We start from the raw sequence: 57,671 nt of genomic DNA on the forward strand, positions 1-57,671 counted from the left end.
AAGCTGTTTTAATTGAACCTGATCGCACCCAAGCGAAATTTCTCATGGACAATTTAGAACTTTTAAGAGTTAGCAAACAACGTGTGCAACTCAAAAACATGACGGCACAACAAGCCATTCCTAACTTGAAAGACCAATTTGATCTGATTTTCTTAGATCCCCCTTATAGTCTTGATTTATGGCAGGAACTTGCTGAATTGGTCGATCCGTGCATTGCAGACAATGGTTTAATTTATATCGAAGCTGATCGTGATCTTGCTCAGTTAAAACTCCCGAGCAGTTGGCAGCAAATTAAACAAACCAAAGCTGGAACGGTGCGTGCAGGCTTATATAAAAAGGCTTAATGCAAATGCAGACAATAAGAAAGGACGCCAACGCGTCCTTTTTTATTGCTTGAAAATCATTAAACCTGTGGTCGAAGTGGACGTTGGCTGTTAAATCCACCCGTGTTTTTAGCTTTATCTACGGGCGTTACTTTAGGACGTTGTTGCTGCGGTTTTTGCTGCTGAGGTTTACTTGTATTAGGTTTAGCCGAAGTCTGAGGCTTTGAGCTTGGACGCTGCACATTTGACGGATGCTGAGATGAAGAATTGTGTACATTCGGTTTATGCGCATTTGGTTTATATATATTGTCTGGACGGTTATTCGAATTCGGTCGTGGTGAGTTTGGTCGATGTTGCGGGCTATTCACTCGACCATATGAGCGGTCATAACGCTGACTTGAGTCATAGCGCTGTCCGTATGAACCACCATATTGACCTGAATAACCATATTGATTTGCATAGCCATATTGATTCGAATGGTATCGGCCATCATCAAATGGCGCCACGACACACCCTGTAAATGTAATTGCAACCACAGATAGCAAAGCAACTTGTTTAAGCATGTGTAGCACTCCTCTTTGATGAAGAGCATTTTCACTTATCGAAATGAATTTAATTGGAAGTCTGTGTACATCTGCTGTATTTAAATATTCATGTTCTATTCATGATCTGATGTCCAATTTTGCTACATTTACTCAGTCAGCCACATTTATATAGAAAAATTCACTACAATAGCGCCACGTATTTCAAAGCTGTAATTTAATGACTTGGCTGATTTTTATTCTTGGTGCCATCTTTGCGGGATTCGTACAAGGATTAACAGGGTTTGCATTCGCCCTTATCGCAATGTCATTTTGGGTTTGGATACTCCCCCCGCAAATAGCTGCACCGTTAGTGGTCTGCGCTTCAATTTATAGCCACTTCATTTCATTATCATCAGAACGTAAAAGCATTCCGATCAATAAAAAAATCATTTATCCCTATTTAATTGCAGGAATTTTAGGTGTACCACTCGGTACCTATTTATTAGACAGCATTAATCCAGATACATTTAAATTGGTTTTGGGCGCTTTTTTAATGTTTTGGTGCCCAATTTTATTTTTTAATCCTAAATTTTCATTCATCCATAAATCAGGGAAATGGGCGGATTCTAGTATTGGATATATTGCTGGGATCTTGGGTGGTCTCGGTGGCTTTTGTGGCGCATTACCCTCTGCATGGCTCATGCTAAAAAATACACCCAAAGCAGAACAACGCTATATTTTGCGACATTTCAATTTAGCCATTCAGCTCGTCACACTCATTAGCTATCTGCTACAAGGGATCATCCATCGTGAACATCTGCCCTATTTAGCCGTGCTTTTGGTGATTATGGCTTTTCCAGTGATTTTTGGTGCCAAACTTTTTTATCGCATTTCAGAACGCCAATTTAAACATATTGTATTAGGTCTTCTATTCTCTTCAGGCTGCTTCTTGGTGACGATGAGTATCTTAACCTGATGACTCCAAACCTAAAGATATTTGTCCAAATTGTTCTAACAAAAAGCCTTTTCAGTTAGACATTCACATCTTGTAACAATGACACAGTTCACATTTAAATAAAAATTAGCCAAATAGTAAAAAAGTGATTAATTTTTTTGTCGAAAATTAATAGAATATTGCACCTCATAATTTTGCTTAAAATAAAACCATGAAAAAGTTCATCCTGCTTGCAGGTGTGACTCTGCTTAGCGGCTGTATGTTTGGCACGTCCAGCGAAATTAAAAAAGCTGAAAAACTACTCTCCCATTTTCAATGCAATAATATTGAAAGTTCACATATGACTCATAGCTCGATTACAACTTTCCATGAAGAAAAACTAGCATCAAGCAAACAAAAAGTCGTGTCTTATATCGATAGCTATAAGCAAGGCGAAAAGTTATTTCGTATCCCGCTCATCGATGTGGTTGACCAGCAATACATTATTTATAAGGCGGCATGTCAAAATCTGGGCGGTATCCATCCCGATTTTCATGATTAAATTCAATATAAAAGTCTAAACAAAATCATCTAAACGTAAAAAGGACAGCCGATGCTGACCTTTTTTATTGGATGGTTAGATTAGTAATAGCGTGTATCGACACTGAATTTTTCAGGAAATTTGGCATGAATTTGCGCGTAAAAATCCATGATTTCAGCCATATCTTTTTCATAATCGCCTGTAGGATAAACAATTTTACCCACACCCGTTTTTTTCTGCGCATAGTCCATATAGGCTAAAGCAATCGGCACACCTGCTTGCATGGCAACATGATAAAAACCGGTTTTCCACTTCTCTTGTTTGGCGCGTGTCCCTTCAGGCGTTACCAACATGACTAATTTCGGATGATGCTTAAATAAGTCAGCCATGAGCTCAACCATACTTTGACGCGCTTCACCATCTTGTTTTGGACGACGATTAATACCAATTCCGCCCATAGCACGTACAAAAGGCCCAAACGGGAATTTCATATAACTGTCTTTAATCGTGATACGAACATTTACCCCTAAAGCTTTCAGGGCAAGGCGTGCATAAAGTGCATCCCAATTACTGGTATGTGGCGCTGCAATCATGACACATTGGTCAATATTTAAATCCCAATGGTTATCAATTTGCCACCCCATTAAGTTCAGACTTTTTTCCGCTGTTTTTTCAAACACAATTTGCACCGACAGTTTTTTCTATGCCGCAGAGTTTAACAACGCAAAATAATTATAAAAGCCTATATTGTTCAGTTATTCACCAATTAATATATAAATGTCCTTTAGCGTTCATTTTTAGGTAAGTCACCAATATTTCACTATTTACGAATATTTAAAAATCAAATGTCTGTTTTGATGTATTAACCAAACACACAATTGTTAACAAGAATAGGCTATTTTTCTTGAGCAAGAAAAGCCACGCTTAGCATTATATTGGGTACGTACGGTGTATAAATCTCATGAAAAAACTAATCCTCGCTCTCTGTATGGTCAGTGCAACCTTAACGGCATGTTCAAAAACCAGCAATGAATCTGAAACTGCGACACCACCAGATAATAATGTCATTGCCAATACAGACGCAGCCTCAGAAAGTCCGATTGCCACAGGTGATAACACCGAAAATGCACTTGATTGGGCAGGTGAGTATAAAGGGATTCTACCTTGCCATGATTGCAAAGGGATTGAAACTGAACTTGAACTCAAACTTGATAAGAGCTATGAACTCAGCCAAGAGTTTTTAGGTAAACCTGCGAACACTGAAAATAAAGTGAAAGGCAGTTTTAAGTTCTTGCCAGATCAACCTGGAATGATTCAACTTGATGCCGAGGGCGACAATCGAATTTACTTTGTAGGTGAAAACTTTATTGAGCTTCGTGGTGATAAAGGTGAAAAACTAGAAATGCCTGAAGTAAATCTTAAACTCACCAAAAAGCTTGATTAGTGTTTTATTTTAACTAGGATTGTTATAAAAAAATCCCCGCAAGTAGCGGGGATTTTTTAGATCGGATGATCAGTATGAATTACATCATACCGCCCATGCCACCCATACCGCCCATATCAGGCATAGCAGGTTTGTCTTCTGGGATTTCAGTAATCATACATTCAGTTGTAAGCATTAAGCCCGCAACAGATGCAGCATGCTCAAGCGCAGAACGTGTTACTTTAGCTGGGTCAAGAATACCCATTTCTAACATATCGCCATACTCTGAAGTCGCAGCGTTATAACCGAAGTTACCTTCACCGTTTTTCACAGCATTGATTACAACTGATGGCTCATCACCAGAGTTTGCAACGATTTGACGAAGCGGTGCTTCAATTGCACGACGTAAAATGTTGATACCAACATTTTGGTCATCGTTAGCACCAGACACACCTTCAAGTGCTTTTGCAGCACGTACAAGTGCAACACCACCACCTGCTACAACACCTTCTTCAACTGCAGCACGAGTTGCATGAAGTGCATCGTCAACGCGATCTTTCTTCTCTTTCATTTCAACTTCAGTTGCAGCGCCGATTTTGATTACAGCAACACCGCCTGCCAATTTAGCAACGCGTTCTTGAAGTTTTTCTTTGTCGTATTCTGAAGTTGATTCTTCAATTTGAGCACGAATTTGAGTTACACGTTCAGCAATTTGCTCTGCAACACCTGCACCATCAACAATTACTGTATTTTCTTTAGAAACAGTAACTTTATGCGCTGTGCCTAAGTGCTCAAGTGTAGTTTGGTCTAAAGACATACCAACCTCTTCAGAAACTACAGTCGCGCCAGTTAAAATCGCGATGTCTTGAAGCATCGCTTTACGACGATCACCAAAACCAGGTGCTTTAACAGCACAAACTTTGATAATGCCACGCATGTTGTTTACAACAAGAGTTGCAAGTGCTTCACCTTCAACATCTTCAGCAATGATAAGAAGCGGTTTACCTGTTTTAGCAACAGCTTCAAGTACAGCAATTAATTCGCGGATGTTGCTGATTTTTTTATCAACAAGAAGAATGTATGGGTTTTCAAGTTCAGCTGTTAGTGTATCTTGCTTGTTTGCAAAGTACGGGCTGATGTAACCACGGTCAAACTGCATACCCTCTACAACATCTAGAGAATCTTCAAAGCCTGAACCCTCTTCAACTGTAATTACCCCCTCTTTACCAACTTTTTCCATTGCTTGAGCAATAAGTTTACCAACAGTAGTGTCAGAGTTCGCAGAAATAGAACCAACTTGTTCAATCGCTTTAGAGTCAGATGCAGGTTTTGCAGTCGCTTTAATTTCAGCAACTACAGCTTTAACCGCGATATCGATACCGCGTTTAAGATCCATTGGGTTCATACCCGCAGTTACTGATTTAATCCCTTCATTAAGGATTGCTTGTGCAAGAACAGTTGCAGTTGTTGTACCGTCACCCGCGATGTCGTTGGTTTTTGAAGACACTTCACGAACTAGCTGAGCGCCCATGTTTTCAAACTTGTCTTTTAACGTGATTTCTTTAGCAACAGAAACACCATCTTTAGTGATGTGCGGTGCACCGAAAGAACGATCGATGACAACGTTACGGCCTTTAGGACCTAAAGTCACTTTTACAGCATCTGCAAGTACATTTACACCCGCGATCATTTTTGAACGCGCTGAATCACCAAACTTTACGTCTTTAGCTGACATGTCTAACTCCGAATCTTTTTAAAATTTTTAACAATTTATGATGAATAAAAGGGTCTAAATGCGTGTACGAAACTTAAGCTTCAAGTACCGCTAAGATGTCAGACTCTTTCATAATAAGAAGCTCTTCGCCTGCTACTTTTACTTTTGTACCGGCATAAGTGCCAAACAATACGTTGTCACCAACTTTAACGTCTAATGCACGTACGCCATTGTCAGTTACTTTGCCATTACCTACAGCGATTACTTCGCCTTGAGCAGGTTGTTCAGCTGCTGAAGTACTTAAAATAAGACCACCAGCAGTTTTAGTTTCCTTTTCAACACGGCGAATCACAACGTTGTCATGCAAAGGACGAATATTGCTCATAGTTAACTCCAGACTAAGTCTATTTACTAGATAAAAGACGATGACATTTTGATTTCCATAAGCCATCGACAAAAAATAATTTAGATGACACTTTTGTGGGGATGGAAAAAAACCCTTCAAGGGCAAAATTTAATTTTTTTCATTTTTTTGTATTTTTTTTCTTCAAAATTTAAATTTAAAGGATTAAAGCTCATCCAAAATATGAGTACTAAGATTTTCTTCGAATATTTTTAACTTTGAATGATAAAAATAATGCTGCACATTCATCTGCTCATCAATGACATTAAAACTGTTGGCAAGGTTATCGTGTAGGCGATATGACGTTGCAGTTCCAGCATGAATATCCCAAACTGGATGCGCAGCACCTAAAGCATAAATCTGATTGAGGTCATAGCTGGCTGGAACATGTAAATGTCCATGCAATAAACCATTTAAACCGTGTTGACTCCACTGTTCGAGTGCCAAACGCCCTTGAACAGGACAATCTTTCACACCATGCGGGTCATTCGGCGGCGTATAAAAAGGTTGATGCGCTATGATTAATTTTACTTTATTGGGCGGTGCATGTTTAAGTAAATCATCAACATAATGTATTTGCTCGAGAGACACATGCCCTCGCGTATGGTAACGACGGCGAATACTATTGATCCCAATTAAATAAAAATGCTCGGTTTCCAGTACATTTTCCATGGCACCAAAAAAAAGTTGATAACGTGCAAAAGGGCTAAAAACACGGTTCCATAAATGATATAGCGGAATATCGTGATTCCCTGGTACAACGATATATGGCAACTTTAAGCTTTCTAAAAATTGCTTACATGCATAAAACTGACGATAGCGCGCACGTTGGGTCAAGTCTCCACTGGCAACCACGGCCTCGATACGCTGTTCACGACAAAATTGCTGAATAGCGCGCATACACTCTGGCTTTTCAGTGCCGAAATGCAGATCAGACAGATGCAGTATCATGTGGCACCCGTATCTTTAAGGCTTGTTTTTGCACTCGAATTCTAAGCGGTGGTTTCATTTCTACAATCTCACCATCCACAGCAACGGTCATTTTTTTTCGTTGGGTATGTATTGTGACTTCATCAGCGGCAAAACTATACACATCTGGTGCATTGTCGATATTGCCACGGATCAATTGCCATAAAATTTTAAATAACGTTTTCTTATCACTTTTTGCGACCACCACACCTGCAACTTTACCTGCCTCTGCATCCTTAGCAATTTGCAAGTTTAAATCGGCCAATTGCAATTGATTATTGCCAAAAAAGATCAAGGGCGTTTTGACTGGATAAATATGATGATCCACTTCTATTTCCAATTTCAGCTCTTTACGATCTCGAATCAGCACATCCAAACCTGAGGTATAAGCATGCAATGGGAAACGCCCAAACTTTTGATTATAAAATTCTCTTTTTTGTATAAATAAAGGATACAAGCCCAAACTGGCATTGTTTAAATAGATATGTTCATTGATTTGCGCCACGTGCACCTGTCGATTATTGCCTGTCGCAATCATCTGTGCCGCTTGAATTAAATCGAGAGGAATATTGAGTACCCGCGCCACATAATTAAATGTGCCCAAAGGTAAGACCCCCATAGGAATATCGGTATGCATCAACTGATGAGCAACAGCATTTAAGGTTCCATCACCACCTGCAGCAACCACAACACCCAAATTATCAGGGTCTTTATGGCGTGCAAATACCTTGCTCATTAAAGTATCAAAACTCGCTTCCTGCCCAAGCTCAAATGACTGTATTTCGAAATTATGATCGGATAATATCCGCACAAGTTCCTCGTAGACCTCATCTTTGTTTGCAGCATGAAATCCTGATTTTTTATTATAGATAATAGATAAAGGCTTGGCTTGTTTAATCACTTTTTATACATCTTGGCCGCTTAGGATTGTATTTTGTCGAATTTAACAGCAAATAATAGCGCCTTTATGTAAAAATCGAATTACCACCATTTATTTAATCAATAATAATTCTCAAATATCAATTACATGCAACTTTTTGTTTTTATTAAAAATAACTACATAAAATATTGTCCATCACGTTAATAAATAAAGTGAAAATTCACCACATAATATGTTAAGTTATTGTATTTTATATATATTTAATATAAATAGCATTAACTACCAAAAAAAATCTACCACTTCTTTAGTCTTATTTTTTTTATGATTTTATGCTTTAATACAGCCACTTTTTTTTCATCTTTTATCTGCATGATGTATCCCATGATGCAGATTATACTTTGTACGGTTAGTACATTTTTGAGATAGGCCTCACCATGACCCAAGTGAACGCACCAGAATTCGTTCGTCACCCTAAGCTCATTGCTTGGGTGGAAGAAATTGCCAAATTAACCAAACCAGCAAAAATCGAATGGTGTGACGGTAGCGCAGAAGAATATCAACGTTATATCGACTTGATGATCGCTAACGGCACTATGCAAGAACTTAACCAAGAAAAACATCCTGGTTCTTACCTTGCTAATTCTGATCCTTCTGACGTTGCTCGTGTTGAAGGTCGTACTTACATCTGTTCTGAAAAACAAGAAGATGCAGGCGCAACAAACAACTGGGAAGCTCCAGCTGAAATGCGTGCTCGTCTGAATGGTTTATTTGACGGTTCAATGAAAGGCCGTACTTTATACGTAGTTCCTTTCTCTATGGGTCCTTTAGGTTCTCATATTGCTCACATCGGTATCGAACTTACTGATTCTCCTTACGTTGCTGTAAGCATGTCTAAAATGGCTCGTATGGGTAAAGCTGTTTATGACGTACTTGGTACTGACGGTGACTTCATTCCTTGCGTACACACTGTTGGTGCTCCGCTTGAAGAAGGTCAAAAAGACGTTGCTTGGCCTTGCAACCCTGAAAAATACATCGTTCATTATCCAGAAACTCGTGAAATCTGGTCTTACGGTTCTGGTTACGGCGGTAACGCATTGTTGGGTAAAAAATGCCTAGCTTTACGTATTGCATCTTCTATGGGTCGTCAACAAGGTTGGTTAGCTGAACACATGCTCATCCTTGGCGTGACTAACCCACAAGGCGAAAAACACTACATCGCAGCTGCATTCCCTTCTGCTTGTGGTAAAACAAACTTCGCGATGTTGATTCCACCAGCGGGTTACGAAGGTTGGAAAATTGAAACTGTAGGTGACGATATTGCTTGGATCAAACCAGGTGAAGATGGTCGTTTATATGCAATCAACCCTGAAGCTGGTTTCTTCGGTGTAGCACCTGGTACAAATACCAAGACTAACCCGAACTGTATGGCGACTCTTCATAAAGACGTAATCTATACTAACGTTGCTGTAACTGACGAAGGTGAAGTATGGTGGGAAGGTCTTACTAAAGAAGCGCCTGCTAACTTGACTAACTGGAAAGGTCAACCACACACCGGCGAAGAAAAAGCAGCTCATCCAAATGCTCGTTTCACTGTTTCAGCTGGTCAGTGTCCTTCTATTGATGCTGACTGGGAAAATCCAGCAGGTGTTCCAATTTCTGCGTTCATCTTCGGTGGTCGTCGTGCAGACACAGTGCCTCTAATTTCAGAAGCATTTGACTGGGTTGACGGTGTTTACAAAGCTGCAACTATGGGCTCTGAAACAACTGCTGCTGCTGTTGGTCAACAAGGTATCGTTCGTCGTGACCCATTCGCAATGCTTCCATTTGCGGGTTACAACATGGCTGACTACTTCTCTCACTGGTTAGAACTTGGTGAAGAAGTTGCTGCTAAAGCTAAAGCTGCTGGCAACAAACTTCCTGGTATCTACAACGTGAACTGGTTCCGTCGTGATGCTGAAGGTAACTTTGTATGGCCTGGTTTCGGTCAAAACATGCGTGTTCTTGAGTGGATCATTGACCGTTGTGAAGGTCGTGCAGACGCTGTTGAAACACCTATCGGCCTTGTTCCAACATACGAACAATTGAACTGGACTGGTTCAGACTTCACTAAAGAGCAATTCGAGCTTGTAACTTCTCAAGATAAAGATCAATGGATCAAAGAACTTGAAAGCCACACTGAATTGTTTAACAAACTTGGTGATCGCTTACCAAAAGCACTTAAAGTACGTCAAGACGAACTTTTAGAAGCTGTAAAAAAATCTGCTTAATCGGCCTTTAATTTCCCTCCTTGAAAAGAGGGATTAAGAAAGATTTAAAAGACCGCCTTGCGCGGTCTTTTTTATATCAACTAAGCCACATCTTGAGCTTTTTGCTTTATACGTATTGCCATTAAGTACTCGTCCAAAACATCAACTTCAGATGCACTGAATTGCAAATATAACTTTGTGCGTCTTTGCAAAATATCTTCAGAGCTTCTCGCCCACTCATGCTCAACCAAATAATCTACTTCTTGAGCATACAAGCCATGCCCGAAGTTTTGCCCAAGCTCATCAATCGAAGTTAAATGATTTAGCAATATCCAGACACGTGTCCCATAAGCATGCGCCCAACGACTTGCTAGACTGCTTGAAACACCTTTAACATTTTGTTGGATTTCAACTATCAACTGCTCGATTGATTCTAAATTTTCCGCACCAGGTAATGCTGTATCAGCAGTCCAAGGCTTGGATCGATGATGAAAAACAGTTTTAAGTTGATCTAGCGCCGCTTCTGCGAGTTTTCGATAGGTGGTGAGCTTGCCACCAAAGATTGAAAGTAATGCAGCACCTTCTACATCGGTCAGTGCTAATGTGTAATCTCGCGTGACTGCTGCTGGATTATCTGATTCATCATCACACAGCGGACGCACACCTGAATAAGTTGAAATGATGTCCGTTTGCGTCAATTGAGTTTTAAAGTGATCATTTGACACATCAAGCAAGTAATCGATTTCTTCTTGGCTTATCTTTACTCGATTTGGGTCTGCATGATATTCACGATCTGTCGTGCCGATCAGAGTAAATTGTTCTAAATAAGGGATTGCAAAGACAATGCGATGATCATCATTTTGCATAATAAAAGCTTTATCACCTTCAAAGAGGTTTGCAACGATGATATGGCTACCTTGTATTAAGCGTATACCATAAGGTGACTCTTGCTTTAAACCCTGTTTTATAAAGTCAGCGACCCAAGGACCTGCCGCATTCACCAATACTTTAGCCTGCACATTTTGCAAACCGTTGGCATTTTTTAAACACACTTGCCAAATGCCAGCTTTACTGTATGCATTTAAACATTCTGTTCGAGTCAGAACCTGTGCACCAAATTCGCGTGCTTGTATCGCATTGAGTACAACCAAGCGTGCATCATCCACAGCGCAGTCGGAATATTCAAACCCTCGGGTAAATCTGGGTGCTAAAGGACTAACTTCCACATCAAATTCAATTCCATTGGAGCCTGCAAGCTGTTCTCGCTTACCCAAATAATCATAAAAGAATAATCCAGTACGAATTAGCCAAGCCGGACGTAAATGCGGTTCATGTGGCATGATAAAACGCATCGGTCGAATAATATGGGGGGCTTTTTTAAGCAGAACTTCGCGTTCTGCCAGTGCTTCTCGTACCAAACGAAATTCTTTATGTTCTAAATAGCGAAGACCACCATGAATTAATTTGCTACTCGCAGATGAAGTGTGGCTCGCGAGATCGTCTTTTTCACAGAGTAAAACACTTAAACCACGCCCCGCTGCATCACAAGCAATACCAACACCATTGATTCCACCACCAATGACCACCATGTCATATATTGATTGTTGTTGTGTATTCATCGCTCCCTCCCACTATGTCTTTTTTATTCAACAATGCATCGCTTTCTTTGCTTTATTATTTTTCTCATTGATCATGATTTTTTGATCAAGATACCTATTTTGATCAAGATATCTGTACGCTGAGTTTTTTATATCCTTCAATAAATGAGAAGTTATATTTTAAATGTACGTTTAAACAATTGCTGGCTCAAGCATGAAATCAATCATTTTATATACAAACCCTTATTCAAAGCAAAATTCATGACAAGCCGTTGATTTGTACACTTTTTCAACAAAACCTCTTTTTTAGTTTACATTTCATGCTTTTCGATACGCATAAGATATTTTCACACAATAAAAAAAGATGGATTTTAAAATGACGGAAGAAATTGTTACTCAATCAAATTTAGATACAAAGACCCGAGTAAAATCCATTCTCGGAGGTTCAGCAGGTAATCTTGTTGAATGGTACGATTGGTATGTCTATGCGGCATTCACCCTCTATTTCGCCCATGCTTTTTTCCCTCAGGGCAGCCAGACTGCACAGCTTCTCCAAGCTGCGGCCATCTTTGCAGTCGGTTTCCTCATGCGACCCATTGGTGCATGGATTATGGGGATCTATTCAGACAAAAAAGGTCGAAAGTCAGGTTTAACCCTCTCCGTCACACTCATGTGTATCGGCTCATTGATGATTGCCATTTCTCCAACGCATGACCAAATTGGTATTTTGGCGCCGATTATTCTTGTGGTTGCACGACTAATTCAAGGTTTAAGTGTCGGCGGTGAATATGGTGCCAGTGCTACCTACCTCAGTGAAATGGCTGACCGCGACCGTCGTGGTTTTTTTTCAAGCTTTCAATATGTGACACTGATTGCAGGTCAGTTGACTGCACTGTGCGTACTACTTATTTTGCAATGGTTGCTGACAGAAGAACAATTGCATGATTGGGGCTGGCGTATTCCGTTCTTTATTGGTGCGTGCTTAGCGGTAGTGGTTTTCCGTATTCGACGTGGCCTGCTAGAAACCCAGTCCTTCAAAAATGCACAAGAGCAAAAGGACCAGCCTGAATCAGGCTTATTTTCTCTATTTAAGCATTATCCGAAAGAAGCATTCACGGTGTTATTTTTAACAGCTGGGGGTACATTGGCTTTTTATACCTACACCACCTATTTGCAAAAATATCTGGTCAATACCTCTGGCTTTAGTAAACCTGAGGCCACACAAATCACCACCTTAGCGCTGTTTATTTTTATGTGCTTACAGCCACTTGCAGGCGGTCTATCCGATAAAATTGGTCGTAAGCCTCTAATGATCGCCTTCGGGATCTTAGGGGTGCTGTTCACCTATGTTCTATTTAGTGCCTTAGGACAAACTCAAGATTATTGGACCGCATTTTGGCTCTGTCTCGCAGGTCTAGTGATTGTCACGGGATACACCTCGATCAATGCGGTTGTAAAAGCAGAAATGTTCCCTGCACATATTCGTGCATTGGGTGTTGCGCTGCCTTATGCACTTGCAAATACCATATTTGGTGGTACGGCAGAATTCTTTGCGCTAAGTTTTAAAGAAGCTGGTCACGAGTCATGGTTTTTCATCTATGTAACCATCATGATTTTTATTTCGTTATTGGTCTACGTCTTTATGAAAGATACCAAACACCACTCCAAAATTCAGGAGCATTGATCAGGGTCATTTGAAGATGACTTATCGATCAAACTGATCAAAAACAGCATGTTTTTTTCAATCTAAGCCTCAACTTATGAGGCTTTGTTGTTTTCATTTAGTCGTGAAAAATGTATCTGTTTAAAAAAATCGCATTTTATAGACTAAAGTCGCATGATTTTCTGCGACAACAGGAGTATAAATTAAATAAATATAGTTCCATCTCCCATTTCGACAAAATATATTGATTTAAACTTTTCCCAAAGAGTTTAAATGGATATGTTTTGCATTCATTCCTTGGAGAATGATGTGTCAAACTCATCTGAGCCAGTTGTTCCTGAACAATTGGATAGAAAAACTCGTGTCAAATCTATCCTCGGCGGATCTGCCGGCAACCTCGTTGAATGGTACGACTGGTATGTCTACGCTGCCTTTACCCTTTACTTTGCACCGCAATTTTTCCCTGACGGTGACAATACTGTAAAACTCTTACAAGCAGCTGCAGTCTTTGCACTCGGTTTCTTAATGCGTCCAATCGGCGCATGGGTCATGGGTATTTATGCTGACCGTAAAGGTCGTAAAGCAGGTTTAACGCTGTCTGTATCGTTGATGTGTGTCGGCTCACTGATGATCGCATGTGCACCAACCTACGATTCTGTAGGGATGCTCGCACCCGCTATTCTACTTTTAGCGCGTTTACTCCAAGGCTTAAGTGTCGGCGGTGAATATGGCTCTAGTGCGACCTATTTGACTGAAATGGCAGGTAAAAACCATCGCGGTTTCTTCTCAAGTTTCCAATATGTCACACTGATTTCAGGTCAGCTATTGGCACTTTGCGTTTTAATTATCTTGCAACGCAATTTCTCAGAACAAGCTTTAACTGAATGGGGCTGGCGTGTTCCCTTCTTCATCGGTGCGTTGCTCGCTATTGTGGTGTTCTGGATTCGTCGCGGTTTAGTTGAAACTCAATCCTCTAAAGAAGCTCAAGAACAAGCTAAAAATGGTGGTCCAAAATCAGGTGCTTTAGCGTTATTTACCAAATACCCTAAACAAGCCTTCACTGTGATCATGTTGACTGCCGGTGGTACTTTAGCGTTCAACACTTTTACCACATATTTACAAAAATATTTGGTCAACACGTCTGGCTTTGAAAAAACCACAGCAACTGAAATTACCACTGCTGCAATTTTCATCTTCATGCTTTTACAACCTGCGGTCGGTGCGCTTTCAGATAAGATTGGTCGTAAGCCAATTATGATCGCCTTTGGTGTGCTTGGTGTGCTATTTACCATTCCAATTTTCAATGGTATCGGTTCTACGACTAGCCCAACCACAGCATTTATGCTTTGCATGAGTGGTATGGTGATTGTCACTGGTTATACTGCGATTAATGCTGTAGTGAAAGCAGAGTTGTTCCCTGCACACATCCGTGCCTTAGGTGTTGCATTGCCTTATGCCATTGCAAATACACTCTTTGGTGGTACCGCAGAACTTGTGGCTTTGAGCTTCAAAAATGCAGGCCATGAAAACTACTTCTTCTACTATATTACGTTCATGATTGGTTTATCTTTGATCACGTATGTCTTCATGAAAGATACGAAAAAACATAGCATGATCACTGACGATTAATTCGCTCAGCCCTGCTATTCCACTTAAGCTCATCAAAGCCTATTTTGATGAGCTTTTTTTATATCAATTTCCATCTACTCATCGTTTCGGCTGCATCAAAGATTTAATCAAACTTCTTTGGCTTTCTTTGTTTTCGCCATCGAGTCGACAGACGGACTATGGCATACTGAGCATACAAATAAAGACGGCGAATGAATGATGAAAAATATTTACAAAGTTTTAAGTTTGAGTATTGTTGCAATGTCGATGGCTGCTTGCCAAAGCACTCCACGTGCTTTTAATGGTCAAACGGGCTTTCAAATAGAGTCCAAATCTGCAGATAGCGCAACACTTGCATATACTTTAGCGGGTCGCCAAAACCAACAACTGGATGCCAATAAATTACAACGTGCTTGCCAAAAAGTATTAAATACGCAAAAGACCTATAAATTACAAATCTTAAGCGTGAACGAAATTGCAAATCCTGCTTTGGAAAATACCCAGTACGGCCGTCAAATTGGTAATACACGTGCGAACTTTGGACTGTCAAATACCCCAGACCTACGTAACTCTGAAAACTTAGGCGCGCGTGATGCACTCGATGCTCGCCCTGCCACCTTACGTGTGGTTCGCTATACCTGTTCTTATTCAAATTTGCTGTTCAAAAGATAAAAATAAGACGCTTTAAGCGTCTTATTTTTTATGGGTTCAATATTTATAGGGTTTTATAAAAACTCACATTACGAAACTCAGGTGATTCATCCAAATCAGGCCATGTCGTCGCGCTTCGTTCATCGAGTTTTTCATATTTAGGATGACTAAAGTTTTTCACACGACTATCTGCCACCCACACTTCTGGAGCAAACTTTAAAAACTCATCCAAAAAGAAACGGTTGCATTGGTCATATAGCACATCGGCAGCCAATAAAATATCGACTTGTTCGGCTTTATACAGATCGTCCAAATATTCGAGTTCGACATTATTCAGCTCAGCATTCGCACGGCAGGCATCTAGGCTCACTTGGTCGATGTCACAGCAGATCACGCGTTTCGCCCCTGCCATTTTTGCTGCAATCGCCACCACGCCTGAACCTGCACCAAAGTCCAACACCACTTTATCTTTGACATGATGCGGCTCTGCCAACAACCACTGCGCCATTGCAAGCCCTGAAGCCCAACAAAAGATCCAATACGGCGTATCATTCCATATACGGCGAATGACTTCATCATCCAATTTATCGGTTGGAAATACCGGTGGGATCAACCATAGAGAAATAGGTGTTTCAGGCAACTGTTGAGCATGTAATTCACAATGCGGAATAACTTCATGCAGTGCTTTAAGGAGGTGCTCAGGGGCTTGGGGGAATTGGAAAGTACAGCTCATTGGAATTTTATTTTTCGAATATGCAGAGTTTTAGTGTCATAAAAGCCTAAATTAAGATCGGAAGTTCCCTCTCCTTTTAAAGGAGAGGATTAGGGAGAGGATTATTTATAAAAAAGCACCCTCACCCCAACCCTCTCCCACAGGGAGAGGGAGCAGCATAGAATCAATTTGAGACGATCAGTTCCCTATACTTTTAGGAGATGAGAAGCACTGCTTCGCAAGGGAGAGGTCTAAAGATTAACCCAACGCTTTTTCAGCAGCTTCAACAGTTTGACGAATCAATGTTGTGATTGTCATTGGACCTACGCCACCCGGTACTGGTGTATAAGCAGAAGCAATTTCTTCGATACCCACCAATTGGATATCACCTACACCGCCGCCATCACGTGGATGAAAGCCAGCATCAACAACCACTGCACCTGGTTTGATCCAATCTTTTTGAATCAATTCAGCTTTACCTACCGCACCTACAATAATGTCAGCTTGTTTAACAAAGTCAGCTAAGTTTTGAGTACGTGAGTGGCAAGTGGTCACTGTTGCATTCGCTTCAAGTAGCATCGCAGACATTGGTTTACCCAAAATTGCAGAACGACCCACAACAACCGCGTGTTTCCCTGCGATTTCAATATTGTTTTCTTTTAGAATGGTCATGATACCTGCAGGAGTCGCAGAACCATATGCTGCTTCACCCATTGCCATACGACCAAAACCTAAGCAAGTTACGCCATCTACGTCTTTTTCAAGAGAGATCGCATCGAAACATGCACGCTCATCAATTTGAGCAGGTACTGGGTGTTGTAACAAAATACCGTGAACATCTGGGTTTGCATTTAATTTTTCAATTTCAGCAAGTAATTGTTCAGTTGTGGTTTCTTTAGGAAGCTCAACTTTTAATGAATCCATACCAACACGGCGGCAAGCATTCCCTTTCATACGTACATAAGTTGCAGATGCACCATCGTCACCTACCAAAATAGTCGCAAGAATTGGGGTACGACCAGTTTTCTCTTTTAGCGCTTCTACGCGAGTCAACAAGTCAGCTTCAATTTTCTTCGCCAATGCACGACCATCTAAAACTAATGCCACGGCACTTCTCCAAGTGATGATATGAATCAATTTTGCACATAATACATGATTATTTTAAATTTTTTACCTTGTATGCTGCTTTTATGCTCATACAGATGAATCTGCTATTGTTTTTTTTTCAGAGCTTGCTAATATACGCATCAACAAGACATGGCGGGGTGGCAGAGTGGTCATGCAGCGGACTGCAACTCCGTGTACGCCGGTTCGATTCCGACCTCCGCCTCCAATCTTGTTAAGCCCGAGTGGTGAAATCGGTAGACACAGGGGATTTAAAATCCCCCGCCCACAAAGCGTGCCAGTTCGAGTCTGGCCTCGGGCACCATTCTTCTTCTACTGAAGATGGTGTAATAAAGAACCCAGCGATAAGCTGGTTTTTTTATGCCTAAAATTTAGCAACAGATGTTACGCACGTAAAAGTAATTTCACATTATTTACCGATATTTAAATCTACTCGACAGAGTCTTACATCTAGGGATTGAATAAAGGGATTAGCCTTCGGCTGGAGGTACTTTTGTTTCGGCAAAATGAGAAGCGAAGCTTCGCAAGGAAACCATCTTGCGGTGCAATGCACCTCACCGACAAAACTCGTTCACTAGCGTCTACTTATTCAAAGTATTGCAAAAACATTTTTGATTAAAAACAACCCTGTCTCATACACTTGCGGATGACCTTACCGCGTATCATTCTTTTATTTGAATCAAATTGTGCTTTTGATGTTACTGCGTCAAATCAGATAGGAATACAATAAAAAAGAGGGACATTGCCCTCCTTAATTATTTTAAAACACCCTACAAATACAGCGTGTTTTAAAAAGAAAACTTTAGATCACTTCAACCACAATCTTACCCACATGGTCGCCTGTATCCATGGCTGCATGTGCTTCTTGAATTTGGTCAAACTTAAATGTTTTGTAAATCATTGGCAAGCATTCACCTTTAGACCATAATGGAACAACATTTTCCTGAATGCCTTTAGCAATCTCTGCTTTTTCTGCAGTATTACGCGCACGCATGGTTGAGCCTGTAATGGTCAAACGCTTCATCATGATTTGACCCAACTTCACTTCTTTGGCTTTTGCACCACCTAAGAAGGCGATATAGACCAAACGACCATCACGACGTAATAGATTGAGGTTCTGTGCTAAATACGGTGCACCCACGATATCTAAAATCACATCGACGCCTTGCTCATTGGTCGCTTCATTAATCACTTGCTCAAAGTCTTGAGTTTTATAGTTAATGGCATGCGTGATATCAGAGATCGCTGCCACTTTTTCATCTGAACCTACCGTCGCAAAGGTTTTCATACCTAAAGCATTACACAACATAATCGCTGTAGTACCAATACCGCTAGTACCGCCATGAATAAGTACCGTTTCACCTGCTTTGGCTTTACCCATTTGGAATACATTTGCCCAAACTGTAAAAAACGTTTCAGGAATGGCCGCTGCTTGAGTAAAGCTCACACCTTCAGGAATACTCAAGGTTTGGCTTTCAGGTACAACACAATACTCAGCATAACCGCCACCATTGGTTAGGCCACAGACTTTATCACCCACTTTAAACAAAGTGACATCTGCACCCACAGCAACTACTTCACCCGCCACTTCCAGACCCGGTACTGGTGTTACCCCTTTCGGCATTGGGTACAAGCCTTGGCGCTGTAAAATGTCTGGACGGTTAATACCAAAGGCATGAACCTTTACTAGTACTTCATCAGATTTTGCAGTAGGCACGGCAACGCTTTCATAGGCCAATTTTTCTACGCCGCCCGGTTCAGTAATAATGACCTGTTGCATGCTTTGCTGTGACATTGTTTTTCCTTTTTCAATTATTGACTATTCATCTATCTCTGCACTATTTGAACATAGAAAGCATACAGATTGAATAACAATGGACTTATGTATAATTGGCTGACTATTTAGCAAATTAATAATAGGCAGCACATGGTTCAGGTTGTTGAATATAACGAAGATAACGCCAGCGACTATGAATGGTTCGATGGTTTTGCCGTGATTCGTTTCTATGCAGACTGGTGCGCGCCCTGTGTGCAGAACTTCCCTGTATTTGAGCAGTGCGCAAGTCAAATGTCCGCACAGCATGCACAGCTCAAATTTGGCAAGGTAAATATTGATTCCTCACCGATACTAACCTTGCGCTATAACGTTTATGGACTACCTTCAACCTTAGTATTTTATCGCGGGCAAGTCATTCAACGTATTGCAGGTGTCAAATCACTGACTGAATTAACAGCCATCATTCAAGATGCTATGCAGTCACACTCAATACATGACTAAATAGATGTGCCTTTTATTTGGATGCAGCCTCATTCGGCAGACGGACAAACTTCATTAGCGTATTACGCACCAATGGCAACACGATCAAAATGAGCGGAAAGACCATCATCCACGACATGCTCCATGCGCGCAGCCAAATGCCAAGAAAGCCTTCAACTAAGCCTTTATTCATCAGCATGTTAAAGCAGGAAATTGAACCGCTCATAATGCCGGACAAGATTAAGGGCATCAGCCAAGTCATGTGTTTGGGATGAAATTTTGGGAGTTGATTCATCTGTAAATACCTATTATTCGTCTTGGGCTGCATTCTGGGCTTTTACTGTTTGTTTTAGTGTTTTCATAAACTGGCCGAAATGCGGCATGAAATCTCTAAATAAAGGATGGTCTTTATTTTCCAGCAAAGTTTCACCAAACAGTTTCAGACCCACGGCAAAGGCTTTGGTTTTTTCATCATCTAACAATTGTGCTTTGATCAAATGCTCTAGCACCTTAAACATGTCATCATGGTTGTAAGCATTAAACTGCAAAGCTTCGGTATAGGTCGAAGGATTGCCCTGCGCATCAGCAATGTGTTTGAGCGTGATTTCATATTGATGCTGTTTCATTGTGTCACCTCCATACGGCTGATTTCGACTGCCGCCTGATCGATTTTTTCTGCAATGGCATACACCTGCTCGGGCGTCAGTTCACAGTGCTGAATTTTGATGCGTAGTGATGCTTTTAGGTTTTCCATCGCACGTTTGATATCGACATATTGTTCGTTGTTATGGATTTGCTTGCGGGTATCAAAACGGCACAGAATTTTCTCTACTGTGGCTTTTTCTGCATCTAGATGCGCTAAGCCTGACTGCGTGACGCTGTATTGTTTACGGTCTTCGGCATTTAGTTCTGCGTGTATGTATTGCTGTTCTTCTAAGTAATTCAGCGTTGGGTAAATTGTCCCTGTGCTTGGGCTGTAGCCACCGCCCACGATTGCACCGACATCTTTGATAATATCGTAGCTGAACTTAGGCGCTTGGGAGATGAGATGCAGTACCAATAGTTTCATGTGCCCTGCTTCAAACAGGCGTTTTCGGGTTTTGACTGGACTATCGTTACTATCGAGAAGGTCTGAGTTTGACATCGCAAAGATACACCTTAAGATTATTTAAGATATATCTTAATATATTTTTTAAAATTATCAAATTAATTTTATGTGATAAAAAAGCCACTGCTTAAGTGGCTTAAAATTAAGTTTTGTAAATATCAGCAATATGCCTTTCTAGAAACTTTATTTTTTCTACAGCTTCATTACTTTTAAATGCATATTCATCTGTGATTTGCTCTTGACTCTTAGTAGCTAGAAACAAAATTTTACTCGATAAATCAATCAAGATCTCATATGTTTGATCATAAACATCTGCATTGGCATGCTTCCATCTAGTAATACAACCATACGATAAGCTCGCTAATGGCTCATTAAAACGTAGTTTTTTATTAACAAAAGCAATGATATGCCTCTGTAAGTTTACTCGATTCTGAAATTCATTCATTTACAATCATCCAATAAACGTCTCATCCATTCATCAATTTTGTTAAAACACGAAATTAGTCTACTTGAATCTACTTCATTAGGGAACGTTCCTACTCCTCTTGTAGCAAGCAATCTTGCCAACTCAAGAGCTTTGTAATCTTCAATAGAAATTTGAATTGATTTTTTTCCAAGGTTAAGTGCTGAATTTCGCTGAAAATTTATTTGTCCTTTCGTTAATGAATAACAAGTAGCAAAATTACGAACTGATAAAAAAATAGTTGAGATATCAAAGAGAAATGAATCTCTCGTTATTTCAATATGTTTAACACTATCTAAAAAAATATTATAAAACTTATTTAAATCCTCCAATCCATTTTTATATGGTGAAGGCTCTCCGAGCCTTTTAATTAAATCATCAGCTTTACTAGAAAAAATTAATCTAGATTCTTTATACAAATGCCATGCAAATGGATTACCAATTTCCCAATATTCTTTTAAACGTTTTACTGTGTAGATAGAAAATTTATTTGGATCTAAATTTTCAAGATCTGATTTATTATCTGATATAGCAATTAGATCAATATCAGAATAAAAGTCAATCTCTCCACGGCAAATAGAACCAAATGCGTAAATATACATAAATTTATCTTCTACTTAAGCGCTTAACAAGAATTGATACAAAAAAGGCAAAAAGTACTAGGCGAGTAAACATAATAAAAGTGATAAAACCTTTAGCAAAATGATCTGCAGGCTCAATGTTAAAAAATACAGATAAAGAATTCTTTAATGAAGAATATAGATATTGGATAGAATCTCTCTGCGGCATACCTACATGATACATGTCATAAAGTACTATAATTAAAAGAACTATAATAAATGTTCTTAATAATTTCTCGATTTTCTCGCCATTCCCCCAGATAAAATCCCAAAAAACAAAACAAACTAACTTTAAAAAAGAAATACTTCGCTTTTTCCAACCACCATATTTCTTTTGATAATATTCATCTGGTGAGAATGAGGCATCCCATAAGTATTGTTTTGTTGCATGTAATTCATACAAAATTGCTTTATTTACATTTTCACTTTCACCTAACTGTTGAAAGTTTACTCTTAATGATTTTAGTAGCTTATATCTTAAATTTGATTCAACTGGTAAATTACCAAAAATAAAATCATCATCAATTACAGTTTTTTCAAAAATTGCATATCTAAAATCACATTTAACAAAACTTGTTCCTTGTAAATTACTATTAAAAATTTTTGCACCAAGAAATATACAACTATCAAAAGAACAATTTCTGAGGTACGCATGATCAAGAATACAATAACTAAAATCTACATTAAAAAACTTAGTATGAGGTGAAGCAACTACTCGTAAAAAGTGAGTATTTGAAAAACTAGCATTGTAAATTTCTTTTTCTTTAAAGTATTTATCAGTATGTGATCTTCTTACACTTTCTTGTAAAAAGTTCTGTTCACTTTCATCGCGAACTCTATTCAACTTATCAGAATAAGACTCATCTGTTTTTTTATCTACTTGTTTAACATTATTAGTAGCAGACTTTTCCATATAAATCTCAAACTATCTTCCTAATAAAATTATATATTTAATACAAAAAAAAACCACCTTTAAAGGTGGTTTTTAGAGTGATCAAGTCTTACAGACGAACCAACTCAACAATTTTCTCAGCAACTTCTTCAGCAGTCTCGACTGCATAAGTCACATCAGTGCCTTCAGTCGCATCTGTAATCACAACCACACCAGTTTCACGAACCAGCGCAACTTGCTCTACAGTTAAACCAGCTTTCGCAATTGCAACCACACCTTGCTGAATCAATAAGCTTTCAATCGCTTGCGCATTTTCAAGGGCTTTAGCAGTCACAGTTACAGCAGCAGGTTTTTGACCTAAACGTGCAGCACGCGCTTCAGCAGTAACAGGCTCGTTGTGTGCAGTCCATTCCACTGCAGACTCAACCATACCCGCACCAACAGTCACGTTGCTTAAACGGTCAATAAAGATGAATGAACCTGTGTAACGACTGTCTTGGTAACGGTCAAATACCACTGGCGCATCAAACTCAATCGTTACATCTGCAATCGCATTCAGTTCAAGCTGTTCAACTTCCGTTTTTTCCAATGTGTTTACATTGGTACGGTAGTTGATTTTAGCAACTTTCGCAGGAATAGTTTGTGTACCAAACTTCACGTTATATAGTTTGCCAACCACTAAAGGCGCATCTGTCATCCATACCACAGAGGCACGTGCAGAACGTGAAATGAGTGGCTGTTCGCCCGCTTTTACCAACACGTTACCGCGTGAAATATCAATTTCATCGTTCAGTGTTAAAGTCACCGCTTGACCTGCAACAGCATGGTCTAAGTTACCGTCAAAAGTTACGATTTCTTTAACAGTCGAAGACTTACCAGATGGTAATGCAGTAATGGTATCGCCAACTTTCACTTCACCAAGTGCGATCGTACCGCAGAAACCACGGAAGTCGAGGTTCGGACGGTTGACATACTGAACAGGGAAACGGAATTCGTGCTTGCTTGTATCATGCGAAATTTCAACAGTTTCCAAAGTCTCCATTAAAGTCTGACCTTGGTACCACGGCGTATTTGGTGATTTGTTTACAACGTTATCACCATTCAACGCAGAAATAGGCGTGAAGATAATGTTCGCAGGTTTACGGTCGCCCAATTGGTTTACGAACTCGTTGTACTCTGCTTGAATTTCATTGAAGCGCGCTTCAGAGAATTCAACCAAGTCCATCTTGTTCACTGCAACCACAATATTACGAATACCCAAAAGACTCGCAATAAATGAGTGACGACGAGTTTGCGTTTGAACGCCATAACGCGCATCAATCAAGATGATCGCTAAATCGGCAGTCGACGCACCAGTTGCCATGTTACGTGTGTACTGCTCATGCCCGGGGGTGTCAGCAATAATGAACTTACGTTTTTCAGTAGAGAAATAACGGTAAGCCACGTCAATGGTAATGCCTTGTTCACGCTCTGCTTGTAGACCATCGACAAGTAAAGCCAAGTCAGGCGCATCACCCGTAGTACCGACTTTTTTAGAGTCACGAGTCACAGCTTGTAATTGATCTTCATAAATCAATTTTGAATCGTAAAGCAAACGACCAATTAAAGTCGATTTACCGTCATCTACGTTACCGCAAGTCAGGAAACGTAGAAGGTCTTTATTTTCGTGTTGTTTTAAATACGCCAAGATGTCTTGGCTAATTAAATCTGATTGATGAGACATTGCTCAAAGCTCCACATATTCTTTTGAAATCGGTTTCTGAATCTTTTTAATCCCTCTAAATCTCCCTTTAAGAAAGGGAGACTTTGCTCCGTTCTTTCTCGGGAGCTCCCCCTCTTTAGTAAAGACGGGGAGCAGCACTGCTGCGCAAGGGAGATTATGAGATTCTTAGAAGTAACCTTCCTGCTTTTTCTTTTCCATCGAACCTGCTTCGTCATGGTCGATCATACGACCTTGACGTTCAGATGTGGTGGCTAAAAGCATCTCTTGGATAATTTCCGGTAAAGTTGTTGCAGTTGATTCAACCGCACCTGTAAGTGGGTAACAACCTAAAGTACGGAAACGCACCGATTTCATTTGTGGCACTTCACCTTCGTTTAAACGCATACGCTCATCATCAACCATGATCAGTGTACCGTTACGCTCAACCACTGGACGTTCAGCAGCCAAGTACAAAGGAACCAATTTAATATTTTCGAGGTAGATGTATTGCCAAATATCCAACTCAGTCCAGTTAGACAATGGGAACACACGAATACTTTCACCTTTGTTCACTTTACCGTTGTAAAGATTCCAAAGTTCAGGACGTTGGTTTTTAGGGTCCCAACGGTGTTTGGTATCACGGAATGAGTAAACACGTTCTTTGGCACGAGATTTCTCTTCGTCACGGCGCGCACCACCGAAAGCCGCATCAAACTGATATTTATCAAGCGCTTGTTTTAAGCCTTGAGTTTTCATAATGTCAGTATATTTTGAGCTACCGTAATCGAACGGATTCACGCCTGCGTCTTTACCTTCTTTGTTTTGATGCACGATCAAATCAAAGCCATGCTCTTTTGCCATGTTGTCACGGAAAGTAATCATGTCTTTAAATTTCCAACCCGTGTCTACATGCAGTAGTGGGAATGGAAGTTTGGCAGGATAGAATGCTTTTAAAGCAAGATGCAGCATGACCGCTGAATCTTTACCGATTGAATACAGCATGACTGGGTTTTCGAACTCAGCAGCAACTTCACGGATAATATGAATACTCTCAGCTTCAAGCTGTTTAAGATGAGTAAGTCTTTCCTCATTTAATGACATGGACAACACCAGCTTAGAATATGTGTACTTATTACACTTTTAAAGATATATATACATTATAGTGATTAAGCTTTCATAACGATTGCTTGTTTTGTGATATTGATATTCTTATTCGTCATATACAAATTGTCTGATACTGCTTATCAATTTTAATTAATTTAATACGATAGACTTATCAATTTCATTATTATTCTAGTCCGAGATCCGTAAGTTTACGCAATTTTTTATCAATTAACTAATCGCTAAATCCTCTAAACAATCGGTATTCAAACTCGCTCAAAGTACCTAAAGTAGCTATATCACTCTACAACAGTTATTGATATGCCATATAGTCACTACACGCTTGAAACCTTAAAGTCGCTGATTGAAGCAGCAGGTCTTGCTGGCTATATTTATCAGCATTCTTCACACATGCTTGTGCTCCAAGAAGCCTTAAATGATGACGGCAGCCCGCTGAATAACTTTATCCAACATGAGCTGAGTGCTGACCAAATTGGCCTTCAGTTCGGCCTACGACTTTTGGACAATAAACTCGAATTTTTGATTGGGGTGACTCACAGTAACCAAGATCGCGGCTACGAAATTGGCGCTGGCAATTTAAAGGCCGATCAACGCGCATTTAATCTGCTCTATGCTTTTTATAATTTTCCCAAAGCATTTCACTTAATCCATTTCCCGCTCGCAGCCAATAGCACCCAGTTAGAAGAAGAGATCGAAAAGCAATTGTTTCAACTTGAAAGCATGGGCTTTTTAGACACTGCGATTAAAACCAATCCGATGGGCGAACAAGTGAAGTGGATGAAAACCTTTATTGTTCAAGCGGCTTTAGATATGAAAGTACGCATTCAAACTTCATTGTTATAAAAACGGTTAAAGCCACCTAAAAATAGCTCTTTTGAACACCAGTTCAAATCTCCATATGACATCGAAAGTCACGGTAAAGCTCTCAGCACTGCCGTGACGGTTATAAATTTACATTTCCTAACATTGTTTTCTGTGCCTTTTAACAAGCCATTTTTCTCCGTTAAGCACGACCACTTATATATCTGCAATTAGACTGAAAATTTGATTGATCACAATGACTTAAATCTTAAATGGGTAAAGCAGAAATACTATTAACTTTAGATTTAGATAATCCTGACTTAATTGATCACCTATTTTTAAAGAAAAACTTAGTAATAGCTCACATAAAAGCCGACTTTTTGTTAATCTGATCTGTAATTTTTTTACACAATTTCGACAGATAATGTTATTTTATTTACTGAAAAAAATTCAGCCAGAATTATTTTTTTTTGATTTTTTATAAGCATAAATATAGAGATAAATATAATGTGGGAATTGTTTACTCACCCGTCTAATATCGTGTTTAGCATCAGTCTCTGTTTAATGTTCTTGTTTGGACTTTTTGAGATTGTGTTAACAATTTTAGGGGGTGGTTCTCAAGGCTTCTTAGATCAATTCCTACCTGAGGATGTTGGTCATAATGCAGAGCTAGGTGTAGATGCCGATGCAGGTATCGTGACACGTGTGCTCGATTGGTTGTATTTGGGTCGTATTCCACTGTTTGTATGGCTCATCATTTTCTTATGTGTCTATAGTTTATTGGGCTTTGCTATTCAAGCCATCGTTAACCAAATGACCAGTATGATGTTCAGTGCATGGATTATTGCACCAGCCTGTATTTTTCTGTGCATGCCCTTCGTACGTTTTAGCGCAATGCTCATTGCCCGTATTTTACCCCAAGATGAAACCACTGCCATTTATAGTGATGAATTGATCGGTAGAACGGCCACGATCATTTTGGGTGATGCACGACCCCAGTCTCCTGCTCAAGCCAAAGTCAAAGATCAACACGGATTGACCCATTATATTTTGGTTGAACCTGAACAAGATGAAATTTTCAGCCAAGGTCAATCAGTGGTTTTAACCCAAAAAACAAATGTAGGCTTTCAAGCCACAATGCTCTAAATTTTGAATGAATTGATGCTCGATCAGTTCTTCTAACACCATATAAATACATTTAACGCGTCATTCCTTCTGTAAATCTCGAAGTCATGATGAGTCAACAAAATACTGATTTTTAAACCAAACTTGTTAGCACTTTAGAGGGTTAGCTTGAACTACAACAAAAGAGATAAACGTCCATGTTAGACATTATTCCAAGCGGTATCCTTGTTTCAGTCGGGATAATTTTTGCCGCACTTATTTTTATTGGTTTTATTATTGCTCGACTTTATCGTCGCTCAAGTAAAGAAATTTCATTTGTGCGTACAGGCTTCGGCGGTGAAAAAGTGATTTTAGGTGGCGGTGCTATTGTGCTTCCTGTGCTGCATGAAATTATTCCAGTCAATATGAACACCCTACGTCTTGAAGTACGCCGTGCAGATGACCAAGCGCTGATTACACGTGACCGTATGCGTGTCGACGTGATGGCGGAGTTCTATGTCCGTGTGAAACCAACCGCAGATTCGATTGCTACCGCAGCACAAACGTTAGGTCAAAAGACCATGTCGCCAAATGAGTTAAAGAATTTGGTCGAAGGAAAATTTGTTGACTCATTGCGTGCAGTTGCCGCAGAAATGGCGATGGAAGAGTTGCATGAAAAACGTGTCGACTTCGTACAAAAAGTTCAGCAAGTGGTGTCTGAAGATTTACATAAAAACGGTTTGGAACTTGAAACTGTTTCATTAACTGGCTTAGACCAAACAGGCTTTAAATACTTTAACCCACAAAATGCGTTCGATGCTGAAGGTTTAACTAAACTGACAGAAACCATTGAAGACCGTCGTCGTAAACGTAATGCGATTGAACAAGATGCAGATCTTGCGATTAAGACCAAGAACTTAGAAGCAGAACAAGCACGTCTACAAATTTTGCGTGAAGAAGAATATGCAAAACTGCAACAAGAACGTGAAATTTCAGTTCGTCGTGCAGAACAGCTTGCAGAAATTGCATCACAAGAAGCTTCGAAAAAACGTGAAGCCGAAGAAGCGCGTATTGCTGCTGAACGTGAAGTTGACTTAAAGCGTATTACTGCTGCACGTGACGTTGAAAATCAAAATATTCAAAAGTCACAAATTATTCAGCAAGCCCAAGTGGAACAAAAGAAAACCATTGAGTTGGCTGAGCAAGACCGTGCCATTGCTATTGCAGAAAAATCTCGTGCTGAATCTGAAGCTAAAGCGCATGCCGATCAAGCCCGTGCTCAAGCGGTAAAAGCCGAAGAAGAAGTCATTACCGTTCGTCAAATCCAACAAGCTGAACGTCAAAAAGCTGTTGAATTGGTCTCTGCGAAAGAAAAAGCGGAGAAAGATGCGATTGCCATTACTGTCGCGGCTGAAGCGGGTAAACAAGCAGCCGCAGATGATGCAGAAGCGATTCGTATTGCAGCTGAAGCCGAAGCTGAAAAAGTTCGCTTAAAAGCCAAAGGTGAAGCTGACGCAAAAGTTCTCTTGGCTCAAGCGATGGAAAAACAATACCAAGTTGATGCTGAAGGTACACGTGCAGTGAACGAAGCAAACAACGTATTGTCATCTGAACAGGTTGAAATGCAAATTCGTTTAGCGATGCTGAAATACTTACCAGAAATCATTCGCGAAAGTGTTAAACCAATGGAAAACATTGATGACATTAAGATTTTGCAAGTAAATGGTCTAAATGGTGGTCATGCAGGTTCTTGCCAAGGTGATGCTCACCACGAAGGCAGCGGCAATGTTGCCTTATCAGACCAAGTGGTGAATAGTGCCTTACGCTACCGCAGCCAGGCCCCACTAATTGATAGCTTGATGAGTGAACTTGGTATCCAAGGTGGCGATATTAACGGTTTAACTCAGAGCTTAAACAAAAAAGCTGGTTAATTCGTTTTACACGCTAAAAAAACCGCAGCTTAATCCTGCGGTTTTTTTTATTGAGATCATCGACAAGGAAGACTTACGAGAGCTTAAAAAATTCGTTCAGTACCAAATCATGACTTTAAAATGATGAAATACTGGATCACAACAAAGTGCAAACCAAATCACACTTTTAAGAATAACCCTTCCCCTGCAATCTTGCTACAATCTTCAAATTCATCATATTCTGCTTAGCTGTACTTGCTAAAACGTGCAGCAAAATATGCGATGAAAACATTTACGAATGATAATACGCTCAGTGCAAGTATAAATATGACTTCTTCCTTAAATGCCGTTACTTCCCTACGCCCCTTTAAAAAATTAATAGGTCTAATGACCTGCTTCGGTTTGGTCTTTTCAGGCTGTAGCAGTGCTGAAACGGTACGTATTACCCACCACCCTATACAAGATTTGGTCAAGCAATATGCATCAGCCAATTCTGTACATCAAACCCTGACCAATAATACACAAAAGCCAAGTACTCCTGAACGTATGCGCATTATGCATATCGACTTAGATTATGTATATGATGTCAATCAGGCTCAACAAGAACAAAATATCCGCGCATTGATTGAACGTATCCGTCACATTGAAGCCAATATGATTTTTCTACAGGCTTTTGCAGACCCTGATGCCAATGGTTCGGCTGATGCTGTGTATTTTAAAAATCGCTATATCCCAATGCGCTCAGATTTATTTCAACGTGTTTTGCATGAGATACGACAGCAGACTCAAGTAAAAACCGTATATGCATGGCTGCCTTTAATTGCGTGGGAGTTTCCGAAACAATACCCTCTGCAATATGTAAAAAGCCAAAGTGAAAAAAAAGGTTATATTCGGATATCGCCCTTTGACCCGAGAAACCAACAATACACAGCAGAAATTTTTCTAGACTTTATTCAGCAAAATAAAGTAGATGGCATTCTTTATCATGACGATATCACTCTCAATGATTTTGAGGATAATAGTGCCGCAGCACTTCAGACATACAAAACGTGGGGCTTCGATCGACAATTGATTGGACAGCCAAAGCATGCGCAGCAGCTTGAATTTTCACGCTACAAAACCGCCTATTTAGACCAATTTGCTGAAGGCATCAGTCAGATTTTAAAACAGCAACAACCCGACTTACATTTTGCTCGCAATATGTATGCTGAAGCCGTGCTGAACCCGAACAGTGAAAAATGGTTTAGCCAGTCTAATGCCAGTACATATCAACATTATGATTACAACGCCATCATGGCCATGCCCTATATGGAAAAAGCAGATGACCATCGTCAGTTTTATTTAAACTTGATCGAGCGTGCCAAAAAATATGACCCCAATTTGAACCGTACCATTTTTGAACTCCAAGTGACCGATTGGAATCATCAAAAACCCATTTCCAATCAGGAGCTCACTGACACCATCCGTTTACTAGAACAACATGGTGTGCAACATATTGGGTATTATCCAGATGATTTCGTGCAAAATCATCCAGATGCACAGCAAATAAAAAAGGCATTTGCACCCGCCCTAGCTAAGGACTGATACCAATGCCTACATCATCAGATCTAGGATTCTAGATCTGATGAAGAACGCTGATTAGCTGTTGATTTTATAGTGTTCTAATTGACCTTTATCCGTATAGTGCAAGGTGATATTTTTTGATTCTCGCATCGTGGCTATATCACTGGCTTTTACATGAAAGCTTTTCGCCAAATCTTCATCTTGAGCATTCTCAGGCGCCTTTCGTCGGTCTTCACCGTGAAAACGCAGCCAGTTATAACTTGCCCAAACAAATAGACAGCAAATAAAGATTCCGATTGAGAAAATCAATTTCATGATCGTTAGACTGGTCATCGGTTGGGACTGATCCATAACCTGTGAATACACCACCGTGCCTTCAAACCACCAAAACACAAGTGTTAATAGCGGTAAAAACAACCACATCCAAAGCATCCACCCGACTGCCATCAGACCATAGCCTGCTGACTTGCGTTTGACGTATTCAGGTTTATCAATATATTCAGGTAATTCAAGCAATGATTCATCTTGAATAATTTTAAAATCTGAATTCGCAACTGGCTTCTGATTTTGTAAATTAACTTGGTTCATTGTTTTACTCCCCTCTAAATCCACGGTCTGGACTGACCCAACGCGCACGCTTTTGGGTTTTAAAAATAGTCTTTGGCAAAGCAACGACCGTTGTCAGCATGGCTAAGATCCAGAAAAATAAGGGATACCAAATCACCCAAAAATAATTTCGCAGTAAGCGTTTTTTGTCGTAAGCGCGATCGATCCATAAACTCACGAGGAACTGGAATAAACAGGTCACGCCTAAAATCACTCCATACCATTGAGGTAAAAGTGATTGAATCGCCCACTCACCCGGTAATGAGAAAAATAGACCATAAAAATACAAGACAAAAATACTGAACATGACATATGCCCAGATCACGCTAATGATAGATTCGAATGCAATCGGCCACATCCGACGTAAACGCCATTTAAATATTTTAGGTAAATAGGCAAATAGTACTTCGATGCCGCCTTGAGCCCAACGTAAACGTTGTTTCCAAAGTCCATTAAATGTTTCTGGCATATAGATATAGCAAAGGGCTTGCGGTACATAGTGCAAATCCCAATGATCAAACTGCAAACGCCATGACACGTCAATATCTTCTGTGATCATGTCATCACGCCAATAACCGATGCGGTCTAGTGCCGTTTTTCTGAAACCTGCAATTGCACCTGATACTGTAAAAATACGACCATAGGTTCTTTGAGATCGCTTGATTAAGCCAATAATCGAAGAAAACTCTCCAACCTGAATTTTACCCAAGATGCTTGAACGGTTCACAATACGTGGATTACCGGTTACAGCGCCCACGCGTGGAAAACTGGTCAGATGATGCATCATCCAAAGTGCCGAATGCGGATGCAGCAATGCGTCACCATCTATACAGATCAAGTATTCAAATTGGCTGACCATCGCGCCTGCACGTAATGCATACGCTTTACCCTGATTCTCAGCCAAATGCACCACACGCAATCTCGGATATTCGAGTGCCAATTGGTCTAAAATTTCAGCGGTTCGATCTTTGCTGCCATCATTCACCGCAATCACTTCAAAATTTGGATATTGGCTCTGCATCGCATATCGAATCGTGTCACGTACCTGTGCTTCTTCATTAAAGCAAGGAACAATAATGCTACAACCGTGTACGGTTGGCACGGGAAGTTCAGGTTGTTTCCATTCTCGCTTTAAGTAGAACCACACGCCTCCAGCAATCCAAATCCACGCCATAAACAAGGGGTATAGGAAAGCAAAGGCAAAAAACAGATCGTTAAAACTCAGTTCCCATTCTTGCATTACTGACCTCCTCGTATATACGGATCACGATAAGTCAGTGGACTGCCATTCAAGCTGATGCTTTGATATAGGTGATGTTGAACGCGTTCGCCATCCTGAAGCTGATAATTATTCAGTCCGATTTTTTGAACCGACGCTGCCCGTAAAGCCTGATAGTTTTGCTGATACTGTGTCCAATCTTTCTCGCTCATATTTGGATTGATATCTAAACTGACAATCAAACGTTGCTTTTGCTCTGTATTCAAAGTCTTCAATGCGGACATAAAAGCTTTAAAACTTTGCGGATGCTGACCTGGATTAATACTTAAATACAGAAAGTCCGATGCTGTTAAGGCACGAGTCACTAAAGGTTTTAATCCAGAAAATTGATGTCCAGTTAAATTCACTTTGAGCGCGGTTTGGTTGTCATTACTAATATTGGAATAAAAATGCGCTTGCGCCTTACTACGCTCTTTAATCGCAATAATTTTTTGCACTTGCTCAGTACATGCGATTGACCACTGTGCTGAATGAATAGCGCAGTCCAAGCTGTTACCGGTGTTAATAATTAAACCTTCAAGCGAACTATTGTTTTTCAATAGATCTGCCGTTAGGTCTGTCAAATTAATCCCCTGCTTTAACTCCAAACTGATTGGAAGCTGTGCATACACTCGATTACCAATTCGTGTACGGGCCTGCCATACAGTGCGATTCAGTAAATCTTGTTGCATCGGTAGTTTTGAATTTGGGAAAAATAAGGCATCAATTTTGCCGTCACCATCATGATCAACCGCAGCATTTAAAAGCAATGTATTGGTTTTTAACGCATTGACCTGGTCTAATAATGTCCCCAACTTCTGATCTGATTGCTCAGACGTTGGCGCTTGTAATTCAGCCAAATTAAAATTCAGGAATGTTTTACGCTGTTTATAGGGCGCACGAGCCTCAACAATAAAGTCTTCCATATTTTGGTGGATAAACTCTGGTGTTGGGTTATCCATAATCAAGGCACGCTGATAGGTATGCACTGAATCTGCCTGACTGACCAAATTACCTAAGCTAAAGGACATGGGCAGTCCTGCTTTACGTGCATATCCCTCAATTTCCGGTGTAACTGCACCGTATGGCCAGAAGATTGCCATACTATGAATACCCAGTTGACGATCGAGTTCTTGTTTAGATTTCTTCAAATCTTGCACAATACGCTGCTCAAACTCAGCATCGGTTTCATAACGATTTTGAGCTGGAAAATACTGACGTGTAATCGCAGCAGGTTCCATATTTTTTTGTGGGTTTGCCAAAATACCATGATGCAGATCATCCGAATGCGACACAAATTCGGCATATCCCGACTTTTGCATTTCCCGCATTTGATCCCAATTCATCAAATTACCCACACCATAAGCTTCATAAGCATCTTTGGTATTACCATTAATCCAACTGGTTGGAATAGCAAAAACTGCAGGAAATTGATATTGCTTTAACAATGGAAAAACTTTGCTATAACTACTTAGCGCACCATCATCAAAGGTTAATAACAGTGCCTTTTCAGGTAACTTTTTCTTTTGTAAGCGAGCCTGCATGACATCTTCTAAACGAATGGGTTGCCAACCTTCTCGTTGAATCCACGCAAAATATTGCCCAAGATTTTGCGTACTAATCGCATAGACATCTCGGTCACCACGTTTGGCAACATCATCTCGAACATCATGAAAGGTCAGCGTTACAAATTGGTTATGTGCGGTACTTTCATCAAGTTCAGGCATCGCCAAATTTGCAGTTTTTGGCACATTATTGTCAGCAAAAAGATATGTCGTACTGATGGGCAAAGTCACAGCTAGAACTAAGCTTTGCTTCAACATGCGGTGTATTAATGTATTTTTCATTAGAAGCGCCCCTCAAATCCAACAACTGCATAGCTACGATCTTCATCTTTTCCGTCATACGGATGTGAACCCCAACCTATGCCGTAGTTCAATTTCCACGTGCGTGAGAGCTGCCAATCATGTTGATAATACAAATTATAAATCGGACGACTTGAGTAGCCTTTTTGTCCGAATGTACCGATAGTTGCTGCAAAGTGCTGGTTAAAATGACGTTCATAGTCACGCCATGTCATCCAATCATGTTCCAATGTCACTTCAGCGCTATAGCTATGTTCAGGGTTAAAATAAGGCACATCAACCGGATCATTTTTTCCGTAATAACCACGCAGTGTTGCCGCAGAAATATGATGCGGAGATTGCTGGAATTGTTGTTTAAAATATCCCGATAGTTCTTGGCGTAGATTGCCATCATCAATATCGGTCAATTGATAACTTGCACCTGCTTTGCGTGATTCATTTTGTTGCCAGTTCAATGCAAAACGATAAGCCTGCCCTTCGTGGTCCTGTGCCAAAGATTGCAATGGAATATCCGCTTGGCTATCGTAACCCAGTGCATAGTTCCAATGATCATTCAGCCAATGTGACCAATCTAATTGCACACCAAAACGGTCGCCATCGGTGCTTTGAGAGAATAATGCAGATGCAGCTTTACGATCCGAAGCCCACTCTAAACCCATGCCAATCCGCTGGTCTTTTAATTTGCCAGACTCATACTTCGACCAACGATTGCTATGGTCTGCAAAGAGTCGATAATTATCGTAAAACCATGGGCTATTGATACGCGTCCAGTTTTCCTGTTCACGTGAACCTTTCAGGCGATTTTGTACACGAGGATCATCAGACTCACTTTTTGCAAAGGTACTTTGATGTTGAATTGACGCACGATTCCGATCATCCAATTCTTTTTTACTTTGTTTTACGCCCGTATCATCACCGATATGGCTGACCATATATTGATTGAGTTCACGCCAAGCTTGAATTTGACTCAAGGCTTGGAAATTCTGCATGCGGTTAATTTGCGTTCCCTGTGAAATGGGCTCCAAGCTATTCTGCTGCGCCAAAGTGTGCTGGGATTGCTCTGGTTTTTCACGCCAACGTTGAATTAATGCCAAATTATTTTGATAACCGATATTGCCGGGAGCCTTTGCGGTTAAGTCATTGAAATAACGTTCCGCTTTTTCATGCTCGTTGCGATAAGCATAGTTCAATCCCTTCAAGGCAATAAATTCAGTACGATCATCGTGTGGCGCCTTATCCACCCCTTTCGCATTACTATAAACAAAGGTCGGCAATTGTATGTCCATAGTGTCGATTAACTGATTGGCTTGTTTAAATTTTTCTTGTTCGATCAAGCTATAATACAAACCAGCATAGACGTTATAGTCCGCATAATTTTTTTCAACAAATAAACTCTGATATAAAGGCTCAGCTTTTTCAGGTTGACGTAATTTTAAATAACTGTCTGCCAAAGCATGTCGTACATAAGCAGGCATTTCTTTAGCTGTTTGACCTGTTTTATCTACTTGTGCCAGTGCCTGCTTCGAAGCATTACGTGCATTTAAGGCATAGATATATTCATAGTAAAATTTACGTTTACTGGCTTCATCTGCAGGAAGTGAGTCTTCATAAGCTCTCATTTCAGCCAGAACACGATCTAGTGGTTCAAATGCCGTTGCTCCACGCTTCATATCAAACGCATTTTTTGAAGCTTGAATGCCTTGTTGGATACGCTGTGAGAACTCATTCATCTTGAGCAAATATTGCAACACTGGCTTAGAACTATTGAGTCCATTGGCCTGAATGTAGCTTTGCGCAGTGGCAAAATCGCTATTTTGCAATAGAGCCAATACGAACTGTTCTTGGGTATCTGCATTGGGCTGTTTTTCTAACGCATATTTCGCTGCATTGAGGGATTCAGCAGGCATATCCAATAATCGATAGGCATAGGCCAATTGCGAAAGATAATCTGCACCAAGCGACTGTAAGTTGAGATTTGCCAGTTTTTGTTTTGCTTGATCTTTTTGACCTGATTCTGCAAGCAACACACCCTGCCAAATCAACCACTGTTCCGATTGATCCTGCTGATAAAATTTTTGTGCCCACTGTAAGGCTTGATCATATTGTTTAAGATCGCGTAAAGCTTTGATGACACTGACTTTGCCATAATCTGGAAACGTCGTTGGACTAATCTTCGCCAAGTAGGCCACATCTGTAGAGCTAAAGGTTGCATTTGCATAACGCAGGAGCGTGTAATCTGCAATGAGCTTCTGATTTTCAGGATGTTGCGCTAATAAAACTTGTAATTGGTTAAATCCCTGATCCAATTTACCGACACGGATATCTGCAACACTTTGTTCTCTTTGCTGATCGATATTATCAACTGCAAATACAACCGTAGGAAGGCTCGAAAAAATCGACAAGAAACATAGACGAGATAAATAAGATTTATAAATCATGATTATTCACGTTAGAAGAGTAATTATTCATCAAATTAAATTAATGTGACGTGCTTCACATTATATCATATTTTGACCGATTAAATTTGGTTAATTATTCATACTAAAGTGTTAATAATGAATGAGAATATGCTGAATTTATAAATTTTCTTTACTATTCACCCACTATTATTAAATAAAAATAAAAAAACCCCTTATTTGAGGGGTTTTTATTAACAGAAACTTACCGTACTTAAGCAAGACCTTTTGACTTTAAGACTTCAAACATAGCTGAGCCTAATTCAGCAGGACTACGGGTATAGGCCATACCGGCTTTTTCAAAGGCAGCGAATTTCTCTTCTGCTGTGCCTTTACCACCCGAAATGATTGCGCCTGCATGTCCCATACGTTTACCTTTTGGTGCAGTCACACCCGCGATATAACCGACAACAGGCTTAGTTACATTCGACTGGATATATTCAGCCGCTTCTTCTTCTGCTGTACCACCAATCTCACCAATCATGATGATCGCTTCAGTTTGCGGGTCGTCTTGGAACAGCTTTAAGCAATCAATTTGGTTCATGCCCGGAATTGGATCTCCCCCAATACCGATACACGTCGACTGACCTAGACCCAGCTTCGTGGTTTGCGCTACAGCTTCATAGGTCAAAGTCCCTGAACGCGAGATAATGCCGATTTTACCCGGTTGATGAATATGACCTGGCATAATACCGATCTTACATTCACCCGGAGTAATAATTCCTGGACAGTTCGGACCAATTAGACGTGCATTATTACCATAGGTTTCTAGGTAACGTTTGGCTTTTAGCATATCAAGTGTCGGCACACCTTCCGTAATCACGACGATCAGCTCAACACCTGAATCAATAGATTCAATAATTGAATCTAGGACAAATGGTGCCGGTACATAAATCGAAGTTGCCGTTGCACCCGTTTCACGTACCGCTTCTTTCATGGTATTGAATACGGGTAGATTCAAATGTTGTGTGCCGCCCTTGCCCGGTGTTACACCGCCAACAACTTTAGTGCCATAAGCAATCGATTGTTCTGAATGGAATGTGCCGTTTTTACCGGTAAAACCTTGAACTAAAACTTTTGTGTCTTTATTTACTAATACGCTCATGATCTCTACTCCCTTAGCCTTTTACCGCAGCAACGATTTTTTCTGCAGCATCGGCCAAGCCATTTGCAGAAATCAATTTCAAACCTGATTCATCAAGTAATTTTGCACCCAACTCTGCATTGTTCCCTTCTAAACGAACAACCACAGGTACAGTCACATTTACTTCTTGAACCGCTGCAATAATTGCTTCAGCAATCATGTCACAACGTACAATTCCGCCAAAAATGTTGATTAATACACCTTGTACAGAACTATCGGCCAAAATGATTTTAAAGGCTTCAATTACGCGTTCTTTGGTCGCGCCACCGCCTACATCTAGGAAGTTTGCAGGTTGACCACCATAGAGTTTAATAATGTCCATGGTTGCCATCGCTAGGCCAGCACCATTGACCATACAGCCAATATTGCCTTCTAAGGCAACATAGTTCAGATCAAATTCTGATGCTTTCAGCTCACGCTCATTTTCTTGCGTTTTATCGCGTAGTGCTGCGATTTCTGGTAAGCGATATAAAGCATTTGAGTCGATACCAATTTTTGCATCCACACATAAAATCTCGCCATTTTCACGTACGGATAACGGGTTAATTTCAAATAAAGCAAAATCATTTTCAATAAATGCTTGATAAGCCGCAGACATGATTTTGACAAATTGATTCACTTGACCATCTTTTAGGTTTAAAGCAAACGCCACTTCACGTGCTTGGAATGGTAACAATCCAACTAGAGGATCAACTTCAACTTTAATAATTTTTTCAGGCGTTTCTTCTGCAACTTTCTCAATTTCAACACCGCCTTCAGTCGATGCCATAAAGGTCACACGACGGCTAGAACGGTCAACTACAGCACCTAGGTACAATTCACGCTCTACAGGATAAACATCTTCGGATACCAAAATACCGCTGACGGGTTGACCTAATGCATCTGTTTGATAAGTGACTAAGCGTGAGCCGACCATTTGGTTCACATAATCAGTGGCTTCTTGTGCAGATTTTACGACTTTAACGCCGCCTGCTTTACCACGACCACCTGCATGCACTTGGGCTTTGAGTACCGCAAACTTACCACCCAGTTGCTCAAAAGCTTTGACTGCTTCTTCTGCGGTAGTTACAAATACGCCTTCTTGGACTGGCATACCATATTTTTTTAATAACGCTTTAGCTTGATATTCGTGTAGATTCATTGAACAACCTTTTACTCTTTCTTCGCTTTGTTATGACCCATTAAAGCCCAGACATCCGTCAAAGCAGCTTTAACCTTTTTAAATCTTAAAATATTTCTTATCTTTATTTTTAGATGATTATTCAAATTAAAACAACCATCTGAAACAAAAAAGAGCGGCCTAAGCCGCTCTTTTTACATCTTATTTACGTTTACGCTGAATCGCGTGAATTGCACGTCCATCGACTGCAAGTGCAGCTTCGTGAACGACTTCAGAGAATGTCGGGTGACCGAAAGTCATTAACTGTAGGTCTTCAACACTTGATACGAACTCAAGTGCGATCATACCTTGGTGTACGATATCAGACGCTGCAGGTCCAATCACGTGCATACCGAGTAGACGATCTGTCTTCGCATCAGCAACAAACTTAACAAAGCCTGCGTTTTCACCAGCAGCCATTGCACGACCATTTGCAGCGAAACCAAATTGACCTGTTTTAACTTCGTGGCCTTTTTCTTTCGCTTGCTCTTCTGTTAAACCAACCCACGCCGCTTCTGGGTGTGTGTAAATTACAGAGATGATAGTGTCATAGTTCACTTGAGCTGCATGACCGTGGATACGCTCAACAGCCATTACGCCTTCTTCCATTGCTTTATGTGCAAGCATTGGACCACGTACCAAGTCACCAATTGCGTATACACCTTCAACCGAAGTTGCACACCAATCGTTTACTTCAACTAAACCGCGTTCAGTGAGTTTAATGCCTGAATCTTCAGCCAATAAACCTTCTGCATATGCTTTACGGCCCACACAAACGATCAATTTATCGAAAGTTTGAGTTTTGTCTTCGCCGCCTTGTGTGTACTTAACAGTAACTTCACGGCCATTCACTTCTGTACCAGCAACTTTAGCGCCAACACGGATATCAAGACCTTGTTTAGTCAATACTTTTTGGTAGTCTTTCGCCAAAGCTTTATCAGCCATTGGTAAGAATGCGTCCATTGCTTCAAATACAACAACTTCAGCACCTAGACGACGCCAAACAGAACCAAGCTCTAAACCAATGACACCCGCGCCGATTACGCCAAGACGTTTAGGCACTTCTGGGAACTCAAGCGCACCAGTAGAGTCAACAATAATGTCTTGGTCTACAGGAGCAACAGGAATATTTACCGGCACAGAACCCGATGCAAGGATTACATATTTAGGTTCTAAAATTTGAGTTTCACCTTCGTGAGATACAAACTCAACTTTCTTACCTGCAAGTAATTTACCTGTACCTTTTAACCATTCGATACCATTGCCTTTAAGTAGGCCATCAATACCCATCGTCAATTGGTTAACAATTTTGTCTTTACGATCAAGCAGTTTTGCAAGATCAAATTTCACTTCACCAGTCGTAATACCGTGGTCATCTAAGTGATGAACAGTATCTTCATAGCGGTGAGATGAATCAAGTAATGCTTTAGATGGGATACAACCCACGTTTAAGCAAGTACCACCTAAAGATGGTTTACCTTTATGAATACGTTTTTCAATACAAGCTACTTTAAAGCCTAATTGAGCAGCGCGGATAGCAGCTTCATAACCACCAGGACCGCCACCAATAACAACTAAATCAAATTGAGACATGTGTATCTCCCAAAATGGGCTTAGAGGATCGCTCTAAGCCCATTGCATTATTCTGAAGTATTAAAGATCAAGGATTAGCTTAGCTGGTTCTTCTAACAATTCTTTGATTGTTACAAGGAAGCCTACTGCTTCTTTACCATCGATTAGACGGTGGTCATAAGAAAGCGCTAAGTACATCATTGGCAAGATTTCAACTTGACCATTTACAGCCATAGGACGTTCTTGGATTTTATGCATACCCAAAATCGCAGTTTGTGGCGTATTTAAGATAGGTGTAGAAAGCAAAGAACCGAAAGTACCACCATTAGTAATAGTGAATGTACCGCCAGTCATATCTTCGATACCCAATTTACCATCACGCGCTTTACCAGCGTATGCACGGATACCATTTTCAACTTCAGCATAGTTCATGCGGTCAGTATCACGAAGAACTGGAACTACTAGACCACGGTCGCTTGATACAGCAACACCGATGTCGTAGAAACCGTGGTAAACGATGTCATTGCCATCAATTGAAGCGTTTACAGCTGGGTAGCGTTTAAGTGCTTCAGTTGCCGCTTTAACGAAGAATGACATGAAGCCAAGACGTGCACCATGACGCTTTTCAAAAGCATCTTTGTATTGCGCACGCATTTCCATGATTGGCTTCATGTTTACTTCGTTGAACGTAGTCAACATTGCAGTTTCTTGAGTTGCAGCAAGTAAACGTTCAGCAACACGCTTACGAAGACGAGTCATAGGAACACGTTTTTCGATACGTTCACCAACAGCAACGCTTAATGGCGCAGCAGCAGGAGCAGCTGGTTTAGCTTGATGGTTTGCAACATCTTCTTTAGTGATGCGACCGCCACGGCCAGTGCCAGCAACGTCAGCAGCAGCAATGCCAGACTCAGTCAATGCTTTACGCACTGCAGGAGCTTGATCAGCAACAGGTTGAGCACGTTCAACAACAGGAGCAGCGCCCGCTTGAGTTTGCGCAGCAGCTTGTTCTACTTTCTCTTCTGATTGAACAGCTTGAGTTTGAGCAGCGCCAGAAGCAGCACCTTCTTCAAAAGTCGCAATCACCTCAGCAGAAAGAACTGTATCGCCTTCGTTTTTAACGATTGCAGAAATCGTACCGTCAGCAGGAGCTACAACTTCTAAAACAACTTTATCTGTTTCAATATCACAAATCACTTCGTCACGTGATACTGCTTCACCTGGTTGTTTGTGCCAAGTTGCAACTGTACCGTCAGCAACTGACTCTGGGAATACCGGTGCTTTAATTTCGGTTGCCATTATTAAGAATCTCCTGTTATTCAGCTACGATAGCTAAAGCATCATTTACGAGCTGAGCTTGTTGTTTTGCGTGCAAATATGGTGAACCACAAGCCGGTGCAGCAGAAGCTTCACGACCTGCATAACTAATACGAACTTGTTTGCCCGCTTTCATCACGTCGTCATAAAGACGCGGAGCGATGAATAACCATGCACCTTGGTTCTTCGGTTCTTCTTGAGCCCAAACCAATTCTTTAATGTTTGGATATTGTGCCAGAACTTCAGCAAGACGTGCTTCTGGATACGGATACAATTGTTCAATACGAACGATTGCTGTGTTGTTCAATTCTTTTTCACGACGTTTTTCAAGTAAGTCGTAGTAAACCTTACCACCACAAAGCACTAGACGAGTTACGTCTGACTTGTTGATATTGTCAATTTCATCGATCACAGTTTGGAATGAACCATTTGCAAGTTCTTCTAAAGTAGACGTTGCAAGTTTGTGACGAAGAAGAGACTTCGGTGAAGTCACGATCATTGGTTTACGGATTGGACGAAGTGCTTGACGACGCATCGCATGGTAAATCTGCGCTGGTGTAGTCGGTGTGATCACTTGCATGTTTTCTTCAGCACATAGCTGTAAGAAACGCTCTAAACGAGCTGATGAATGCTCAGGACCTTGACCTTCAAAGCCGTGTGGAAGAAGCATAGTCAGACCGCATACACGTTCCCACTTAGTTTCGCCAGACGCGATGAACTGATCGATTACAACCTGTGCACAGTTTGCGAAGTCACCAAATTGCGCTTCCCAAATGACAAGGCTCTTCGGAAGAGTCGTTGCATAACCATATTCGAATGCAAGAACCGCCATTTCTGACAATAATGAGTCATAAATAGCTGTACGTGGTTGGTTTTCTTTCAAGTTACATAATGGAATGTAAGTTGAACCATCTACTTGGTTATGAAGTTTTGCATGACGGTGTGAGAATGTACCACGACCAACGTCTTCACCTGTTAAACGAACAAGGAAACCTTCATCTAGAAGAGACGCGTAAGCTAATGTTTCAGCAGCACCCCAGTTCAATGGCATTTCACCAGTCTGCATTTTCAGACGGTCATCAATCACTTTAGCAACCTGACGTTGCATCACGAAGCCTTCTGGAAGCTCGCGCATTTTCGCACCAAGCTCTTTTAGACGTTCGATTGGGAAAGTGGTATCCCATTTGTCTGTGTATTCGTGGCCTAGGTAAGGTTTCCAGTCCACAAACATTTTTGTATTTGGCTCAAGTACCAACGCATTTGCAACGTGTTTACCTGCTTCAAGGTCAGAACGATACTGTTCAACCATTGCATCAGCAGAAGCGCGATCAATAACACCTTCTTGTACAAGCTTGTCAGCATAAAGCGTACGTGTAGTCGCTTTTTTATTGATGATTTGATACATCATTGGCTGAGTTGCAGCTGGCTCGTCGGCTTCGTTATGACCACGACGACGGTAGCAGAACATATCGATTACAACGTCTTTACGGAATGTATGACGGAAATCGTGTGCCAATTGAGAAACAAATAATACAGATTCAGGATCATCACCGTTCACATGGAAGATCGGTGCTTGGATCATTTTCGCGATGTCAGTACAGTATTCTGTAGAACGCGCATCACGTGGGTCAGACGTTGTGAAACCAACTTGGTTGTTCACGACGATATGAACTGTACCACCCACGGTATAACCGCGAGTTTGTGACATTTGGAAAGTTTCTTGGTTTACACCTTGACCTGCAAATGCAGCATCACCGTGAACGATGATTGGTAATACATCATCACCACCGATATCTTTACGACGTACTTGACGTGCGCGTACAGAACCTTCAACTACCGGTCCAACGATTTCTAAGTGTGATGGGTTAAACGCTAATGCCAAGTGAACTTCGCCACCCGGAGTCATTACGTTTGAAGAGAAACCTTGGTGGTATTTAACGTCACCAGAGCCTTTTTTATGAAGTGATTTACCTTCGAACTCACCAAATAGATCAGCTGGGTTTTTACCCATGATGTTTACAAGAAGGTTTAAACGGCCACGGTGAGGCATACCGATAACCACTTCTTTACAACCTACTGAACCTGCGCGTTGAATAAGTTCATTCACCATAGGAATGAAAGATTCACCACCTTCAACACCGAAACGTTTCGCACCAACGAATTTGTTACCAAGGTATTTTTCTAGGCCTTCAGCTGCAGTTAGACGTTCAAGGATATGTTTTTTCTGGTCTGCAGTGTAGCCAAATTGACCACGAGTACCTTCAAGGCGTTGTTGAATCCAACGTTTTTCTTTTGTATCAACAATGTGCATGTATTCAACACCAATCGAAGCAGTATAAGTTGCTTCCATTGCTTGAACCATTTCACCAAGTGTTGCTTCAGACTTACCGATTGCAAGGTTACCTGTATTAAATACAGTATCTAAGTCAGACTGAGTTAGACCGTGCGCAGCAAGATCTAGATCAGGCACGATTTCACGTTTTGCAAGACCAAGTGGATCTAATTTTGCGTTTTGATGACCACGGTTACGGTATGCAGCGATCAACTGTAATACACCGATTTGACGGCGTTCATGCTCAGAACTTACTGCACTTTGCACTACTGGCTGAACACGGCTTGAATTACGGCCTAATAATAGGAATTGCTCACGTACATTGCTGTGTGGTTGATCACCTTTCGGGAATTTATCGAAGTATTCACGCCAATCAGCCTCTACTGAGTCTGGAGCCGTTAGATACTGCTCATAAAGTTCTTCAATATACGCTGCACTGTCAGCGCTAAGTTCAGTGTCAAGACGCAGTGCGTCAGCAACTTCTTGCATTTGTGGACCCATTTCCTATTGCAAAACATTTCAGGATGCTTTTTAAGCGAACCCATGATTAGTAATGTCAAATTGGTAATATGACATTAGTCCCCATTAGGCTTAAGCCTTGAGGCGTTATCACTACATTAGGATTACCCAATGTGATTAATGAACAATAACGCCCTCAGCGGCATCATTACTCATTGAGAAATACCCGACATAAATCGGGCAATTTTTGCAAATCGTCTTAGAAAAAATAAATTTTGCGCAATTATCTTTTCTAAAACGACTTTATTAACATTTATATACCTTCTACAGCGCTTAAATTGTAGAAAAAATGTACCTAATTCAAAGTCATTTTTTACATATAGTGATACTCTAAATGCTAACACGTTCGAGCATTTTCAATTGATTTTTTTGACACATACCCCTCATAAATTAGCGAAATACACTGTTTGTATTTTCATCTATGATATGGTGCTACATATAAAATGATCTTTCAATTAAGACAAAAGTCTACGTTCGATTATTACCTCATCTCATATACAAAAACAAAAGAGAGCTGACATTCCTATCCTCTCTCTTTTTACTACGTTACATAATAACATCTTCTAATCCTTTTGACAGACTTGAACGAGCGTTTCATCAATAAATAACCATTTATCTATCACTTTATACTTTTAATTCACTACGTTTCTATGAAATCCATTTATAACAATCTGCAATGACAGCGAATAACTTTCACTATCATCACTTTTATATATGACAAAAAAAAGCGCACCCAATGGTGCGCTTCTTTTTACTGCTAAATCTATTAACCTAGATCTAAAAGCATATTACGGATGTGACCGATTGCTTTAGTTGGGTTAAGACCCTTAGGACATACAGATACACAGTTCATGATACCTTTACAACGGAACAATGAGAATGGGTCGTCAAGACGAGCCAAACGCTCTTGAGTTGCTGTATCACGAGAGTCAATGATGAAGCGATATGCGTTCAACAATGCTGAAGGACCCAAGAACTTGTCTGGGTTCCACCAGAATGATGGACATGAAGTTGAACAACATGCACAAAGAATACATTCGTACAAACCATCTAAATGTTCACGCTCTTCAGGAGACTGCAAACGCTCTTTAGGAGGCGCAGGCTGATTGTTGATTAGGAACGGATGGATTTTATTGTACTGATCGTAGAACTGATTCATATCTACAACCAAATCTTTAATTACTGGAAGACCTGGAAGTGGACGAATTGTGATCACTTCTGGTAAGTCGTTTAGGTTCCAAAGACACGCCAAACCATTTTTACCATTAATGTTTACACCATCAGAACCACAAATACCTTCACGACATGAACGACGGAATGTTAATGATTCGTCTTGAACTTTTAATGCTAGAAGTGCATCAAGCAACATACGATGCTTATCAGTCAACTCTAGTTTAAAAGTTTGCATGTACGGAGCTGCATCCTTATCAGGATCGTAGCGGTAGATATTAAATGTACGAGTACCTCTACTCATCTTACTTCTCCCAATTAGAATGTACGTGGTTTAGGCGGAATAGCATCTACAGATAAAGGCTTGTAACGTACTGGTTTGTACTCAAGACGGTTATCTACAGAGAACCATAAAGTGTGTTTCATCCACTCATCATCACGACGACCGTATGGGTAGTCAGCATGATCAGGTGGTAATTCAAAATCTACCACTGTATGCGCACCACGACATTCTTTACGTGCAGCCGCAGAAATCAGTGTCGCTTTCGCAACTTCATACAGGTTTTCAACTTCTAGAGCTTCAACACGCGCTGTGTTAAATACTTTAGATTTGTCTTTCAAGTGAATGTTACGTACACGTGGTTCGAGCGCAAGAATCTGTTTCACACCCTCTTCAAGAAGTGCAGATGTACGGAATACACCAGCGTGATCTTGAACGATGTCACGGATTGCATCTGCAACTTCTTGAGCATTTTCACCAGAAGTTGATTCATCAAGATGACGAACACGATTCAAAGTTTTTTCAAGAACAGTTGTAGGAAGCGGTGCATATTCATCACCGTGGTGTTTAGTTACATAGTCAACAATATGTTCACCAGCAGCTTTACCAAATACAACCAAGTCAAGCAATGAGTTTGTACCTAGACGGTTAGCACCGTGTACAGATACACATGAACATTCACCAATTGCATAGAAACCTTTCACTGGTTTAGTGAAATCACGGTCACCCGCATTGTGTGAGTACACACCAGTTTCTTTATTGTAGTTCGCAACCAAAGCTTCAGTTTCACGAGATACAGGAACAACCACTTGACCATGAATATTTGTAGGAATACCACCCATTTGGTAATGGATTGTAGGTACTACAGGAATTGGCTCTTTAGTGATGTCAACGTTCGCGAATTTCTTACCAATCTCAAATACAGATGGAAGACGTTTCATGATTGTTTCAGCACCAAGATGCGTCATATCAAGCAAGATGTAGTCTTTCTTAGGACCACAGCCACGACCTTCTTTAATTTCTTGGTCCATAGAACGTGATACAAAGTCACGAGGTGCCAAGTCTTTCAATGTCGGAGCATAACGTTCCATGAACGGCTCACCAGCATCGTTACGAAGGATCGCACCTTCACCACGACAACCTTCTGTCAACAATACGCCTGCGCCCGCAACACCTGTTGGGTGGAATTGCCAGAATTCCATATCTTGTAATGGAATACCTGCACGAGCTGCCATACCAAGACCGTCACCAGTGTTGATATAAGCGTTAGTAGATGCACGGTAAACACGACCAGCACCACCAGTAGCGAACAATGTTGCTTTACCTTGGAATACTGCAATTTTACCTGTTTCTTGGTCAATTGCTGTCACACCAAGCACATCACCCTCTTCATTACGGATCAAATCAAGTGCGATCCATTCAACGAAGAATTGAGTACCCATTTTCACGTTGCTTTGATAAAGCGTATGAAGAAGAGCATGACCTGTACGGTCGGCAGCAGCACATGCACGTGGAACTGGTTTTTCACCATAGTTCGCAGCATGACCACCAAACGGACGTTGGTAAATTGTACCGTCAGCATTACGGTCGAATGGCATACCTAGGTGTTCAAGCTCATATACAACTTGAGGCGCTTCACGAGTCATAAACTCAATTGCGTCTTGGTCACCTAACCAGTCAGAACCTTTAACTGTATCGTAGAAGTGGTAGTGCCAGTTATCTTCTTGCATGTTACCAAGAGATGCACCAATACCACCCTGCGCTGCAACAGTATGTGAACGAGTTGGGAATACTTTAGTCAGTACAGCAACTTTCAAACCAGCTTGAGCAAGTTGGTAAGAAGCACGCATACCTGAACCACCACCACCAACGATGACTGCATCGAAAGTTAGGTGTGGAATATTTGTGTAATCTTCTTTAGGGGTTATAGCGCCCATGATATTTTCCTATCAATTTGCCCAAAAAATCTGGATCGCCCAGATCGCGTATGCAAATACTGCAACAATCACTGCAGAAGTCAGCACTAAACGCAGACCGTTTGCTGAAGGACCCATTTGACGAGTAGTCACATAGTCAGTGAATACTTGCCACATACCAATCCAAGCATGCGCAACAAGAGATAAGACAGACAATAAAGACATAATCTTCATTGGTGTTGTCATCATAAAGCCATACCATTGCTCAAAAGTGAATCCGCTATTGCAAAGGATCCAGCCCAGTACAACAATAGTATAAACAGCCAATACAACGGCACTTACACGCTGGATAAACCAATCGCGAGAACCTGATCCTGTTAAACCTGTAGCACTTTTCATTAGAGAACAATCCATACAAATGCTGCAACAATACCGATTGCAGACAAGATCAATGAAATAGTAGCTGCGATACGACCACTTTGAAGTTCTTCAGCAACGCCAAGATCTGCAAATAGATGCTTGATACCACCAATAAGGTGATAAATTAAGCCGGCTACAAATACCCATACGACAAAACGCACAATAAAGCTATCAAACACAGCTTGAACTTGCGCAAAACCTTCAGGTGAAGATAAAGATTTGTCTAAAATCCAAAGAAGGACCGGTACGAGTAAAAATACGATAACACCTGATAGACGGTGTAAAATTGATGCAATAGCCACAGGGGATTTTAAGTTTACGTCTAAAACTTGACCCATGGACAAATTGACAGGTCTGTTGCTTTTCACAGCGGGCATCCTGTAAGTAAAAACTCCATCCGGAGTTTGTTGGAATTAATTCGTAGGAAAGCTAGCATAGTCAGACATTACAATATAATAAACTCTGCAGCTGTCTGATCTTATAAACGACAGGGAATTATAAAACGTGAACTTTCAAAACACAAACGAAGACAATTAGGAATTTTGCAAAATATCCTTAAATAAGAATCATTAACAATAACTTTTCTAAAAACAAATACCTTATTTATCTAAGAAAATCATACTATGTTGTTGGTTTTAATCAGTTAAATGTAAATCCCACTTATTGTTTTTGTGTGTATATGGCGATTTAAACTTTTAGACTAAAGATGAACAAATCTAAATCTTTCTTTTCCCACTACATTTTAAAATTTTCCAACACATTCGCCAAGCCATAATCATAAAAATAAATGTGCATCATTTTCTCAAATAATAAAACTCAAAGATCATGAAACGAAATAAGTACTTAGTCTGTGCATAAAAATCTCAGCAACAGCAAATCTGTTTAATAAAACTCCATTTTTTACCTTTCCAATGACAAAAATGCTTATTTATTGATCTTTTAAAGGCGTTTAATTAACTATTTTTTAACCAAACGAACTTTTTTTTAAGTACGATTAAGTCGTTTTAATTATGAATAAGAAAAAAGCAATTTAGAGCCAAAAATGTGTGTAAGTTACGAAAATTATAATAATTTAATGAAATAGCGGTCTTGTAATTCATATTTGTTTCAGAGTTTTTAAGAATTAAAAATTGCTTACAATTAAGGCAATAGGCTTTTTTTAATCTGCACCTCCCCTGCAAATTGACTTATTATACTGCGTCGGCACTGTGATTTTACTCATTTTTTAAGCGGATGAATTGTGCTTCATTTCAAGGAATGATCCTCAATTTATATCCATAAGTATAATTGACAAAATTTCAGTTCCCTCTAATCTTAGAGCAAATTTTTGATCTGTCTGATTCTCGCATTAAAAGATTAGTACTGAGTCAGATAAAACATTCACCAGGACAGGAGATCTATTGAATGTCTGAAGCAACTGGCAAAAAAGCCGTTTTACAGCTTGATGGCAAAGAAATTGACTTACCAATTTACAGTGGCACTCTAGGCCCAGATGTAATTGACGTTAAAGATGTGTTGGCCGCAGGTCACTTTACTTTTGATCCTGGTTTTGTCTCAACGGCTGCTTGTGAATCTAAAATCACTTTCATTGACGGCGGTAAAGGTGTTCTTCTACACCGTGGCTACCCAATCGACCAGCTTGCTACTAAAGCAGACTACTTAGAAACTTGCTACCTTCTTTTGAACGGCGAGCTTCCTACTGCTGAACAAAAACAAGAATTCGATGCTAAAGTTCGTAACCACACTATGGTTCACGATCAAGTTGGCCGTTTCTTCAATGGTTTCCGTCGTGACGCTCACCCTATGGCGATCATGTGTGGTGTTGTTGGTGCGCTTTCTGCGTTCTATCACAACGGTTTCGATGTTGAAAACATTGACCACCGCGAAATCACTGCTATTCGCTTAATCGCTAAAGTTCCTACTTTAGCTGCTTGGACTTACAAATACACAGTAGGCCAACCATTCGTTTACCCACGTAACGACTTAAGCTACGCAGAAAACTTCTTGTACATGATGTTTGCTACTCCTGCAGACCGTGATTACAAAGTTGACCCTATTCTTGCTAAAGCAATGGACCGTATCTTCACGCTTCATGCTGACCACGAACAAAACGCGTCTACTTCTACAGTACGTCTTGCTGGTTCTACTGGCGCTAACCCATACGCATGTATCGCTGCGGGTATCGCGGCTCTATGGGGACCTGCTCATGGCGGCGCGAACGAAGCTGTTCTTAAGATGCTTGATGAAATCGGCACTGTAGAAAACGTTGCTCCGTTCATGGAAAAAGTGAAAACTAAAGAAGTTAAACTTATGGGCTTCGGTCACCGAGTTTACAAAAACTTCGATCCACGTGCGAAAGTAATGAAAGAGACTTGTGACGAAGTGTTAACTGCACTTGGTATCAACGATCCACAACTTGCTTTGGCTATGGAACTTGAACGTATTGCGCTTTCTGACGAATACTTCATCAAACGTAACCTATACCCTAACGTAGACTTCTACTCAGGTATCATCCTTAAAGCGATTGGTATCCCAACAGAAATGTTTACTGTAATCTTCGCTCTTGCACGTACTGTTGGTTGGATCAGCCACTGGTTAGAAATGCACAGCGCACCTTACAAAATCGGTCGTCCTCGTCAGCTTTACACTGGCGAAACTCAACGCGATATCCAAGGTCGTTAATTCGAAAGAATTGTGCGAATCTAAAAACCGTCCCTTTGGGGCGGTTTTTTTATGCAGCTAGATATATTTTGCACTTTAAAACAGCCCTATCTGACTGAATTTTCCTGCTCAATCATTAGATAAAACGATGCCTCACAAGCTATAAAGTATGCTGTTTATTGCTGAGTGTATTTTAAATCGCCATTTTCTAGAAAATCTCACACTGCTTCATCAGATATCGTCATAAAAAAAGCCTAATTCCACGTAGAAATTAGGCTGTAAACAAAAGGTTTAAATATTGATGATGCTTTATTTTGGCTTATTAAGTTAAGTAACTTTTATTAAGCAATATTCTCTAGGCAACCGTCTCATAGTCTGCCAAGTCCATATGTTTAAGACGCAGCTTTAACTGTTTCAGTGACCACGGCCAAGCTGCAAAATTGCGCCCATTGGCATCTAAGTAATAACTCTTACAACCGCCACTATTAAAGACCGTAGTCTGTAAATGCGTCTGTACTTTTGCATTGTGATAGGCCAATACATTTGGCTTAATTTCAAGCCGTTGTATCTTCTCTTGTTTCATTTTTACTAAAGCATCAACGATATACCCAACCTGTGCTTCTGCAATCCCAATAAATGAGTCATAAACCAAAATATTTGGCCCAAGCACCAAGAAGGCATTAGGTACTTGCGCGATACTGGTACCCAAAAACGCTTCAGGAGAACTGTTTTTCCAAAGTTCTGACAATAACTCCCCTTTGGCATTTTTTACACGCTGCCCAATCGGCGGATGAGAAACTTCAAAACCTGTGCCCCAAATAATGACATCGACTTCATGACGTTCACCATTCGCAGCAATAACAGTATTACCTTCTATTTCAACTAAACCATGTGGTACAAGTTCGACATTGGCTTGCTGCAAAGCAGGATAAAATTATTGGCAAATAAAAGACGCTTACAACCAATAGAAAAGTTTGGTGTAACTTTTTCACGTAATTCAGCATCTTGAATTTGTGTTTTTAACAACTGACGACCCAAATAATTCACAGGCTCTAAAAGCGAAGGATTACGTAGTCCTAAATTAATACCATTTAATATACCGGCCACACTTTTGCGCCAAGTTTCTTGTACTGTTGGAAAGCGGGTAATGATGCCTTTCGCACGGTCATTCAGTGGTAAATCTGCTTTTGGCAATACCCATGGCGCGGTCCGTTGAAACACCACCACTTTTTTGGCAATAGGTTGAATCTGAGGAATAAACTGAATCGCAGATGCCCCCGTACCAATCACCGCAATACGTTTATCTTTTAAGTCATAGGCATGGTTCCATCGCGCAGAATGGAACATTTCACCTTCAAAGCTTTCAATACCTTTAATTTTTGGAATTTGAGGTTCAGTAATCGGCCCAGTGGAAAAAATTACCGTTCTCGCCGCATACTTACCTTTGCTCGTCTCCAATTGCCATTGCTTTAATTCCTCATTCCATTCCGCTGCAATCAATTCACAGTTGAACTGAATGTTACGATAAAGCCCATGCTGCTCTGCCACATCCTCTAAGTAGTTCAGAATCTCAGGTTGCTTGGCAAATAAATGACTCCATTTATGACTCGGAGCAAATGAAAAAGAATACAACGCCGAAGGAACATCACATCCACAACCTGGATAGGTGTTGTCGCGCCATGTACCTCCCACGCGATTGGCTTTTTCTAAAACCACATAATCTGTATAACCCCGTTCATTCATTTGATGAGCAGCAGCTAAACCTGATATCCCCGCACCAATCACAATGGTATCGTAGACACGCACTTGATTTTCTACGCTTGGTTTTTCTAGGTTAGGCTCTGACTCTGATTGGTCTTGTACTGCTTTTTTTGCTTTGGCAGAAGACGTTACAGTACGACTTGCATTAGTTTGCGTTGTTGCCTTTTTAGTTTGAGTTTTCTCTTGATCTAATGCTTTTACATCTTCATCATGTAATTGTGTCGGCATGTTCATGCTTTTGCTCCCGACTTTTTAATATAGTTGTTAAATAAGGGATAACCCACCCCCAATAAGCGGGTATAGGTTTGCGGGGATAGACGCTTTAACCACCAAAATAATTTGGCATCAGGTTGCGGAATGGTATACAACTTCCCTGCATCTAAATTATTCAATGTCAAATTGACGACATCGTCGCTCGTCGTAAATGCATGATTCATCAGCAGTTGATCAGCCAAGCCTGAATATCGATTGGGTAAGCGTCCATTTTTCATGATATTGGTCGGCACCAAAGTTGGGCATAGTACATTCACACGGATATTTGCCGATCTGAGCTCTGCCGATAAAGTTTCAGACAATGCCAACACACTCGACTTCGTCACGTTATATGCTGTCATTTCTGGTGCAGCGGTATATGCCGCAGCAGAAGCAACATTAATAATCGCGCCCCCCTGCTTATTTTGTTTCAACTTGGGTACAAAATAATGGCAGCCATGCACCACACCCCACAAATTGACATGCATACACCACTGCCAGTCGTCTAAACTCAGTTCATCAAATTTACCACCCAGCCCGACGCCTGCATTGTTGATCACCAAGGTCACAGCATGCCCCATCAACTGCTCAGCTTGCTCTGACAATGCTTTTACTTCTTCAGCTTTACCTACATCACACTGCACCGCATAAGCATTTGATGATGTCATGGATTGAATTTGATCCACCGTTTCTTGCGCTGCCTCTAAATGAATATCGGCACAGACCACTGTCCCACCACGACGTGCCAACTCCAAAGCAAAGCTTCTTCCTATACCACTGCCTGCACCTGTGACCACCGCATAGGCGTTTTCACTTGGCTTGTTCTTTTTTCCAAATAGACCCATGGTTTTGTCCTTTTATCGTTTTAATGCTGGTGTAAATTCTTTGACGAAATAAGGTGTCAACACACCATCAACAGGGTTCAGCAGGCGCTTTTTGTAATATTCAAGAAATGCAGAAGTGTCATGATCATTCGGGTGAAAACTTGGTCGTAGATAGTCAAAAATATGCCCGAGGCTGCTGCCATAAACACCATCTTTTAACCCAAAAATCAGTTGGAAACTGCGCGGAACATCTTTCCAATAACTTAGGCTAATCAAGTTCGACGGTTTTCTGTAAAACGGCACAATCGAAGCGCCTATCGAAATCAAACCCAAAATGGTAATTAATGCAGGGAAAAAGCCAGCAATACGTAAAGCATAATTACCTGATAATTCTTGATAAACATCATAGGCAATATCTTTGTGTTCAGACTCTTCCAACATATGCCACATCCAAATGGCGCGCTGCTTTTCATCTATTGAATTAAAAAAGATTTCTTCATGATTCATCATGTATTCCGCAAGTACTGCGGTGAAATGCTCAATTGCTGCCATTAAAGATAACTTCATTGGCTGTGGCATACGTTCAAAACCATAGGCAAAGACGTAGTGTTCTAACTTTCTAAAAAATTGCACAGGCAGATTTCTTGCGCGATATGCTTCATTCATTTCTTCATGCATACGTGAATGAATGGCCTCTTGCCCAATCAACGACGTGACACGTTGTCTTAATACAGGATCTTGAATAAAGTCACGATGATATCGAGCAGTATCAATCACCAAATCTTCGCCACGAGTTAAGAAAATAGACAATGACGCAAAATAGGCACTGGCCAATTCTGCATTCATATAAAATTTTGGATCAATTTTTTCGGGTTCGAAATCAAATTTCATATGACGAATAGGAACAACGGCAGACTGTTTTGTTGGGTCAAAGACAGGGCCTGCAAATACGCGTGCTAAAGTTTTTTTTATCGGTTGAAAAGCGCTCATGATTTTGCTCTCAATTTGGGTGTTTCCCCTTCATTGACTTCATGTCGATTGAAGTAAAAACACATAGATTGAGATCAAATTAAGTGAGATAGATCACTAGGCCATTAGCAAAACCGTCCTCTAGATTTGCAAAAATGCTCAAATATTTTCTTTGTCAGACAATCTTTAAAACATCGATGCTGTATGGCTCAAAAGCTTGTCATTAAAGGTCATGGCGTATTTTTTGTGAGGGACGGTTATTAGATTTTTTGCACTTCGCCAGTCGCAGATTGATAGACCCATTGATGATCAAACAGGCTGTCGTCTAAATGATCCAGTTTAAAATTACCGATAGCCACAGCATAGAATCCATTGCCCTGCTGCTTAAAATGTGTGATCTCTTGCATGAGTTCTTCAGTCAGTTGACCCATTATAAAGTCGGAAATCACCACCACATCGGCATGTACAAAATTCGGTTGTTTCAGCATGTCTACGGCATGATTCATCGCAGGGATAATATCGGTTCCCCCATGAAATGACTGCCCTAAAAAGTGAATGACATCATCCAAAGCGCTGTTACGCTGTAAATTCAGCGCAGTTAAATTGGTCGAGAAATTCACCAAATACATCGCTCGCTTTTCTTTTAGCGCTAGAATAGATAAATACAAACAAATCGCTTTGGAAATCAGTTCAGGTTGCCCATTCATTGAGCCACTGGTATCTAAGCAGACAATCATCGGGCCTTTTTGTCCGACTCGACGCTGTGTATGGCGTGGGTCTTCGATCACCCGCCCCTGTTGCTGACCTTGTCGATTAAAACTCATCAGATTAGATTCTAAATATTTCAAATCAAATAAAACTTGCAAGTCTGGATCGGCTAACAGCGCCAACTCGCTAGGTAAAGCCATACTGAGTTCTTGTGCCAATTTAATTCCAGTAATTTCCTCTTGCGCCATCGGGGTGTGAATAAGCTGCTGTGGCTCTTGTTCTAACTGAGCAGAAATCCGCTTACGAGGCCTATTCGGCTGTGCGCTTCCGATCATTTGACATAGACGTTTAAGCGCCCGATCTTGCTCGAGATAATTCGCCCATTGCTCAAAGTTCTGTACATCATGCTCAGTTAATTGCCCTTTGGAATAGTCCAGAAAAATCCCAGTTTCAAACCCGACACTGTCATGGTGCTTGACCATTTTCGACAATGTCGCAAGAAAATCTTTGATTTCATCTAAAAAGGCATCTCGTTGTAAACGGAGCTGCTCAAACTCCCAATGCGCAATAGCTTCAGTCAATTTGCGCTGCCATTTACCTTTGAATAGCTCAATGTGTAATTGACGCTGTTGCTCGGTCAGCAACGACTGTTGGCTCTGTTGCCACATTTCAGTGAATTCTGGAATCCCCAAGGTTTGCATGAAGGCAGCATATTCAGTGTGGAATTGAACAAAATCGCCCTGTTCCCAATGCTTTATCGCAAGCCAATGTTCCAATTGCTGCTGCGCCATTGCATAGGGATGCTGCTGATCTAAACTCGACTTTGCCTGAAAGGCCCATTCCTGAATTTTTTGATCGAGCTTTTTTGCAACTTTATGATCATCCAACCAATGTTTTAAACTGGATTGTTTTAATTCATCATAAAGTTGTGAACTTAATTCATCGAGTGCCGATTGGGTTTGTTGTCGTGTCGGTTTTAATTGCGACATAACTGTTCCAGACGCTCACAATCTTGCAATTGCAACTGATATCGTGCCAATTGCTGCTCAATAGATTGAATTAATTGTTGAATATCCTGTTCAGTGACAAAGACAGAATTGAACTGATGCTTCTGGCTATTAAAGCGTTCCGTCAACAGATCCAATTCTGTTTGAAACAGTGCTTTGAGCTGTTGAACCTCGTGTAACAGCTCAAATTGGCTTTGTGCTGAAAGAGAGCTGCGCGGACTACCTTTGGTATGTTTTATGTACGGCGTCACCACTTCTTCTAGGCCGTAATAACCACCTTTTAACGTACACACTCTTGAACCATTAAAATTACACACGATGCCACGCACTTCTTCACCAGTATCATCTAAGGCAAAGAAGTCCTTTTTCGTATCCATTTTATCTAGTTCGAGATACAATACTTTATCTTTATAGTGTCGATCTAGATTGGTCACTGCACGCAAGTAATCAGTGCCATGAATTAAATAACTCTCATACACATCATCAGTATAATAAAAATGATTGAGCACCCGCTGTTCAAGTGCATCCTTCTCTGCCACATGCTGTTCGAACTGTAACCTGTAATTTAAGCCATTTTCAGCCAATACTTCATCTATCTGCTGCGATACAAAGGCAATGT

At 40.6% G+C, this 57,671-nt stretch carries 49 protein-coding genes, 2 tRNA genes and 1 pseudogene (2 of these 52 running past the window's edge); 16 read left to right on the forward strand and 36 right to left on the reverse strand.

What is annotated here, in order from left to right; all coding sequences use genetic code 11:
- Window positions 1-344: the 3' portion of a 16S rRNA (guanine(966)-N(2))-methyltransferase RsmD gene (gene rsmD / locus FTU75_RS05865; RefSeq protein ID WP_168378319.1), read on the forward strand. It extends 208 nt beyond the left edge of the window; only the last 344 of its 552 coding nucleotides appear in the window; the start codon falls outside the window, past its left edge; its stop codon occupies window positions 342-344.
- Window positions 345-403: 59 nt separating this feature from the next.
- On the opposite strand, the gene FTU75_RS05870 is transcribed toward rsmD, so the two are convergent.
- On the reverse strand, window positions 404-886 hold the full coding sequence (locus FTU75_RS05870; protein WP_180115374.1) for a hypothetical protein: 483 nt from the start codon (window positions 884-886) through the stop codon (window positions 404-406).
- A 199-nt stretch (window positions 887-1,085) separates the two neighbouring features.
- On the opposite strand from FTU75_RS05870, the gene FTU75_RS05875 reads away from it, so the two are divergent.
- A complete protein-coding gene (locus tag FTU75_RS05875; RefSeq protein ID WP_180115375.1) occupies window positions 1,086-1,823 on the forward strand; it encodes a sulfite exporter TauE/SafE family protein in 738 nt (245 codons plus the stop codon).
- 190 nt (window positions 1,824-2,013) lie between these two features.
- Window positions 2,014-2,343, forward strand: coding sequence for a hypothetical protein (locus FTU75_RS05880; RefSeq protein WP_078192963.1), 330 nt, complete (start codon window positions 2,014-2,016; stop codon window positions 2,341-2,343).
- Between the two features lie 80 nt (window positions 2,344-2,423).
- Here the strand turns inward: FTU75_RS05880 and FTU75_RS05885 are convergent, their stop codons facing one another.
- Window positions 2,424-3,002, reverse strand: coding sequence for a 1-acyl-sn-glycerol-3-phosphate acyltransferase (locus FTU75_RS05885; protein WP_171263760.1), 579 nt, complete (start codon window positions 3,000-3,002; stop codon window positions 2,424-2,426).
- A 281-nt stretch (window positions 3,003-3,283) separates the two neighbouring features.
- Here FTU75_RS05885 and FTU75_RS05890 point away from each other — a divergent pair, with 281 nt between their 5' ends.
- Window positions 3,284-3,766: a copper resistance protein NlpE gene (locus FTU75_RS05890; protein WP_078192964.1), complete on the forward strand. Its 483-nt coding sequence runs from the start codon at window positions 3,284-3,286 to the stop codon at window positions 3,764-3,766.
- 79 nt (window positions 3,767-3,845) lie between these two features.
- Here the strand turns inward: FTU75_RS05890 and groL are convergent, their stop codons facing one another.
- The 4 genes from groL to FTU75_RS05910 form a co-directional block, all read right to left on the reverse strand.
- Window positions 3,846-5,480: a chaperonin GroEL gene (gene groL, locus FTU75_RS05895; RefSeq protein WP_078192965.1), complete on the reverse strand. Its 1,635-nt coding sequence runs from the start codon at window positions 5,478-5,480 to the stop codon at window positions 3,846-3,848.
- Between the two features lie 73 nt (window positions 5,481-5,553).
- Complete coding sequence (groES, locus tag FTU75_RS05900; protein ID WP_078192966.1) at window positions 5,554-5,844, reverse strand: co-chaperone GroES; 291 nt, start codon at window positions 5,842-5,844, stop codon at window positions 5,554-5,556.
- Window positions 5,845-6,027: 183 nt separating this feature from the next.
- The gene (locus FTU75_RS05905; RefSeq protein ID WP_180115376.1) at window positions 6,028-6,813 is read right to left on the reverse strand and encodes a metallophosphoesterase; all 786 of its coding nucleotides are present in this window, start codon (window positions 6,811-6,813) and stop codon (window positions 6,028-6,030) included.
- Window positions 6,794-7,732, reverse strand: a complete 939-nt coding sequence (locus tag FTU75_RS05910) for a diacylglycerol kinase family protein (RefSeq protein WP_180115377.1) — start codon at window positions 7,730-7,732, stop codon at window positions 6,794-6,796. The genes FTU75_RS05905 and FTU75_RS05910 overlap by 20 nt, the downstream gene beginning before the upstream one ends.
- 413 nt (window positions 7,733-8,145) lie before the next feature.
- Here FTU75_RS05910 and FTU75_RS05915 point away from each other — a divergent pair, with 413 nt between their 5' ends.
- Window positions 8,146-9,978, forward strand: coding sequence for a phosphoenolpyruvate carboxykinase (GTP) (locus FTU75_RS05915; RefSeq protein ID WP_180007483.1), 1,833 nt, complete (start codon window positions 8,146-8,148; stop codon window positions 9,976-9,978).
- Window positions 9,979-10,058: 80 nt separating this feature from the next.
- Here the strand turns inward: FTU75_RS05915 and glpD are convergent, their stop codons facing one another.
- The gene (glpD, locus tag FTU75_RS05920) at window positions 10,059-11,576 is read right to left on the reverse strand and encodes a glycerol-3-phosphate dehydrogenase (protein ID WP_180115378.1); all 1,518 of its coding nucleotides are present in this window, start codon (window positions 11,574-11,576) and stop codon (window positions 10,059-10,061) included.
- A gap of 343 nt (window positions 11,577-11,919) precedes the next feature.
- Here glpD and FTU75_RS05925 point away from each other — a divergent pair, with 343 nt between their 5' ends.
- The 3 genes from FTU75_RS05925 (at window position 11,920) to FTU75_RS05935 (ending at window position 15,498) form a co-directional block, all read left to right on the forward strand.
- Window positions 11,920-13,239, forward strand: coding sequence for an MFS transporter (locus FTU75_RS05925; protein WP_078192971.1), 1,320 nt, complete (start codon window positions 11,920-11,922; stop codon window positions 13,237-13,239).
- 288 nt (window positions 13,240-13,527) lie between these two features.
- On the forward strand, window positions 13,528-14,847 hold the full coding sequence (locus FTU75_RS05930; protein ID WP_078190125.1) for an MFS transporter: 1,320 nt from the start codon (window positions 13,528-13,530) through the stop codon (window positions 14,845-14,847).
- A 198-nt stretch (window positions 14,848-15,045) separates the two neighbouring features.
- On the forward strand, window positions 15,046-15,498 hold the full coding sequence (locus tag FTU75_RS05935) for a hypothetical protein (protein ID WP_180115456.1): 453 nt from the start codon (window positions 15,046-15,048) through the stop codon (window positions 15,496-15,498).
- Window positions 15,499-15,541: 43 nt separating this feature from the next.
- Here the strand turns inward: FTU75_RS05935 and FTU75_RS05940 are convergent, their stop codons facing one another.
- Both FTU75_RS05940 and folD read right to left on the reverse strand, forming a co-directional pair.
- Window positions 15,542-16,210: a methyltransferase gene (locus tag FTU75_RS05940; RefSeq protein ID WP_180003940.1), complete on the reverse strand. Its 669-nt coding sequence runs from the start codon at window positions 16,208-16,210 to the stop codon at window positions 15,542-15,544.
- Between the two features lie 237 nt (window positions 16,211-16,447).
- Window positions 16,448-17,296, reverse strand: coding sequence for a bifunctional methylenetetrahydrofolate dehydrogenase/methenyltetrahydrofolate cyclohydrolase FolD (folD, locus tag FTU75_RS05945; protein WP_078189885.1), 849 nt, complete (start codon window positions 17,294-17,296; stop codon window positions 16,448-16,450).
- A gap of 152 nt (window positions 17,297-17,448) precedes the next feature.
- Between folD and FTU75_RS05950 the strand changes: the two genes are divergently transcribed.
- Window positions 17,449-17,522 (forward strand) — tRNA-Cys (locus FTU75_RS05950).
- A 10-nt stretch (window positions 17,523-17,532) separates the two neighbouring features.
- Window positions 17,533-17,618: transfer RNA gene (locus FTU75_RS05955), tRNA-Leu, on the forward strand.
- Window positions 17,619-18,116: 498 nt separating this feature from the next.
- Here FTU75_RS05955 and FTU75_RS05960 read toward each other — a convergent pair.
- A complete protein-coding gene (locus FTU75_RS05960) occupies window positions 18,117-19,109 on the reverse strand; it encodes an NAD(P)H-quinone oxidoreductase (RefSeq protein ID WP_180115379.1) in 993 nt (330 codons plus the stop codon).
- 132 nt (window positions 19,110-19,241) lie between these two features.
- On the opposite strand from FTU75_RS05960, the gene FTU75_RS05965 reads away from it, so the two are divergent.
- Window positions 19,242-19,592, forward strand: a complete 351-nt coding sequence (locus tag FTU75_RS05965; RefSeq protein WP_180115380.1) for a co-chaperone YbbN — start codon at window positions 19,242-19,244, stop codon at window positions 19,590-19,592.
- A gap of 13 nt (window positions 19,593-19,605) precedes the next feature.
- Here FTU75_RS05965 and FTU75_RS05970 read toward each other — a convergent pair whose 3' ends face one another.
- The 8 genes from FTU75_RS05970 to cysD all read right to left on the reverse strand — a co-directional run bounded on the left by FTU75_RS05970 (window position 19,606) and on the right by cysD (window position 25,457).
- The gene (locus tag FTU75_RS05970) at window positions 19,606-19,866 is read right to left on the reverse strand and encodes a DUF2798 domain-containing protein (RefSeq protein WP_180115381.1); all 261 of its coding nucleotides are present in this window, start codon (window positions 19,864-19,866) and stop codon (window positions 19,606-19,608) included.
- 13 nt (window positions 19,867-19,879) lie between these two features.
- On the reverse strand, window positions 19,880-20,197 hold the full coding sequence (locus FTU75_RS05975) for a DUF3861 domain-containing protein (RefSeq protein ID WP_180115382.1): 318 nt from the start codon (window positions 20,195-20,197) through the stop codon (window positions 19,880-19,882).
- Window positions 20,194-20,715, reverse strand: a complete 522-nt coding sequence (locus FTU75_RS05980; RefSeq protein ID WP_180115383.1) for a PadR family transcriptional regulator — start codon at window positions 20,713-20,715, stop codon at window positions 20,194-20,196. Before FTU75_RS05980 ends, FTU75_RS05975 begins: the two co-directional genes overlap by 4 nt.
- A gap of 106 nt (window positions 20,716-20,821) precedes the next feature.
- Entirely contained in the window at window positions 20,822-21,124 is a 303-nt protein-coding gene (locus FTU75_RS05985) for a hypothetical protein (RefSeq protein WP_180115384.1), read from the reverse strand.
- Entirely contained in the window at window positions 21,121-21,744 is a 624-nt protein-coding gene (locus FTU75_RS05990; RefSeq protein WP_180115385.1) for a nucleotidyltransferase domain-containing protein, read from the reverse strand. Before FTU75_RS05990 ends, FTU75_RS05985 begins: the two co-directional genes overlap by 4 nt.
- Before the next feature lie 4 nt (window positions 21,745-21,748).
- Window positions 21,749-22,675, reverse strand: coding sequence for a pentapeptide repeat-containing protein (locus tag FTU75_RS05995; protein ID WP_180115386.1), 927 nt, complete (start codon window positions 22,673-22,675; stop codon window positions 21,749-21,751).
- An 88-nt stretch (window positions 22,676-22,763) separates the two neighbouring features.
- On the reverse strand, window positions 22,764-24,377 hold the full coding sequence (cysN, locus tag FTU75_RS06000; protein ID WP_180115387.1) for a sulfate adenylyltransferase subunit CysN: 1,614 nt from the start codon (window positions 24,375-24,377) through the stop codon (window positions 22,764-22,766).
- Window positions 24,378-24,542: 165 nt separating this feature from the next.
- Entirely contained in the window at window positions 24,543-25,457 is a 915-nt protein-coding gene (cysD, locus tag FTU75_RS06005) for a sulfate adenylyltransferase subunit CysD (protein ID WP_078189893.1), read from the reverse strand.
- Window positions 25,458-25,778: 321 nt separating this feature from the next.
- On the opposite strand from cysD, the gene FTU75_RS06010 reads away from it, so the two are divergent.
- From FTU75_RS06010 to pgaB (FTU75_RS06025), 4 genes are all read left to right on the forward strand, one after another.
- Window positions 25,779-26,321, forward strand: coding sequence for a hypothetical protein (locus FTU75_RS06010; protein WP_111884395.1), 543 nt, complete (start codon window positions 25,779-25,781; stop codon window positions 26,319-26,321).
- A 465-nt stretch (window positions 26,322-26,786) separates the two neighbouring features.
- Complete coding sequence (locus tag FTU75_RS06015) at window positions 26,787-27,425, forward strand: YqiJ family protein (protein WP_180007473.1); 639 nt, start codon at window positions 26,787-26,789, stop codon at window positions 27,423-27,425.
- Window positions 27,426-27,601: 176 nt separating this feature from the next.
- Window positions 27,602-29,314 carry a flotillin family protein gene (locus tag FTU75_RS06020; protein WP_078189896.1) on the forward strand — a complete coding sequence of 571 codons (1,713 nt, stop codon included), beginning with the start codon at window positions 27,602-27,604 and terminating at the stop codon, window positions 29,312-29,314.
- Between the two features lie 306 nt (window positions 29,315-29,620).
- Window positions 29,621-30,877 carry a poly-beta-1,6-N-acetyl-D-glucosamine N-deacetylase PgaB gene (gene pgaB, locus FTU75_RS06025; RefSeq protein ID WP_180115388.1) on the forward strand — a complete coding sequence of 419 codons (1,257 nt, stop codon included), beginning with the start codon at window positions 29,621-29,623 and terminating at the stop codon, window positions 30,875-30,877.
- A 54-nt stretch (window positions 30,878-30,931) separates the two neighbouring features.
- Here pgaB (FTU75_RS06025) and pgaD read toward each other — a convergent pair whose 3' ends face one another.
- The 13 genes from pgaD to sdhC form a co-directional block, all read right to left on the reverse strand.
- The gene (pgaD, locus tag FTU75_RS06030; protein WP_180115389.1) at window positions 30,932-31,444 is read right to left on the reverse strand and encodes a poly-beta-1,6-N-acetyl-D-glucosamine biosynthesis protein PgaD; all 513 of its coding nucleotides are present in this window, start codon (window positions 31,442-31,444) and stop codon (window positions 30,932-30,934) included.
- Between the two features lie 4 nt (window positions 31,445-31,448).
- Window positions 31,449-32,702, reverse strand: coding sequence for a poly-beta-1,6-N-acetyl-D-glucosamine synthase (pgaC, locus tag FTU75_RS06035; protein ID WP_180115390.1), 1,254 nt, complete (start codon window positions 32,700-32,702; stop codon window positions 31,449-31,451).
- Complete coding sequence (gene pgaB / locus FTU75_RS06040; RefSeq protein ID WP_257223719.1) at window positions 32,702-34,567, reverse strand: poly-beta-1,6-N-acetyl-D-glucosamine N-deacetylase PgaB; 1,866 nt, start codon at window positions 34,565-34,567, stop codon at window positions 32,702-32,704. The genes pgaC and pgaB (FTU75_RS06040) overlap by 1 nt, the downstream gene beginning before the upstream one ends.
- Window positions 34,567-37,023: a poly-beta-1,6 N-acetyl-D-glucosamine export porin PgaA gene (gene pgaA, locus FTU75_RS06045; protein ID WP_180115391.1), complete on the reverse strand. Its 2,457-nt coding sequence runs from the start codon at window positions 37,021-37,023 to the stop codon at window positions 34,567-34,569. The genes pgaB (FTU75_RS06040) and pgaA overlap by 1 nt, the downstream gene beginning before the upstream one ends.
- Before the next feature lie 232 nt (window positions 37,024-37,255).
- Complete coding sequence (gene sucD, locus FTU75_RS06050) at window positions 37,256-38,146, reverse strand: succinate--CoA ligase subunit alpha (RefSeq protein WP_180115392.1); 891 nt, start codon at window positions 38,144-38,146, stop codon at window positions 37,256-37,258.
- 13 nt (window positions 38,147-38,159) lie between these two features.
- Window positions 38,160-39,326 carry an ADP-forming succinate--CoA ligase subunit beta gene (sucC, locus tag FTU75_RS06055; RefSeq protein ID WP_078192988.1) on the reverse strand — a complete coding sequence of 389 codons (1,167 nt, stop codon included), beginning with the start codon at window positions 39,324-39,326 and terminating at the stop codon, window positions 38,160-38,162.
- 180 nt (window positions 39,327-39,506) lie between these two features.
- Window positions 39,507-40,937, reverse strand: coding sequence for a dihydrolipoyl dehydrogenase (gene lpdA / locus FTU75_RS06060; protein WP_078192989.1), 1,431 nt, complete (start codon window positions 40,935-40,937; stop codon window positions 39,507-39,509).
- A gap of 60 nt (window positions 40,938-40,997) precedes the next feature.
- The gene (gene odhB, locus FTU75_RS06065; protein ID WP_111884404.1) at window positions 40,998-42,215 is read right to left on the reverse strand and encodes a 2-oxoglutarate dehydrogenase complex dihydrolipoyllysine-residue succinyltransferase; all 1,218 of its coding nucleotides are present in this window, start codon (window positions 42,213-42,215) and stop codon (window positions 40,998-41,000) included.
- Window positions 42,216-42,231: 16 nt separating this feature from the next.
- A complete protein-coding gene (locus FTU75_RS06070) occupies window positions 42,232-45,054 on the reverse strand; it encodes a 2-oxoglutarate dehydrogenase E1 component (protein WP_180092566.1) in 2,823 nt (940 codons plus the stop codon).
- A 796-nt stretch (window positions 45,055-45,850) separates the two neighbouring features.
- Window positions 45,851-46,558, reverse strand: a complete 708-nt coding sequence (locus FTU75_RS06075) for a succinate dehydrogenase iron-sulfur subunit (RefSeq protein WP_078189905.1) — start codon at window positions 46,556-46,558, stop codon at window positions 45,851-45,853.
- Between the two features lie 14 nt (window positions 46,559-46,572).
- Window positions 46,573-48,471 carry a succinate dehydrogenase flavoprotein subunit gene (gene sdhA / locus FTU75_RS06080; protein ID WP_078192991.1) on the reverse strand — a complete coding sequence of 633 codons (1,899 nt, stop codon included), beginning with the start codon at window positions 48,469-48,471 and terminating at the stop codon, window positions 46,573-46,575.
- A gap of 12 nt (window positions 48,472-48,483) precedes the next feature.
- On the reverse strand, window positions 48,484-48,849 hold the full coding sequence (gene sdhD, locus FTU75_RS06085) for a succinate dehydrogenase, hydrophobic membrane anchor protein (RefSeq protein WP_078192992.1): 366 nt from the start codon (window positions 48,847-48,849) through the stop codon (window positions 48,484-48,486).
- Entirely contained in the window at window positions 48,849-49,247 is a 399-nt protein-coding gene (sdhC, locus tag FTU75_RS06090; RefSeq protein ID WP_078192993.1) for a succinate dehydrogenase, cytochrome b556 subunit, read from the reverse strand. Before sdhC ends, sdhD begins: the two co-directional genes overlap by 1 nt.
- A 1,027-nt stretch (window positions 49,248-50,274) precedes the next feature.
- Between sdhC and gltA the strand changes: the two genes are divergently transcribed.
- Complete coding sequence (gene gltA, locus FTU75_RS06095) at window positions 50,275-51,552, forward strand: citrate synthase (protein WP_078189909.1); 1,278 nt, start codon at window positions 50,275-50,277, stop codon at window positions 51,550-51,552.
- A gap of 334 nt (window positions 51,553-51,886) precedes the next feature.
- Here the strand turns inward: gltA and FTU75_RS06100 are convergent.
- From FTU75_RS06100 to FTU75_RS06120, 5 genes and pseudogenes are all read right to left on the reverse strand, one after another.
- A pseudogene (locus tag FTU75_RS06100) lies at window positions 51,887-53,526 on the reverse strand (flavin-containing monooxygenase).
- Window positions 53,523-54,389 (reverse strand): SDR family NAD(P)-dependent oxidoreductase, encoded by an 867-nt coding sequence (locus tag FTU75_RS06105; RefSeq protein ID WP_180024111.1) that lies wholly within the window; start codon window positions 54,387-54,389, stop codon window positions 53,523-53,525. Before FTU75_RS06105 ends, FTU75_RS06100 begins: the two are co-directional and overlap by 4 nt.
- A gap of 12 nt (window positions 54,390-54,401) precedes the next feature.
- The gene (locus tag FTU75_RS06110; protein WP_078192996.1) at window positions 54,402-55,358 is read right to left on the reverse strand and encodes a metal-dependent hydrolase; all 957 of its coding nucleotides are present in this window, start codon (window positions 55,356-55,358) and stop codon (window positions 54,402-54,404) included.
- 239 nt (window positions 55,359-55,597) lie between these two features.
- Window positions 55,598-57,034: a VWA domain-containing protein gene (locus FTU75_RS06115; protein WP_180115393.1), complete on the reverse strand. Its 1,437-nt coding sequence runs from the start codon at window positions 57,032-57,034 to the stop codon at window positions 55,598-55,600.
- Window positions 57,022-57,671 carry the end of an AAA family ATPase gene (locus tag FTU75_RS06120; RefSeq protein WP_180115394.1) on the reverse strand. The gene runs 853 nt beyond the window's last position, so 650 of the gene's 1,503 nt are visible here — the last part of the coding sequence; the start codon falls outside the window, past its right edge; its stop codon occupies window positions 57,022-57,024. The genes FTU75_RS06115 and FTU75_RS06120 overlap by 13 nt, the downstream gene beginning before the upstream one ends.

Source organism: Acinetobacter sp. YH12140, assembly GCF_013418475.1.
GTDB lineage: Bacteria > Pseudomonadota > Gammaproteobacteria > Pseudomonadales > Moraxellaceae > Acinetobacter > Acinetobacter amyesii.

Bases quoted from the DNA above. Each gene is read 5' to 3' on its own strand.
- FTU75_RS05980 (WP_180115383.1), bottom strand. From the start codon at position 20,715: ATGTCAAACTCAGACCTTCTCGATAGTAACGATAGTCCAGTCAAAACC.
- FTU75_RS05870 (WP_180115374.1), bottom strand. From the start codon at position 886: ATGCTTAAACAAGTTGCTTTGCTATCTGTGGTTGCAATTACATTTACA.
- FTU75_RS05905 (WP_180115376.1), bottom strand. From the start codon at position 6,813: ATGATACTGCATCTGTCTGATCTGCATTTCGGCACTGAAAAGCCAGAG.
- sdhC (WP_078192993.1), bottom strand. From the start codon at position 49,247: ATGCCCGCTGTGAAAAGCAACAGACCTGTCAATTTGTCCATGGGTCAA.
- glpD (WP_180115378.1), bottom strand. From the start codon at position 11,576: ATGAATACACAACAACAATCAATATATGACATGGTGGTCATTGGTGGT.
- pgaD (WP_180115389.1), bottom strand. From the start codon at position 31,444: ATGAACCAAGTTAATTTACAAAATCAGAAGCCAGTTGCGAATTCAGAT.
- FTU75_RS06075 (WP_078189905.1), bottom strand. From the start codon at position 46,558: ATGAGTAGAGGTACTCGTACATTTAATATCTACCGCTACGATCCTGAT.
- FTU75_RS06020 (WP_078189896.1), top strand. From the start codon at position 27,602: ATGTTAGACATTATTCCAAGCGGTATCCTTGTTTCAGTCGGGATAATT.
- lpdA (WP_078192989.1), bottom strand. From the start codon at position 40,937: ATGTCTCAATTTGATTTAGTTGTTATTGGTGGCGGTCCTGGTGGTTAT.
- FTU75_RS06110 (WP_078192996.1), bottom strand. From the start codon at position 55,358: ATGAGCGCTTTTCAACCGATAAAAAAAACTTTAGCACGCGTATTTGCA.
- FTU75_RS06115 (WP_180115393.1), bottom strand. From the start codon at position 57,034: ATGTCGCAATTAAAACCGACACGACAACAAACCCAATCGGCACTCGAT.
- FTU75_RS05940 (WP_180003940.1), bottom strand. From the start codon at position 16,210: ATGAGCTGTACTTTCCAATTCCCCCAAGCCCCTGAGCACCTCCTTAAA.
- FTU75_RS05995 (WP_180115386.1), bottom strand. From the start codon at position 22,675: ATGGAAAAGTCTGCTACTAATAATGTTAAACAAGTAGATAAAAAAACA.
- sdhA (WP_078192991.1), bottom strand. From the start codon at position 48,471: ATGGGCGCTATAACCCCTAAAGAAGATTACACAAATATTCCACACCTA.
- groL (WP_078192965.1), bottom strand. From the start codon at position 5,480: ATGTCAGCTAAAGACGTAAAGTTTGGTGATTCAGCGCGTTCAAAAATG.
- FTU75_RS05985 (WP_180115384.1), bottom strand. From the start codon at position 21,124: ATGAATGAATTTCAGAATCGAGTAAACTTACAGAGGCATATCATTGCT.
- pgaA (WP_180115391.1), bottom strand. From the start codon at position 37,023: ATGATTTATAAATCTTATTTATCTCGTCTATGTTTCTTGTCGATTTTT.
- pgaB (WP_257223719.1), bottom strand. From the start codon at position 34,567: ATGAAAAATACATTAATACACCGCATGTTGAAGCAAAGCTTAGTTCTA.
- cysD (WP_078189893.1), bottom strand. From the start codon at position 25,457: ATGTCATTAAATGAGGAAAGACTTACTCATCTTAAACAGCTTGAAGCT.
- FTU75_RS05960 (WP_180115379.1), bottom strand. From the start codon at position 19,109: ATGTCACAGCAAAGCATGCAACAGGTCATTATTACTGAACCGGGCGGC.
- FTU75_RS05990 (WP_180115385.1), bottom strand. From the start codon at position 21,744: ATGTATATTTACGCATTTGGTTCTATTTGCCGTGGAGAGATTGACTTT.
- sucC (WP_078192988.1), bottom strand. From the start codon at position 39,326: ATGAATCTACACGAATATCAAGCTAAAGCGTTATTAAAAAAATATGGT.
- FTU75_RS05875 (WP_180115375.1), top strand. From the start codon at position 1,086: ATGACTTGGCTGATTTTTATTCTTGGTGCCATCTTTGCGGGATTCGTA.
- FTU75_RS05925 (WP_078192971.1), top strand. From the start codon at position 11,920: ATGGATTTTAAAATGACGGAAGAAATTGTTACTCAATCAAATTTAGAT.
- FTU75_RS05965 (WP_180115380.1), top strand. From the start codon at position 19,242: ATGGTTCAGGTTGTTGAATATAACGAAGATAACGCCAGCGACTATGAA.
- FTU75_RS05880 (WP_078192963.1), top strand. From the start codon at position 2,014: ATGAAAAAGTTCATCCTGCTTGCAGGTGTGACTCTGCTTAGCGGCTGT.
- gltA (WP_078189909.1), top strand. From the start codon at position 50,275: ATGTCTGAAGCAACTGGCAAAAAAGCCGTTTTACAGCTTGATGGCAAA.
- sdhD (WP_078192992.1), bottom strand. From the start codon at position 48,849: ATGAAAAGTGCTACAGGTTTAACAGGATCAGGTTCTCGCGATTGGTTT.
- FTU75_RS05915 (WP_180007483.1), top strand. From the start codon at position 8,146: ATGACCCAAGTGAACGCACCAGAATTCGTTCGTCACCCTAAGCTCATT.
- cysN (WP_180115387.1), bottom strand. From the start codon at position 24,377: ATGTCTCATCAATCAGATTTAATTAGCCAAGACATCTTGGCGTATTTA.
- FTU75_RS06105 (WP_180024111.1), bottom strand. From the start codon at position 54,389: ATGGGTCTATTTGGAAAAAAGAACAAGCCAAGTGAAAACGCCTATGCG.
- odhB (WP_111884404.1), bottom strand. From the start codon at position 42,215: ATGGCAACCGAAATTAAAGCACCGGTATTCCCAGAGTCAGTTGCTGAC.
- FTU75_RS06010 (WP_111884395.1), top strand. From the start codon at position 25,779: ATGCCATATAGTCACTACACGCTTGAAACCTTAAAGTCGCTGATTGAA.
- FTU75_RS05935 (WP_180115456.1), top strand. From the start codon at position 15,046: ATGAAAAATATTTACAAAGTTTTAAGTTTGAGTATTGTTGCAATGTCG.
- pgaC (WP_180115390.1), bottom strand. From the start codon at position 32,702: ATGCAAGAATGGGAACTGAGTTTTAACGATCTGTTTTTTGCCTTTGCT.
- FTU75_RS06070 (WP_180092566.1), bottom strand. From the start codon at position 45,054: ATGCAAGAAGTTGCTGACGCACTGCGTCTTGACACTGAACTTAGCGCT.
- FTU75_RS05975 (WP_180115382.1), bottom strand. From the start codon at position 20,197: ATGAAACAGCATCAATATGAAATCACGCTCAAACACATTGCTGATGCG.
- FTU75_RS05890 (WP_078192964.1), top strand. From the start codon at position 3,284: ATGAAAAAACTAATCCTCGCTCTCTGTATGGTCAGTGCAACCTTAACG.
- FTU75_RS06015 (WP_180007473.1), top strand. From the start codon at position 26,787: ATGTGGGAATTGTTTACTCACCCGTCTAATATCGTGTTTAGCATCAGT.
- FTU75_RS05970 (WP_180115381.1), bottom strand. From the start codon at position 19,866: ATGAATCAACTCCCAAAATTTCATCCCAAACACATGACTTGGCTGATG.
- groES (WP_078192966.1), bottom strand. From the start codon at position 5,844: ATGAGCAATATTCGTCCTTTGCATGACAACGTTGTGATTCGCCGTGTT.
- pgaB (WP_180115388.1), top strand. From the start codon at position 29,621: ATGACTTCTTCCTTAAATGCCGTTACTTCCCTACGCCCCTTTAAAAAA.
- sucD (WP_180115392.1), bottom strand. From the start codon at position 38,146: ATGAGCGTATTAGTAAATAAAGACACAAAAGTTTTAGTTCAAGGTTTT.